The 57,671-nt window shown below is 43.4% G+C and carries 60 protein-coding genes (2 of these 60 only partly in view); 31 read left to right on the top strand and 29 right to left on the bottom strand.

The genetic code is table 11. The features are described from left to right. The 3 genes in view from sdhA to sdhC are tightly spaced (each overlapping or abutting the next) and all read right to left on the bottom strand, a layout consistent with a single transcriptional unit that may run on beyond the window. Positions 1-806: the 5' end (the start) of a succinate dehydrogenase flavoprotein subunit gene (gene sdhA, locus L3V33_RS09895; RefSeq protein WP_009847321.1), read on the bottom strand. Its footprint begins 961 nt before the window's first position; the window shows 806 of its 1,767 coding nt (coding positions 1-806); its start codon is at positions 804-806; its stop codon lies beyond the left edge, outside the window. Then, positions 807-1,154: a succinate dehydrogenase, hydrophobic membrane anchor protein gene (gene sdhD, locus L3V33_RS09900; protein WP_004734215.1), complete on the bottom strand. Its 348-nt coding sequence runs from the start codon at positions 1,152-1,154 to the stop codon at positions 807-809. Further along, positions 1,148-1,540: a succinate dehydrogenase cytochrome b556 subunit gene (gene sdhC, locus L3V33_RS09905; RefSeq protein WP_012604532.1), complete on the bottom strand. Its 393-nt coding sequence runs from the start codon at positions 1,538-1,540 to the stop codon at positions 1,148-1,150. Before sdhC ends, sdhD begins: the two co-directional genes overlap by 7 nt. A gap of 414 nt (positions 1,541-1,954) precedes the next feature. Here sdhC and L3V33_RS09910 point away from each other — a divergent pair, with 414 nt between their 5' ends. Then, entirely contained in the window at positions 1,955-3,244 is a 1,290-nt protein-coding gene (locus L3V33_RS09910; protein ID WP_004734217.1) for a citrate synthase, read from the top strand. A 136-nt stretch (positions 3,245-3,380) separates the two neighbouring features. On the opposite strand, the gene L3V33_RS09915 is transcribed toward L3V33_RS09910, so the two are convergent. Then, on the bottom strand, positions 3,381-4,139 hold the full coding sequence (locus tag L3V33_RS09915) for a Nif3-like dinuclear metal center hexameric protein (protein ID WP_171308851.1): 759 nt from the start codon (positions 4,137-4,139) through the stop codon (positions 3,381-3,383). A gap of 90 nt (positions 4,140-4,229) precedes the next feature. Between L3V33_RS09915 and L3V33_RS09920 the strand changes: the two genes are divergently transcribed. Continuing rightward, on the top strand, positions 4,230-4,988 hold the full coding sequence (locus L3V33_RS09920) for a DUF1853 family protein (protein WP_054547182.1): 759 nt from the start codon (positions 4,230-4,232) through the stop codon (positions 4,986-4,988). Positions 4,989-5,123: 135 nt separating this feature from the next. Here the strand turns inward: L3V33_RS09920 and pgm are convergent, their stop codons facing one another. Both pgm and seqA read right to left on the bottom strand, forming a co-directional pair. Continuing rightward, entirely contained in the window at positions 5,124-6,770 is a 1,647-nt protein-coding gene (gene pgm / locus L3V33_RS09925; RefSeq protein WP_102490519.1) for a phosphoglucomutase (alpha-D-glucose-1,6-bisphosphate-dependent), read from the bottom strand. A 92-nt stretch (positions 6,771-6,862) separates the two neighbouring features. Beyond that, a complete protein-coding gene (gene seqA / locus L3V33_RS09930) occupies positions 6,863-7,402 on the bottom strand; it encodes a replication initiation negative regulator SeqA (protein ID WP_004734221.1) in 540 nt (179 codons plus the stop codon). A 93-nt stretch (positions 7,403-7,495) separates the two neighbouring features. Here seqA and L3V33_RS09935 point away from each other — a divergent pair, with 93 nt between their 5' ends. From L3V33_RS09935 to fldA, 3 genes are all read left to right on the top strand, one after another. After that, a complete protein-coding gene (locus L3V33_RS09935) occupies positions 7,496-8,257 on the top strand; it encodes an alpha/beta fold hydrolase (protein WP_017088034.1) in 762 nt (253 codons plus the stop codon). Between the two features lie 108 nt (positions 8,258-8,365). After that, positions 8,366-8,584 (top strand): DUF2788 domain-containing protein, encoded by a 219-nt coding sequence (locus tag L3V33_RS09940; protein ID WP_004734223.1) that lies wholly within the window; start codon positions 8,366-8,368, stop codon positions 8,582-8,584. Positions 8,585-8,641: 57 nt separating this feature from the next. Beyond that, positions 8,642-9,175 carry a flavodoxin FldA gene (gene fldA, locus L3V33_RS09945; protein ID WP_004734224.1) on the top strand — a complete coding sequence of 178 codons (534 nt, stop codon included), beginning with the start codon at positions 8,642-8,644 and terminating at the stop codon, positions 9,173-9,175. 96 nt (positions 9,176-9,271) lie between these two features. Here fldA and L3V33_RS09950 read toward each other — a convergent pair whose 3' ends face one another. Beyond that, entirely contained in the window at positions 9,272-9,778 is a 507-nt protein-coding gene (locus L3V33_RS09950) for a DUF4442 domain-containing protein (RefSeq protein ID WP_146456020.1), read from the bottom strand. A gap of 207 nt (positions 9,779-9,985) precedes the next feature. Between L3V33_RS09950 and fcrX the strand changes: the two genes are divergently transcribed. Then, positions 9,986-10,435, top strand: coding sequence for a ferric iron uptake transcriptional regulator FcrX (gene fcrX, locus L3V33_RS09955; protein ID WP_004734226.1), 450 nt, complete (start codon positions 9,986-9,988; stop codon positions 10,433-10,435). Between the two features lie 199 nt (positions 10,436-10,634). Here the strand turns inward: fcrX and glnS are convergent, their stop codons facing one another. Then, entirely contained in the window at positions 10,635-12,302 is a 1,668-nt protein-coding gene (glnS, locus tag L3V33_RS09960) for a glutamine--tRNA ligase (protein WP_114633861.1), read from the bottom strand. Positions 12,303-12,604: 302 nt separating this feature from the next. Further along, positions 12,605-14,164: an N-acetylglucosamine-specific PTS transporter subunit IIBC gene (nagE, locus tag L3V33_RS09965; protein ID WP_017079465.1), complete on the bottom strand. Its 1,560-nt coding sequence runs from the start codon at positions 14,162-14,164 to the stop codon at positions 12,605-12,607. Positions 14,165-14,639: 475 nt separating this feature from the next. Between nagE and nagA the strand changes: the two genes are divergently transcribed. The 4 genes from nagA (at position 14,640) to asnB (ending at position 20,570) form a co-directional block, all read left to right on the top strand. Next, complete coding sequence (gene nagA / locus L3V33_RS09970) at positions 14,640-15,776, top strand: N-acetylglucosamine-6-phosphate deacetylase (protein WP_237290324.1); 1,137 nt, start codon at positions 14,640-14,642, stop codon at positions 15,774-15,776. Positions 15,777-15,778: 2 nt separating this feature from the next. Beyond that, the gene (locus tag L3V33_RS09975; protein WP_004734232.1) at positions 15,779-16,993 is read left to right on the top strand and encodes an ROK family protein; all 1,215 of its coding nucleotides are present in this window, start codon (positions 15,779-15,781) and stop codon (positions 16,991-16,993) included. Positions 16,994-17,078: 85 nt separating this feature from the next. Beyond that, the gene (locus L3V33_RS09980; protein ID WP_017079462.1) at positions 17,079-18,665 is read left to right on the top strand and encodes a cation:proton antiporter family protein; all 1,587 of its coding nucleotides are present in this window, start codon (positions 17,079-17,081) and stop codon (positions 18,663-18,665) included. Positions 18,666-18,899: 234 nt separating this feature from the next. Continuing rightward, the gene (gene asnB / locus L3V33_RS09985) at positions 18,900-20,570 is read left to right on the top strand and encodes an asparagine synthase B (protein WP_004734234.1); all 1,671 of its coding nucleotides are present in this window, start codon (positions 18,900-18,902) and stop codon (positions 20,568-20,570) included. An 87-nt stretch (positions 20,571-20,657) separates the two neighbouring features. On the opposite strand, the gene rfaH is transcribed toward asnB, so the two are convergent. Next, positions 20,658-21,164 (bottom strand): transcription/translation regulatory transformer protein RfaH, encoded by a 507-nt coding sequence (gene rfaH / locus L3V33_RS09990; protein ID WP_114633863.1) that lies wholly within the window; start codon positions 21,162-21,164, stop codon positions 20,658-20,660. A gap of 502 nt (positions 21,165-21,666) precedes the next feature. Between rfaH and L3V33_RS09995 the strand changes: the two genes are divergently transcribed. Then, positions 21,667-23,052, top strand: a complete 1,386-nt coding sequence (locus L3V33_RS09995; RefSeq protein ID WP_004734236.1) for a peptide MFS transporter — start codon at positions 21,667-21,669, stop codon at positions 23,050-23,052. Between the two features lie 90 nt (positions 23,053-23,142). Here the strand turns inward: L3V33_RS09995 and hemH are convergent, their stop codons facing one another. From hemH to htpG, 3 genes are all read right to left on the bottom strand, one after another. Further along, the gene (hemH, locus tag L3V33_RS10000) at positions 23,143-24,105 is read right to left on the bottom strand and encodes a ferrochelatase (protein ID WP_237290325.1); all 963 of its coding nucleotides are present in this window, start codon (positions 24,103-24,105) and stop codon (positions 23,143-23,145) included. Positions 24,106-24,382: 277 nt separating this feature from the next. Continuing rightward, the gene (adk, locus tag L3V33_RS10005) at positions 24,383-25,027 is read right to left on the bottom strand and encodes an adenylate kinase (RefSeq protein ID WP_004734238.1); all 645 of its coding nucleotides are present in this window, start codon (positions 25,025-25,027) and stop codon (positions 24,383-24,385) included. A 388-nt stretch (positions 25,028-25,415) separates the two neighbouring features. Further along, positions 25,416-27,320, bottom strand: coding sequence for a molecular chaperone HtpG (gene htpG, locus L3V33_RS10010; protein WP_004734239.1), 1,905 nt, complete (start codon positions 27,318-27,320; stop codon positions 25,416-25,418). A gap of 269 nt (positions 27,321-27,589) precedes the next feature. On the opposite strand from htpG, the gene L3V33_RS10015 reads away from it, so the two are divergent. The 3 genes from L3V33_RS10015 (at position 27,590) to L3V33_RS10025 (ending at position 29,486) form a co-directional block, all read left to right on the top strand. Further along, positions 27,590-28,501 carry a transcriptional regulator gene (locus L3V33_RS10015; protein WP_171314085.1) on the top strand — a complete coding sequence of 304 codons (912 nt, stop codon included), beginning with the start codon at positions 27,590-27,592 and terminating at the stop codon, positions 28,499-28,501. A gap of 1 nt (position 28,502) precedes the next feature. After that, a complete protein-coding gene (locus L3V33_RS10020) occupies positions 28,503-29,018 on the top strand; it encodes a regulatory protein ToxS (RefSeq protein WP_054547640.1) in 516 nt (171 codons plus the stop codon). 147 nt (positions 29,019-29,165) lie between these two features. Beyond that, positions 29,166-29,486 (top strand): SelT/SelW/SelH family protein, encoded by a 321-nt coding sequence (locus L3V33_RS10025; protein ID WP_004734242.1) that lies wholly within the window; start codon positions 29,166-29,168, stop codon positions 29,484-29,486. Between the two features lie 30 nt (positions 29,487-29,516). On the opposite strand, the gene yfcE is transcribed toward L3V33_RS10025, so the two are convergent. The 5 genes from yfcE to L3V33_RS10050 are packed head-to-tail and all read right to left on the bottom strand — an operon-like array spanning position 29,517 to position 32,379. Next, on the bottom strand, positions 29,517-30,062 hold the full coding sequence (gene yfcE, locus L3V33_RS10030) for a phosphodiesterase (protein WP_237290326.1): 546 nt from the start codon (positions 30,060-30,062) through the stop codon (positions 29,517-29,519). A 47-nt stretch (positions 30,063-30,109) separates the two neighbouring features. Next, on the bottom strand, positions 30,110-30,517 hold the full coding sequence (locus L3V33_RS10035; protein WP_050651629.1) for a CBS domain-containing protein: 408 nt from the start codon (positions 30,515-30,517) through the stop codon (positions 30,110-30,112). Next, positions 30,514-30,864: a P-II family nitrogen regulator gene (locus L3V33_RS10040; protein ID WP_054547637.1), complete on the bottom strand. Its 351-nt coding sequence runs from the start codon at positions 30,862-30,864 to the stop codon at positions 30,514-30,516. Before L3V33_RS10040 ends, L3V33_RS10035 begins: the two co-directional genes overlap by 4 nt. Beyond that, on the bottom strand, positions 30,854-31,648 hold the full coding sequence (locus L3V33_RS10045) for a DUF1538 domain-containing protein (RefSeq protein ID WP_017090179.1): 795 nt from the start codon (positions 31,646-31,648) through the stop codon (positions 30,854-30,856). Before L3V33_RS10045 ends, L3V33_RS10040 begins: the two co-directional genes overlap by 11 nt. Further along, positions 31,645-32,379, bottom strand: a complete 735-nt coding sequence (locus L3V33_RS10050; protein ID WP_017079455.1) for a DUF1538 domain-containing protein — start codon at positions 32,377-32,379, stop codon at positions 31,645-31,647. The genes L3V33_RS10045 and L3V33_RS10050 overlap by 4 nt, the downstream gene beginning before the upstream one ends. A gap of 300 nt (positions 32,380-32,679) precedes the next feature. On the opposite strand from L3V33_RS10050, the gene L3V33_RS10055 reads away from it, so the two are divergent. The 5 genes from L3V33_RS10055 to L3V33_RS10075 all read left to right on the top strand — a co-directional run bounded on the left by L3V33_RS10055 (position 32,680) and on the right by L3V33_RS10075 (position 37,302). Next, complete coding sequence (locus tag L3V33_RS10055) at positions 32,680-33,594, top strand: TIGR01777 family oxidoreductase (RefSeq protein WP_171314082.1); 915 nt, start codon at positions 32,680-32,682, stop codon at positions 33,592-33,594. A gap of 43 nt (positions 33,595-33,637) precedes the next feature. Beyond that, positions 33,638-34,465 (top strand): SDR family oxidoreductase, encoded by an 828-nt coding sequence (locus L3V33_RS10060; RefSeq protein ID WP_237290327.1) that lies wholly within the window; start codon positions 33,638-33,640, stop codon positions 34,463-34,465. 396 nt (positions 34,466-34,861) lie between these two features. Continuing rightward, on the top strand, positions 34,862-35,716 hold the full coding sequence (locus tag L3V33_RS10065; protein WP_054547634.1) for a co-chaperone YbbN: 855 nt from the start codon (positions 34,862-34,864) through the stop codon (positions 35,714-35,716). A gap of 197 nt (positions 35,717-35,913) precedes the next feature. After that, on the top strand, positions 35,914-36,843 hold the full coding sequence (locus L3V33_RS10070; RefSeq protein WP_004734251.1) for an SPFH domain-containing protein: 930 nt from the start codon (positions 35,914-35,916) through the stop codon (positions 36,841-36,843). Between the two features lie 3 nt (positions 36,844-36,846). Beyond that, positions 36,847-37,302 (top strand): NfeD family protein, encoded by a 456-nt coding sequence (locus L3V33_RS10075; protein WP_065205003.1) that lies wholly within the window; start codon positions 36,847-36,849, stop codon positions 37,300-37,302. A 36-nt stretch (positions 37,303-37,338) separates the two neighbouring features. Here L3V33_RS10075 and cueR read toward each other — a convergent pair whose 3' ends face one another. Next, positions 37,339-37,734, bottom strand: coding sequence for a Cu(I)-responsive transcriptional regulator (gene cueR / locus L3V33_RS10080; RefSeq protein WP_017085964.1), 396 nt, complete (start codon positions 37,732-37,734; stop codon positions 37,339-37,341). A 361-nt stretch (positions 37,735-38,095) separates the two neighbouring features. Between cueR and L3V33_RS10085 the strand changes: the two genes are divergently transcribed. Further along, positions 38,096-38,272 (top strand): hypothetical protein, encoded by a 177-nt coding sequence (locus L3V33_RS10085; RefSeq protein WP_171308861.1) that lies wholly within the window; start codon positions 38,096-38,098, stop codon positions 38,270-38,272. Positions 38,273-38,308: 36 nt separating this feature from the next. On the opposite strand, the gene L3V33_RS10090 is transcribed toward L3V33_RS10085, so the two are convergent. From L3V33_RS10090 to zipA, 5 genes are all read right to left on the bottom strand, one after another. Continuing rightward, positions 38,309-38,674 (bottom strand): DUF2799 domain-containing protein, encoded by a 366-nt coding sequence (locus tag L3V33_RS10090; RefSeq protein ID WP_065205004.1) that lies wholly within the window; start codon positions 38,672-38,674, stop codon positions 38,309-38,311. Between the two features lie 63 nt (positions 38,675-38,737). Continuing rightward, positions 38,738-40,138: a multidrug transporter gene (locus L3V33_RS10095; protein WP_065205005.1), complete on the bottom strand. Its 1,401-nt coding sequence runs from the start codon at positions 40,136-40,138 to the stop codon at positions 38,738-38,740. Further along, the gene (locus tag L3V33_RS10100; RefSeq protein ID WP_054547630.1) at positions 40,119-40,274 is read right to left on the bottom strand and encodes a hypothetical protein; all 156 of its coding nucleotides are present in this window, start codon (positions 40,272-40,274) and stop codon (positions 40,119-40,121) included. The genes L3V33_RS10095 and L3V33_RS10100 overlap by 20 nt, the downstream gene beginning before the upstream one ends. A 389-nt stretch (positions 40,275-40,663) precedes the next feature. Beyond that, the gene (gene ligA, locus L3V33_RS10105; RefSeq protein WP_237290328.1) at positions 40,664-42,676 is read right to left on the bottom strand and encodes an NAD-dependent DNA ligase LigA; all 2,013 of its coding nucleotides are present in this window, start codon (positions 42,674-42,676) and stop codon (positions 40,664-40,666) included. Between the two features lie 92 nt (positions 42,677-42,768). Continuing rightward, positions 42,769-43,827, bottom strand: a complete 1,059-nt coding sequence (gene zipA / locus L3V33_RS10110) for a cell division protein ZipA (protein ID WP_237290329.1) — start codon at positions 43,825-43,827, stop codon at positions 42,769-42,771. Between the two features lie 229 nt (positions 43,828-44,056). Between zipA and cysZ the strand changes: the two genes are divergently transcribed. From cysZ to crr, 5 genes are all read left to right on the top strand, one after another. Then, complete coding sequence (cysZ, locus tag L3V33_RS10115; RefSeq protein ID WP_054547627.1) at positions 44,057-44,815, top strand: sulfate transporter CysZ; 759 nt, start codon at positions 44,057-44,059, stop codon at positions 44,813-44,815. Positions 44,816-45,038: 223 nt separating this feature from the next. Next, the gene (cysK, locus tag L3V33_RS10120; protein WP_010436636.1) at positions 45,039-46,007 is read left to right on the top strand and encodes a cysteine synthase A; all 969 of its coding nucleotides are present in this window, start codon (positions 45,039-45,041) and stop codon (positions 46,005-46,007) included. 302 nt (positions 46,008-46,309) lie between these two features. After that, entirely contained in the window at positions 46,310-46,567 is a 258-nt protein-coding gene (locus tag L3V33_RS10125; protein WP_004734263.1) for an HPr family phosphocarrier protein, read from the top strand. A 136-nt stretch (positions 46,568-46,703) separates the two neighbouring features. Beyond that, positions 46,704-48,428, top strand: a complete 1,725-nt coding sequence (gene ptsI, locus L3V33_RS10130) for a phosphoenolpyruvate-protein phosphotransferase PtsI (protein ID WP_017079443.1) — start codon at positions 46,704-46,706, stop codon at positions 48,426-48,428. Positions 48,429-48,534: 106 nt separating this feature from the next. Further along, entirely contained in the window at positions 48,535-49,044 is a 510-nt protein-coding gene (gene crr, locus L3V33_RS10135; RefSeq protein ID WP_004737851.1) for a PTS glucose transporter subunit IIA, read from the top strand. 589 nt (positions 49,045-49,633) lie between these two features. On the opposite strand, the gene L3V33_RS10140 is transcribed toward crr, so the two are convergent. The 4 genes from L3V33_RS10140 to L3V33_RS10155 all read right to left on the bottom strand — a co-directional run bounded on the left by L3V33_RS10140 (position 49,634) and on the right by L3V33_RS10155 (position 53,771). Further along, a complete protein-coding gene (locus L3V33_RS10140) occupies positions 49,634-50,767 on the bottom strand; it encodes a flagellin (protein WP_237290330.1) in 1,134 nt (377 codons plus the stop codon). A 297-nt stretch (positions 50,768-51,064) separates the two neighbouring features. Next, positions 51,065-52,198 (bottom strand): flagellin, encoded by a 1,134-nt coding sequence (locus tag L3V33_RS10145; protein WP_237290331.1) that lies wholly within the window; start codon positions 52,196-52,198, stop codon positions 51,065-51,067. A gap of 122 nt (positions 52,199-52,320) precedes the next feature. After that, on the bottom strand, positions 52,321-53,244 hold the full coding sequence (locus L3V33_RS10150) for a Dyp-type peroxidase (RefSeq protein ID WP_237290332.1): 924 nt from the start codon (positions 53,242-53,244) through the stop codon (positions 52,321-52,323). A 65-nt stretch (positions 53,245-53,309) separates the two neighbouring features. Beyond that, complete coding sequence (locus L3V33_RS10155) at positions 53,310-53,771, bottom strand: DUF2919 domain-containing protein (protein ID WP_065205012.1); 462 nt, start codon at positions 53,769-53,771, stop codon at positions 53,310-53,312. A gap of 109 nt (positions 53,772-53,880) precedes the next feature. Here L3V33_RS10155 and L3V33_RS10160 point away from each other — a divergent pair, with 109 nt between their 5' ends. Next, positions 53,881-54,237, top strand: coding sequence for a DUF2956 domain-containing protein (locus L3V33_RS10160; RefSeq protein WP_237290333.1), 357 nt, complete (start codon positions 53,881-53,883; stop codon positions 54,235-54,237). A gap of 12 nt (positions 54,238-54,249) precedes the next feature. Next, positions 54,250-54,582 (top strand): DUF4156 domain-containing protein, encoded by a 333-nt coding sequence (locus L3V33_RS10165; protein WP_054547623.1) that lies wholly within the window; start codon positions 54,250-54,252, stop codon positions 54,580-54,582. 98 nt (positions 54,583-54,680) lie between these two features. Here L3V33_RS10165 and L3V33_RS10170 read toward each other — a convergent pair whose 3' ends face one another. Next, complete coding sequence (locus tag L3V33_RS10170; protein ID WP_004734273.1) at positions 54,681-54,968, bottom strand: helix-turn-helix domain-containing protein; 288 nt, start codon at positions 54,966-54,968, stop codon at positions 54,681-54,683. A gap of 205 nt (positions 54,969-55,173) precedes the next feature. Here L3V33_RS10170 and L3V33_RS10175 point away from each other — a divergent pair, with 205 nt between their 5' ends. The 4 genes from L3V33_RS10175 to L3V33_RS10190 form a co-directional block, all read left to right on the top strand. Beyond that, complete coding sequence (locus tag L3V33_RS10175; RefSeq protein ID WP_054547622.1) at positions 55,174-55,521, top strand: ArsC family reductase; 348 nt, start codon at positions 55,174-55,176, stop codon at positions 55,519-55,521. Positions 55,522-55,620: 99 nt separating this feature from the next. Continuing rightward, on the top strand, positions 55,621-56,757 hold the full coding sequence (dapE, locus tag L3V33_RS10180) for a succinyl-diaminopimelate desuccinylase (RefSeq protein ID WP_054547621.1): 1,137 nt from the start codon (positions 55,621-55,623) through the stop codon (positions 56,755-56,757). A gap of 46 nt (positions 56,758-56,803) precedes the next feature. After that, positions 56,804-57,478: a M15 family metallopeptidase gene (locus L3V33_RS10185; RefSeq protein WP_054547620.1), complete on the top strand. Its 675-nt coding sequence runs from the start codon at positions 56,804-56,806 to the stop codon at positions 57,476-57,478. 8 nt (positions 57,479-57,486) lie between these two features. Then, positions 57,487-57,671, top strand: partial view of a DUF2897 family protein gene (locus L3V33_RS10190; protein ID WP_017079434.1) — the 5' portion only. 25 nt of this gene lie beyond the right edge of the window; only the first 185 of its 210 coding nucleotides appear in the window; it begins with the start codon at positions 57,487-57,489; its stop codon lies beyond the right edge, outside the window.

A 57,671-nucleotide genomic window follows, 5' to 3' on the forward strand; every position in this document is an offset into this window, starting at 1 on the left:
CCGTCTTTATTGAGAAGGTAACCACCTTCACCACGACAACCTTCTGTTACCAAAACACCTGCGCCAGCGATCCCCGTTGGGTGGAACTGCCACATTTCGATGTCTTGCATTGGAACGCCAGCACGAATTGCCATGCCAACACCGTCACCAGTGTTAATGTGTGCATTCGTTGTTGATGCGTAGATACGACCAGCACCACCAGTAGCAAGGATTGTTGCCTTCGCTTTGAAGTAGCAAACCTCGCCCGTTTCCATACAAAGCGCGGTAGTACCTAAGATTGCACCATCTTCGTTTTTAACAAGATCCAGTGCATACCACTCAGAGAAAACCGTCGTTTTGTGTTTAATGTTTTGTTGGTAAAGCGTATGAAGCAGTGCGTGACCAGTACGGTCAGCTGCCGCTGCAGTACGAGCCGCTTGCTCACCGCCAAAATTCTTAGATTGGCCACCAAACGGACGTTGGTAAATACTGCCGTTATCAAAGCGAGAAAATGGAAGACCCATTTTTTCTAATTCGATAACTGACTCAGGGCCATTTTTACACATGTACTCGATAGCATCTTGGTCACCGATGTAATCGGAACCTTTAACCGTATCGTACATGTGTTGTTCCCAGTGATCTTCATGCGCATTACCAAGAGCAACGGTGATACCACCTTGCGCAGATACAGTATGAGAACGAGTTGGGAAAACTTTAGAAAGCAACGCACAAGATAGGCCTTGCTCAGAAATTTGTAGCGCGGCGCGCATACCAGCACCACCAGCGCCAATTACTACAGCATCAAACTCACGAACAGGAATAGTCACTTACGCACCCCACAAAATAAACAGACCAGAGAAGAAATATCCTAGAAGAACCGCAACAACACCGACTTGAAGACCAACGCGCAATTTTGCACATTTGATGTAGTCAGTTAGTACTTGCCACAAGCCGATCCACGCGTGAACCAAAATTGAAGTAAGTGCTAACATGGTGAAGACTTTAGTGAAGGTACCACCAAAGAATTGCGTCCAAGATGCGTAAGAAATATCACCTGAGAAAGCACAGAAGCTCACTAGGTAGATAGTGTAAAGCGTCATAATGATGGCTGTTGCACGAATCAATAGATAATCATGCACACCATTACGACCAAAAGTAGAAACGTTGTTTACCATACTAAGATCCCCGCTAGTAGAGACAATACCGCTGTTGCTGCGAATGCAACCTTCGCGCTCTTAGCGCCAGATTCCAGCTCTTCAAAGTGACCAAGGTCCATAAGAAGGTGACGAATACCACCAGCAATGTGGTAAGCCAAAGCGGTTAAAATGCCCCACAGAATAAACTTCACGAAGAAACCGTCGACAATGTCGCTAGCTTCCATAAAGCCTACAGGGGAAGAGAGGGAAATGGATAGTAACCAAAGCAGAATTCCGATCGCAACAAAAGTAATCACCCCAGACACACGGTGTAGGATGGAAGCTATTGCTGTGATAGGAAAGTGGATGGTCTGTAAATCTAAATTAACAGGTCTTGTCTTTCTTTCTTTCACGGGCTCGCTCACTCAGCTCCATTGAGCATGATGGTCATTAAATAACCTTATGTATTGTTATGGACAAAATTTGATTGCAAACCTTCAAAATTTAACATTAACTTAACAAATAACGTAGGTTGAGCCTTAGATAATTGTAAAATAATTGTTAACAGCTAGGTTTCTGAAGACACCTCACATTTCTTCTTAGCCTTGCATTTATAAGGTTTTAACCAAACTTTTCAGCGCCACTATACGGCTGGCAACATTCTAATACAATTGATGCAACAAATAATGCTACACAGAACAGATTTTTAACGAATTTAATGTAAAAAACACTAACAAGTGCACACAAAGCTGCAGAAAAATTGACTTTCTCACGTAAGACCAGTAAAAAAATGGCACATAAACATCCTGGACGGATTAATAATAACAAAGGAGATTGTTATGGCGGATAAGAAAGCTACCCTTCATATTGAAGGTCAAGCACCGATCGAATTGCCGATTACAGAAGGTGTACTTGGTACTCCAGTCATCGACGTTCGTACACTGGGTTCTAATGGTTTTTTCACTTTTGATCCTGGTTTTCTTGCCACTGCATCTTGTGAATCGCAAATAACTTATATTGACGGTGGAAAAGGTATCCTTCTACACCGTGGTTATCCAATTGATCAACTGGCCAATAACGCTGATTACTTAGAAGTTTGTTACATTCTTTTATACGGCGAAGCTCCTTCTCGAGCTCAATACGAAGAGTTCAAGACGACAGTCACACGTCACACCATGGTTCACGAGCAAATTGCTAGTTTCTTCCACGGCTTCCGTCGTGACGCTCACCCAATGGCTGTTATGTGTGGTGTGGTAGGTGCGCTTGCTGCGTTCTATCATGATTCATTAGATGTTAATAACGACACACACCGTGAAATTGCGGCATACCGCCTAATTTCTAAGATGCCGACACTGGCTGCAATGTGTTACAAATATTCTATCGGTCAACCGTTTATCTACCCGCGCAATGACCTAGGCTACGCAGAAAACTTCCTACATATGATGTATGCAAACCCATGTGAAGAATATGAAGTAAACCCTGTTGTCGCTCGCGCAATGGACAAAATCTTTACGTTACATGCTGATCACGAACAGAATGCTTCAACGTCAACGGTTCGTTTAGCAGGTTCTTCGGGTGCAAACCCATTTGCTTGTATTGCTGCTGGTATCGCTTCTTTGTGGGGTCCTGCTCACGGTGGTGCTAACGAAGCTTGTCTAATGATGCTTGAAGAGATCGGTAGCGTAGACAACATTGAAGAATATGTAGCAAAAGCAAAAGACAAAGATGACCCATTCCGTCTAATGGGCTTCGGTCACCGTGTTTACAAAAACTACGATCCACGTGCAACAGTAATGCGTGAAGCGTGTCACGAAGTACTTAAAGAGCTAAACATTCAAGATCCACTACTAGACGTAGCAATGGAACTTGAGCGCATCGCTCTTTCTGACGAGTACTTTGTTTCTAAGAAGCTATACCCGAACGTAGATTTCTACTCAGGTATAATTCTGAAAGCGATCGGTATTCCTGTATCAATGTTCACAGTAATCTTCGCGATGTCTCGTACTATCGGTTGGATTGCACACTGGAACGAAATGCACAGCGATCCGACAAACCGTATCGGTCGTCCTCGTCAGTTGTACACTGGTGAAGAACAGCGTGATTTCCAAGCTCTACACGAGCGCGAATAGTAAAATTTAGACTTTTCTAATCGATTAAATTCAAAAAGGGTTGATGTATTAACATCAACCCTTTTTTGTCTTCCAGTATTTCGTATCACTTCAATGAAGGTACAAATATCCAGAAAGTCATAATCTCTAAACGTGGTTACACTGGATTATCAATATCGATAAATTCTACGTCTAAGCCATGTTCTTTCGTTAGCCATTCACCTAGCGCTTTCACACCATAGCGTTCTGTTGCATGGTGGCCTGCGGCAAAGTAATGAATGTCTTGTTCACGTGCTGAGTACGTTGTGCGCTCTGAAATTTCACCAGAGATAAACGCATCAATACCTTGAGACGCAGCTAACTCAATGTAGTCTTGACCACCACCAGTACACCAACCAACAGTCGTAATCATTTTATCTTGGTTTTCTGGAGTGATATGTAATGGCTTGCGGTTCAAAGCTTGGCCAATCTTTTCTGCGAACTCTGCACCAGTCATTGGTGAACTCAACTTACCAAACATCGCAACAGATTGTGGATGCCCTTCCAAGCCACCTTCAACTTCAATGTCGAGCAACTCTGCAAGCTTGGCGTTGTTACCAAGTTCAGGGTGGATATCAAGTGGTAAGTGGTAACCCAAAAGGTTGATGTCGTTTTTAATCAGAGTTCGAATGCGCTTACCCTTCATACCACGAATGGCTTCTGACTCACCTTTCCAAAAGAAACCGTGATGGACTAATAAAGCATCTGCGTTCAGTTCTACCGCTTTATCAATTAATGCTTGAGAAGCTGTCACACCAGTAACAATGCGCTTTACTTGAGAAGTACCTTCCACTTGAAGACCATTAGGACAGTAATCTTTAATCTGCTGTGGCTGAAGTTTTTCGTTAAGTAGCTTTTCTAATTGTAAGTTATTCATTTTTCTTTCCAGCTTAACTTTATAATAACGTCGTTATATCAATTTACGGGTAGAATGTCGAAAGCCCCACGATGAGTTTATGAGGAACCGATGACAGCACTGCAACGTTTTTACCAATGGGTCATCGACTCACCGCCGTTACTGAAAATTAAGCCACCGATTTCCGATCTTGGTGCATTCTTAAGCACCCATGCCATCGACTCATCACACACTTATAACGGAAACCCAAGGTTAGGTTTCCTCTACCAGCATCTATGTGAACAAGTCATTGAAGCCTCACCTGATTATTCGGTCAAGTACGATGAGATTCAAATTAATGTTGAGGGAAGAACACTCGGTGCTATCGACTTTATTTTAGAAGAAGAAAATAGCCAGAAACTGCAACACTGGGAAGTCGCGATCAAGTTTTACCTGCTCCATGAACAGACATGGTTTGGTCCTAACTCTCATGACCAATTGGATAAGAAGTTAGACAGGATGCTCACCCATCAACTTGGCATGTCCTCTTCAGCGGCGTTTGTGGAGCAATATCCAGAGATCGATGTCGACTCAAAACATCTCCTCATGCAGGGTCGTCTATATACCAACCCATTCTTAGATCAAAAAGTACCTACTGAATGTTTGGGCTATGACATTAATTCAAGCCAAGTAAACGGTTTTTGGTGTTATCAAAACCAAGCCCATTTAATTACTGATGTACTCTACCCTCTCACCAAAGAGCAATGGGCAGCTGGCACTGATGACTTCACCTGTGAACCTATCACCGAGTTTGGTGATCGCTTCGTTCATGGGCAAACTAAATCAGGGCAGTTTTGGTTTGTGATGCCACAAAGTTGGCCACACGGTTAAGACAATCTACTCATTTGCAAATTAATTCAAACACTTAGCCTTAACCGCTATACCCACAAGCTGATAAAAAAGGGCTGATGCTTTCACATCAACCCTTTCACTATTTACTTGATGACTCTACTAATCGGTATTCGATTATAGGCCAGCGGCTGCAAATACTTGATTAACAATCTCTTGAGCTTCTGCTTCGATTGCTTTCAGGTGCTCTTCACCTTTAAAGCTTTCACAGTAGATCTTGTAGATGTCTTCTGTACCTGATGGACGAGCAGCAAACCAACCGTTTTCAGTCGTCACTTTTAGGCCACCAATCGCAGCGCCATTACCCGGAGCGTGCGTTAGGCGTGCGGTAATTGGGTCACCAGCCAGCGTCTCAGCAGAAACCATCTCTGGAGACAGCTTCTTAAGTACGTCTTTTTGTGCACCGTTTGCTACCGCTTGAATACGGTTATACTTAGATTCACCGTGTTTAGCAGCAAGCTCTTCGTAATATTCTTGTGGGTTCTTACCCGTTACTGCTGTGATCTCAGCCGCAAGCAAACAAAGAATTAGGCCATCTTTATCTGTTGACCAAGGCGTACCGTCTTTACGTAAGAAAGATGCGCCAGCACTCTCTTCACCACCGAAACCAAACTGACCGTTGTATAAGCCATCAACGAACCATTTGAAACCAACCGGCACTTCACAAAGTTCACGACCTAAGTCAGCAACAACACGGTCGATTAGTGCACTTGACACTAGTGTTTTACCCACTGCAACGTCTTTGCCCCAACCTTCACGGTTACGGTATAGATAGTCAATACAAACCGCTAGGAAGTGGTTTGGATTCATCAGGCCTTTTGGCGTAACGATGCCGTGGCGATCGTAATCAGGGTCGTTACCAAACGCTAGTTGATAGTCATCTTTAAGCGCCAGTAAGCCTGCCATTGCGTACGGAGAAGAACAATCCATACGAACCACACCATCTTTGTCTAGAGACATAAATTGGAACGAAGGATCAACCGCTTCACTGACCAGAGTAAGATCTAGGTTGTACGCTTTGCCAATTTGACGCCAGTAATCAATACCGCTGCCACCCAGTGGATCAACACCAATCTTGATGTTTGCTTTCTGGATCGCTTCCATATCAACCACGTTAACCAAGTCAGCAACGTAAGGAGCAACTAAATCAACTTCTTTCACTAGCTCAGACTGTTTAGCCTGTGCGATAGGAGTACGCTTTACACCTTGCATTTGCTCAGCAATGATGACGTTCGCACGATCTTCAATCGCTTGAGTTAGCTCAGCCTCAGCAGGGCCACCGTGTGTCGGGTTGTATTTAATACCACCGTCTTGTGGTGGGTTATGCGACGGCGTGATAACAATGCCGTCCGCTTTTTTATCATTCACTAGGTTGTGCGTAAGAATCGCGTGCGAGATACCAGGTGTTGGAGTAAAGCCATTTTTTTCTTGAATAATAACTTCAACGCCGTTGGCTACAAGCACTTCGATTACAGTAGAAAACGCAGGCTCAGAGAGAGCGTGAGTATCTTTACCTAGGAAAAGAGGTCCTGTTGTACCTTGCTCAGCACGAACTTCAGCCACCGCTTGTGCGATCGCGAGAATGTGGTTTTCATTAAATGTTGATTTGTCTGCTGTACCACGGTGACCTGAAGTACCGAACAGTACTTTGTGATCTGGGTTAGTAGCATCCGGTTGCTGTAAGAAATAGTTAGCAACTAAAGCCGGAATATTATGAAGATCTTCCTGCTGAGCTTTCTGCCCAGCACGAGGGTGCATAGCCATTTTTCGACATCCTTATATATAAAATTTAAAAACAAAAAAACCTCATAATATCTTCTTATCCATGGATATTATGAGGTTTAAATCAGATTTCGTTAAATTGAACCTGTTACTTTTTCTATCAATTCTGCTTGGAAACTCATGCGGCTCATAAGCTGTTCAACCATTTGTCTTTTACGGCTAGTGTTATTATTAGTTATTACCCAAAAAGGACTTTGTGGAATGGCTTTAGGCTTCGTTGTGTTGCCGTTTGCTAGCAAGGTCTCTTCGTTATCTGCAAAGTAAACACGCTTGCGGCCTTTTACTTGAGTCGCTTCTGAAAAGCTTAAAGGGTCGATTTTATGCAGTGTCGATAACACAAGCATGAAACGATCAATGGCTTTCTTCAGTGATGCAAACTCATCTGATATTAGTAGTGAGCGCATTTCTTTAACACCATCGAACTTCTCCGGAGTAAAGCCTACCTCTTTGCTAACAACGATACCTTTTGGCTCAACGATCTCTTCGATCGGAACCATGCCTTGGCTATCAACCTGTAATAAGCGGCGCAGAATATCTGAAGCGCTTTCGCCAATACGTTCTGTCTGACCCGCAATAAAACGGTATAGGTCCTCATCAACCTCAATTGTTTTCATTCGCTTTTCACAATCTCAATGTTTAAACTCAGGGGGATTATAGCGAGATCCGCGCGGATACTCTACGTCAAACCCACCATGAATAAGATAAAAATGTCAGTACAGCTCAACTATAAATTAGAAGGTGCGGGTCACACCATTGTTTTGATCCATGGATTATTCGGTAATCTGGACAACCTTGGCTTGCTCGCTAGGGATCTAAAAGCCGATCACCAGGTACTTAGTATCGATCTACGCAACCACGGCCAATCCTTCCATAGTGACACTCACGACTATAAAGCAATGGCACAAGATGTGGCTCAACTACTGAATGATCTTGAGTTAAATGATGTCACTGTGATTGGTCATTCCATGGGTGGCAAGGTAGCGATGGCGCTGACACAACATCTTACGCTGCATAAATTGATTGTCTTGGATATGGCACCAGTCGCGTACACCCAAAGTCGCCACGACAACGTATTCGCCGGCCTACAAGCCGTGATAGAAGAAAAACCGACATCACGCTCAGACGCGCTTAAGATCCTCGCAAAACATATCGAAATTGATGGGGTTCGCCAGTTTTTGACCAAATCTTTGTTCAAAACGGAACAAGGCATCATGGAATGGCGCTTCAACGTTGCTTCGTTATTGAGCAACTATCCACAAATTATTGGTTGGGAACCGATCGAGAAAACCTCGGTCAAAACCTTGCTAATAAAAGGTGGGGATTCTGATTACCTCACAGCTGAGCATCAAACCGCCGTTCAACAGCAGTTTTCCAACGCAAAGGCTCATGTTATCGCTAACACGGGACACTGGTTACACGCGGAAAAGCCAGCTGAAGTACTCCGTGCAATAAGAAAATTCATCGCTTAGATAGGTTGATTAGTCGATATAAATGAGAGCTGTGTAATCACAGCAGATTAACTTTATCTCACAACAGTGATATAGTGCGCCCAAGCAAATTTGGTATATAAGGTTCCCATGCTTTACGACTACATGAACATCATTGAATCTATTGGTTTAGATCTTCTGTTTGCCGCGATTTTCTTTCTAATCGGAATGGCAATTAAAGACGTTCTAAAGGAAGGAAATGTTCCTGCATTTGGTCGTCGCATCGTATGGTTAGTACTTTTCCTTGGCTGCGCAGGTTTTATCGCAAAAGGGATAATCCAACTAAGCTGGGAAGGAACTGGAATCTAACGATTTCCTCCGAACTTTATTACACCGACAACAGACAAAATGAAAGGTAATGATTCTATGGCAAGTGTAGGTCTCTTCTTTGGTAGCGATACAGGTAACACTGAAGCTGTTGCTAAGATGATTCAAAAGCAATTGGGCAAGCAGCTCGTTCAAGTTCAAGACATTGCAAAAAGCAGCAAAGAAGACATCGATAACTTCGATCTACTGCTGCTTGGTATCCCTACGTGGTACTACGGCGAAGCACAATGTGATTGGGACGACTTTTTCCCTGAGCTAGAAGCTATTGATTTTTCAACTAAGCTTGTTGCTATCTTTGGTTGTGGCGACCAAGAAGATTACGCAGAATACTTCTGTGATGCTATGGGTACTATCCGTGACATCGTTGAAGCGAAAGGCGGTACTATCCTAGGTCACACATCAACTGAAAGCTACGAATTCGAAGCATCGAAAGGCTTAGTTGAAGGCGATGACAGCCAATTCGTTGGTCTATGTATCGATGAAGACCGTCAACCTGAGCTAACTGATGAGCGTGTATCTAACTGGGTTAAACAAATCCACGAAGAAATGTGCCTAGCAGAGCTAGAAGACTAATTCTCTAGCGATTGTTAATTGTTACAATTAATGATCGATATGTAGATATGAAAAAACCTCCTTATAGGAGGTTTTTTGCTATTTAATGTTCATCAATCAACACTCAGCTTCTAATGCTTCGTCATCCTCTCTGAACTGCGGCTTCTTTCTCACATACAGGGTTCGCTGAATTTCTGACACCACATTCCCCTGCTTATCTTTAACGTGGATAATAAATTCGGGGAAGCACTTCTCACCAAGCTGTGTCTGACGATAGATATCATCCAGTTGCCCTTGGCTTATCTCAAAATCTGCATACAAGTCGGATTGACCCGGCTTGATAAAGTTAATACTCGCCTCTTTATCCCAAACATAATATCGCTCACCTAAAATACCCATTAACATCAAAGAGTAAACTGGATCGGTAAGAGAAAAGATACTGCCGCCATATTGAGTACGATTGGCGTTCTTATTCCACCAGCGCAGCTTTAGTATCGTCTTAACAACCCTAAAGTCAGGGCTAATGTGAGCTATTCGAATTCCCGATCCCCAAAAAGGAGGCCAAATATTGAGAGCAAATTTTACAATGTTGGGTTTATATATTTTTGCGAGTTGCTTATTCATAACAACATTCCATGTTCATATCAGAAACACCGTCAGCTTGACTGGTCGTACCTCCACTATAAGTGAGATACTTCCAATTTACAAAACAGATTGTGATGTCAGTAAGTAACCCTTTGAAGTTCGTGGTTTATTGTTATGCCTGACTAAACTATAATGGTATTAATATTGAATTCTGTTAATTGCTGCAGATCATCAACAGGAAAGTATATGTCAGACAATAATCAAGCGCTAAAAGATGCTGGTCTTAAAGTGACCCTCCCACGGCTCAAAATTTTAGAAGTATTACAACAACCAGACTGCCAACATATTAGTGCTGAAGATTTATATAAAAAGCTGATCGACTTAGGTGAAGAAATCGGCCTTGCGACCGTTTATCGCGTACTGAACCAATTCGATGATGCTGGCATTGTAACTCGCCACCACTTTGAAGGTGGTAAGTCTGTATTTGAACTTTCAACACAGCATCACCACGATCACCTAGTATGTTTAGACTGCGGTGAAGTTATCGAATTCTCTGATGATCTTATCGAAGAAAGACAAAAAGAAATCGCTCAACGCTACAACGTACAGCTAACCAACCACAGTTTGTATCTGTATGGTAAAAGCATCACTGGGGATTGCAAAGGCAACCCAGACGCACACAAAGCGAAGAAATAACTCAGAACGCTGGCTTAGGCCGGCGTTTTTTATTTGGGCTCATGCGGTATTAAGATTCACATCAGCTTGTCCCACAATTTGTTATTTTATCCAGACACAAAAAAACCGGCTCTAGGCCGGTTTTTTATTAAGTATATCTTGAGAAACTAAGCTTTAAGACACTAAGCTTGGAAAAACAGAGCTGAGAAAAACAAAGCCATTAAGCTTCAGTTTTACCCCAAGTGTCACGTAGACCAACCGTGCGGTTGAATACTAGTGCGTCTGCTTTAGAGTCTTTCGAATCCACACAGAAGTAGCCTGTACGTTCAAACTGGTACGCTTGCTCTGCTACACCTTCCGCTAGGCTAGGTTCAACAAAACCGTTTAGCGTAACAAGTGATTCAGGGTTAAGCGTCGCTGCAAAATCATCAGCAGCGGCTGGGTTTGCCACTGTGAATAGACGATCGTACAAACGAATCTCAGCAGGTAGCGCTTTATCAGCTGATACCCAGTGGATAACACCTTTCACTTTACGGCCATCTGCTGGGTTCTTACCGAGTGTTTCGTTATCGTAAGAACAGAAGATAGTCGTAATGTTGCCTTCTGCATCTTTTTCGATACGTTCAGCTTTGATCACGTAAGCACCACGTAGACGAACTTCTTTGCCAAGAACCAAACGTTTGTATTTCTTGTTTGCTTCTTCACGGAAGTCGTCACGCTCAATCCAAACTTCGCGTGTAAATGGAACTTCACGAGTACCCATTTCTGGCTTGTTCGGGTGGTTTGCCACTGTCAGTGTTTCTACTGTATCAGCGTCGTAGTTTTCAATCACGACCTTGATAGGGTCAAGAACAGCCATTGCACGAGGTGCATTTTCGTTCAGATCATCACGGATACAAGATTCAAGTGAGCCGAACTCAATCATGTTCTCTTGTTTAGTCACACCAATACGTTTACAGAATTCGCGAATCGAGCTTGAAGTGAAGCCACGACGACGCAAACCAGAGATTGTTGGCATACGTGGGTCGTCCCAACCTTCAACTAGGTTTTCAACCACAAGTTGGTTCAGCTTACGCTTCGACATTACCGTGTATTCAAGATTCAGACGGCTAAACTCGTACTGACGAGGTTGGCAATCAATCGTGATGTTGTCTAGAACCCAGTCATACAAACGACGGTTATCTTGGAATTCAAGCGTACAGATAGAGTGCGTAATGCCCTCTAGCGCATCAGAGATACAGTGAGTGAAGTCGTACATTGGGTAAATGCACCACTTGTCAGCAGTCTGATGGTGGTGAGCAAAACGAACACGGTAGATAACTGGATCGCGCATAACCATGAATGAAGAGCTCATGTCGATCTTAGCACGTAAACATGCTTTGCCTTCTTCGAAGCCACCGTCACGCATTTTTTCAAACAACGCTAGGTTTTCTTCAGGGCTGCGATCACGATATGGGCTCGCGTTACCAGGCTCTTTTAACGTGCCACGGTATTCACGGATCTGCTCAGGACTTAGCTCGTCAACATACGCTAAGCCTTTATTAATTAATTCCACAGCATAAGCGTAAAGTGTATCGAAGTAGTTTGATGAGTAACAAATATCACCCGACCATTCGAAGCCTAACCAGCTTACATCATTCTTAATTGACTCAACGTATTCAACGTCTTCTTTTTCAGGGTTTGTATCATCGAAACGAAGATTACATTGTCCCTGGTAGTCCTGAGCAATACCAAAGTTCAAGCAAATAGATTTAGCGTGACCAATGTGCAGGTAGCCATTTGGCTCCGGCGGGAAACGAGTATGCACGCTACTGTGTGTACCATCCGCTAAATCTTTATCGATAATTTGGCGAATGAAATTCGATGGACGAGCCTCAGCTTCACTCATCTATAGCACCTCTATGTATTTAGTATTGTCAGAGAAAGTTATCTTTCATATCCGAGACAAAGGCGGCTTTTGCTGCCTATCAAAGATAGAAAGATCATTGTTGCTAATCATCCACAATTCTTCGCCTTTGCACAATAAGAACCATCAGTTAATTGTGATTATTTCTGCTATTCGATGAAGAATAGAACGAACCTTGTTCACTGGCCTTAAATGACAGGCACAAAAAAGCCTCCCGTGTGGGAGGCTTTCAATTTGAAACTTAGTTAAGAGCCGTTGTTACGTCTTAACAAGTACTTCCTTTACTATGGAAGTTTTACATCAGATAGGTCTTCACCTGCACCGATAGCTTTCATTTCGCCAGCGACGATTTCAGCTAGTGGGCCTAGGATAACCTGTAGGTTGTTCTCACCTAGTTTAACCACACCTTTAGCGCCAAGTTTCTTAAGAACAACTTCATCAGCGATAGAGCGGTCTTTAAGAGTTAGACGTAGACGAGTGATACAAGCATCGATTGAAGTCAGGTTTTCGTGACCACCTAGAGCTTTCAGGTATTGACGAGCAACGTCACCTTTTGGCGCGTCACCAGCAGGAGCTGCTGCAGCTTCGTCATCATCTTCACGACCTGGCGATTTCAAGTTGAAAGCGCGGATTGCGAAAGAGAAAGTGAAGAAGTATAGAGCACCGAATGCTAAGCCAATCAATAGTAGAGTGAATGGTTTAGTTGCTAGACCCCAGTTCAGTACGAAGTCGATTAGACCAGCAGAGAAACCGAAACCGTGCAGAGTACCAAACATGTTTGCCACTACTAGAGACAGACCTGTAAATACCGCGTGCATTGCGTATAGAGCAGGAGCTAGGAATACGAACATGAATTCTAGCGGCTCTGTGATACCTGTTAGGAATGAACAGAATGCAACTGAGAACAATGCGCCACCAACTTGGCTACGTTTTTCAGCAGGAGCAGCTAGGTACATTGCAAGTGCAGCACCTGGTAGACCGAACATCATTACTGGGAAGAAACCGTTCATGAATACGCCAGCGCCTTTATCGCCACCGAAGAAACGGTGTAGGTCGCCAGATTTAACTGTTTCAGTCACTTCTTTAACAACAGTAGTAATCTCTGGAGTTACTGAGTTAGCGAATGTGAATGTATGCTCTTGACCAACAACTAGAGTTTTAGCCAGTGCAGGGTCAACACAAAGTTGAGTGATGTTAGCGAATGCGCCTTGACCAGCAACGATGATTTCTTGACACGTACCCATACCGAACCAGAAGTATGAGTTCAATACGTGGTGTAGACCTACAGGGATTAGTGCACGGTTAAGAGTACCGTAAACGAATTGGCCAACAGCACCAGACGTTGATACCGCATGAGCTAGTGCATCTAGACCAGATTGAATACCAGGCCAAACCACACCAGACACAGCACCTGCAACAAGTGCAAATAGACCGGCCATGATAGGTACTAAACGTTTACCCGCGAAGAAAGCCAGCCACTCAGGAAGGCGTGTTGCATGGAAAGCGTTGTAAGAGTGACCTGCGATGATACCTGCGAAGATACCGCCGAAGAATGACATGTTAACGTCTGCGTTAATTGTGGTTGCTGTTGCTGTTAGTACGAAGTAAGCAACTGCACCAGCAAGACCCGCTGCGCCGTTACCGTCTTTAGAAAGACCAATCGCGATACCTAGACCAAATAGCAATGGTAGGTTACCGAAGATAGCACCACCAGCTTCTGCCATGAATGGAATATCAAGTAAATCGCCTTGACCTAAACGTAAAAGAAGCGCCGCAATCGGAAGCGTTGCGATTGGTAGCATTAACGCCTTACCAAGCTTCTGTGCATATCCTAGAATATTCACCAGTTGTTTCCCCCTATAGGATTTTTTAGAATTCGTTTGAGAAACTTATTTTAGTCGCTCAATTTAGTCCTATTCAGTGTATTCAATTAATTTTGCTCCGCAAATTAAAACCTTACCATTTGTGATCGTAATCACCAGTTTTTACCAAATCCAGAGGTTTTTGCTAGCGAGATCATAAAACTTATTTTATCATTCAAAAAAATGAACGTTTATAGATAAAATCTAAACCTAACCATTAGGTAAAATGATGGTATCCCTGGGTTTACGCTGTCCAATAAACAATCATTAAAAGTGAACCTAAATGTATATCAATAATCAATTGTTCATATATTTTTCAACAACTTAAATCGCTTCCCATTTTGAAGCCGTTTGCCCATAAAAGATAAATCGTTACGTAAATGATGCTCGCAAACTAAGTCCACATTTAGGTAACGAACAAATTTTAAAGATCTCACGAAATAAGGATTAGCTGACTATGTACGCGCTAAGTAACTGTAAAATTTACACTGGTAGTGATGTTCTAACCGATCATGCTGTTGTAATCGAAAACGAACTGATCAAAAAAGTCTGTCCTATCTCTGAATTACCAGAAGGAATCGAAGTTCGCGACCTAAACGGAGCAAACCTAAGCCCAGGCTTTATTGACCTACAATTGAATGGTTGTGGCGGTGTAATGCTTAACGATGAGATCACTGCAGACACAATGCAGATCATGCACAAAGCAAACCTTAAATCTGGCTGTACTAGCTTCCTGCCAACGCTAATCACTTCTTCTGACGAAGACATGCGCGCGGTTATTACCGCAGCTCGTGAGTATCACAACCAATACCAAAACCAATCTCTTGGCCTACACCTTGAAGGTCCGTATTTAAACGTCGCGAAAAAAGGCATTCACAGCGTCGATCACATTCGTAAATCAGACAGCGAAATGATTGAGCTTATCTGTGAGAACAGTGACCTTGTGACCAAAGTAACATTGGCTCCAGAACTCAACGACCCAGAACACATTGAGCGTCTGCGCAAAGCTGGTGTGGTTGTTTCGATTGGTCACACGAATGCAACGTACGCAGAAGCTCGTCAAGGTTTCGAATCAGGTATCACTTTTGCCACTCATCTATTCAATGCAATGACTCCTATGGTTGGTCGTGAGCCTGGCGTTGTTGGCGCGATTTACGATACGCCTGAGGTTTATGCTGGCATTATTGCCGATGGCTTCCACGTTGATTACGCAAACATCAGAATTGCGCATAAAATCAAGGGAGAAAAGTTGGTATTAGTGACGGATGCCACAGCTCCTGCAGGTGCTGACATGGAATACTTTATTTTTGTCGGTAAGAAAGTATATTACCGTGATGGTAAGTGTGTTGATGAAAACGGCACACTGGGCGGCTCAGCTCTGACTATGATTGAAGCAGTTCAGAATACAGTTGAGCACGCCGGTATCGCTTTAGACGAAGCTCTTCGCATGGCTACGCTATACCCAGCTACGGCTATCGGTGTAGAAAGCAAGCTAGGTCGAATCAAAAAAGGCATGGTTGCAAACCTAGCCGTATTTGACCGAGACTTTAACGTTAAAGCGACTGTTGTTAACGGACAATACGAGCACAATTAAGTATGAATGGCGGACAAATAGGTAACGTAGACTTAGTTAAACAACTAAACAGTGCGGCGGTATACCGACTAATAGACCAACAAGGGCCTATCAGTCGTATACAAGTGGCTGATGTAAGCCAACTCGCACCGGCAAGTGTTACAAAAATTACCCGCCAACTTTTAGAGCGCGGCCTAATTAAAGAGGTTGCGCAGCAAGCGTCTACTGGCGGTAGACGCGCTATCTCCCTAACCACAGAAGTAGAGCCTTTTCACTCTGTCGCTGTGCGCTTGGGTCGAGATTACATTCAAATAAGCCTGCATGACCTTGGCGGTCGTGAGCTGGCTTTCCAACAGCAAGACCTGAATTACTCAGACCAATCAGACCTCACCCAAGGCTTGGTCAATAACTTGAAGGCTTTCATTGCTGAACACCAACCAAAGATCGACCAACTGATTGCCATTGGTGTCACTCTTCCAGGCTTGGTTAACCCAACGACAGGTGTCGTTGAGTACATGCCAAATACAGACATCGATAACCTTGCGTTAAGCGACATTATTCGCGACACATTCCATGTTGCTTGTTTTGTTGGTAATGACGTTCGAGGAATGGCGCTTGCTGAGCACTACTTCGGTGCAAGCAAAGACAGCCAAGATTCTATTTTGGTTAGCGTTCACCGTGGTACTGGTGCTGGTATTATTGTTAATGGTCAGGTTTTCCTTGGCCATAACCGCAACGTGGGTGAAATTGGTCATATCCAAATTGATCCACTTGGCGAGCAATGCCAATGCGGTAATTTCGGTTGTCTTGAAACCGTAGCGGCAAACCCTGCCATTGTTGAACGTGTCCAAAAGCTAATTAAGCAAGGTTATGAGTCCTCGCTAACAGAGATTGAGCACATTACCATTCAAGATGTATGTGACCATGCTATCAATGGCGACGAACTGGCTAAGCAAAGTTTGGTTCGAGTAGGTAATCAACTGGGTAAAGCTATCGCAATGACGATTAACTTGTTTAATCCTCAAAAAGTTATCATTGCTGGTGATATTACAAAGGCACAAGAGATTGTTTTCCCTGCAATTAAGCGCAATGTAGAGAATCAGTCGTTAACGGCTTTCCATAGCGGCCTGCCTATTGTAGCATCACAGATCGATAAACATCCTACGATGGGAGCTTTTGCCATGATTAAGCGCGCTATGCTCAACGGTGTGTTACTTCAAAAGCTTCTTGAAGACTAAAGAAAAACAACTCTGATTTTCCGCGGGCCGTGTTTGTATAAACACGGCCCGTTTTTTTTAAGCTAGGGAACTACTACTACAAGTTATGGAACTTATATTAATATCCACTGCGTTTATTGCAGGATTTATTGCTTTAAAGTGTCACCTTCCCCCATTGGTCGGCTTTTTGGTCGCTGGTTTTGGGCTCTTTGCTCTGGGTTTTGAAACCAATGACACCATCATTACCTTGGCTGACCTTGGTGTCACCCTGCTTCTATTTACGATTGGCTTAAAGCTCGATATCAAAACCCTGCTCTCTAAAGAGATCTGGGCTGGCGCAACAATCCACAACCTTTTATCCACTCTGTTTTTTGCGGTCGCCCTGTTTGGTTTTAAATTCCTAGGTATTTCCTCGTTGGCAGCCATGTCAATAGAACAGATTGTTCTACTCGGCTTTGCCCTTTCATTCTCTAGTACCGTATTCGCAGTTAAGTCTCTGCAAGAGAAAGGGGAAATGAATGCGACCTATGGAACATTAGCGATCGGTATTCTGGTCATGCAGGATATCTTTGCCGTGGTCTTCTTAACGGCATCGACAGGCAAAATTCCAGAGTGGTATGCCATCGCACTGTTCGCTTTGCCATTCTGTCGTCCGTTGTTCTACAAAGTCCTCGACTGGGTTGGTCACGGCGAAATGTTGGTGCTATTCGGCATTTTCTTCGCATTGGTCGTCGGTGCAGGTTTGTTCCAGTTTGTAGGGGTTAAACCAGATCTAGGTGCTCTTATCTTAGGTATGTTGCTAGCCGGTCACCCAAAAGCTTCAGAGCTGTCGAAATCGCTGTTTAACCTCAAAGAGCTTTTCCTTGTCTGCTTCTTCTTGAATATTGGATTATCCGAGCAACCTACCATTCAAGGCTTTATGCTCGCCATCTTATTCTTGCTGTTACTGCCAGTGAAAGGCGTGCTTTACTTCTTGGTACTCAACCGCTTCAAATTCCGTGTTCGAACCTCTCTACTCGCCTCTCTATCATTGTTTAACTACAGTGAATTTGGTCTTATCGTCGGTGGTCTTGCCTTTAAGATGGGTTGGATGTCTGGCGATATATTAGTGGCGGTGGCGATTGCGGTTTCGTTATCGTTCTTAATTGCTGCTCCTTTAAACAAAGCGGGTCATAAGCTTTATCAACAGTCAGGTAAGTGGCTCAAAGAGCACGCTGCTGAAAAGCTTCACCAACGTGATAAACGAATTGATCCTGGTCGCGCACAAGTGCTTATTCTTGGTATGGGCCGTATTGGTACTGGCGCCTACGATGAATTGCGTTCTCGCTATGGCAAGGTTAGCTTAGGTGTCGAAGTTCGTGAAGAAGCCGCACACAACCATAGAAGCCTTGGAAGAAACGTTATTTCTGGCGATGCAACTGACCCAGATTTCTGGGAGCGTATCTTAGATACAGCAAACGTGAAGCTAGTGATCTTGGCGATGCCTCATCACCAAGGTAATCAAACAGCCTTAGAACAGCTAAAATCACGTAATTTTAAAGGTCAAATCGCAGCCATTGCTGAATACTCCGACCAGCTAGAAACATTGAAAGAGAATGGTGTCGATGCAGCATTCAACATCTACAGTGAAGCTGGTAGTGGTTTTGCTCGACACGTATGTGAGCAATTAAACCCTAACATCAATAAGATCTAATCCTAAACATTGTCTAGTTAACCTCTCAAAATTGCTGTTCTTTTGCACTTTTGAGAGGTTTTTGTTTAAAAAACCAACCGCAATTAGACGCCACTCACCAAAACCACCTTTAAATTAGATAATTTCTAACAGAAACCCCTTTATATTATTTTTTTGCTCACATTCGGTTGCTTTTTTTAGCCAGAATGGCAAATTGAATACAGTTGATTTAGAAATTATTTAAAAGGAAGTTCTATGTGTTCAGTATTTGGCATTCTCGACATTAAAAGTGATGCCGCAGCACTTCGCCCTATTGCTTTAGAAATGTCTAAAAAGCTTCGTCACCGTGGCCCAGACTGGTCTGGTATCTATGCTGGTGAAAAAGCAATTCTTGCTCACGAGCGTTTGGCTATCGTTGGTCTTAACAGTGGTGCACAACCACTATACAGCCAAGATAAAAAGCATATTCTTGCAGTGAATGGCGAAATTTATAACCACAAAGAACTTCGTGCACGCTATGAAGATAAGTACCAGTTCCAGACTGACTCTGACTGTGAAGTTATCCTAGCGTTATACCAAGAAATGGGCGCGGACCTTTTAGAAGAACTTAACGGTATTTTCGCATTCGTTTTATACGACGAAGAGAAAGACGAATACCTAGTCGGCCGTGACCATATTGGTATCATCCCGCTTTACCAAGGCTACGACGAGCACGGCAACTACTACGTTGCTTCAGAGATGAAAGCACTCGTTGAAGTATGCAAGACGATCAGTGAGTTCCCTCCTGGTAGCTTCTATTCTTCGAAAGATGCAGAGCCTCATCGCTACTACATCCGCGATTGGAATGAATACGCTGCGGTACAAGGTAACAGCACAAGTAAAGAAGAACTGACTGAAGCGCTAGAAGCTGCAGTTAAACGTCAACTAATGACAGATGTACCTTATGGTGTACTTCTATCTGGTGGTCTTGATTCTTCAATCACTTCAGCAGTCGCTAAACGTTTTGCTGCAATGCGTATCGAAGACGATGAGCAATCAGAAGCTTGGTGGCCACAACTACACTCATTCGCAGTAGGTCTAGAAAACGCGCCTGATCTGATTGCTGCTCGTGAAGTCGCTGATAAAATCGGTACAGTACACCACGAGATGACTTACACCATTCAGGAAGGCTTAGATGCAATCCGTGATGTTATCTACCACATTGAAACTTACGATGTAACGACGATTCGAGCTTCAACGCCGATGTACTTGCTTGCTCGTAAGATCAAGGCAATGGGTATCAAAATGGTACTGTCTGGTGAAGGTGCTGATGAGATCTTTGGTGGCTACCTGTACTTCCATAAAGCGCCAAACGCAAAAGAGTTCCACGAAGAAACCGTGCGTAAGCTTCTTGCTCTAAGCATGTTTGACTGTGCTCGCGCCAACAAATCACTTGCGGCATGGGGTGTTGAAGGTCGTGTTCCATTCTTGGACAAAGAGTTCATCGATGTAGCAATGCGTTTGAACCCTGAAGATAAGATGTGTGGTAACGGTAAAATGGAGAAACACATTCTACGTGAGTGTTTTGAAGACTACCTACCAGATTCAATTGCATGGCGTCAAAAAGAGCAGTTCTCTGATGGTGTTGGCTACGACTGGATTGACACATTAAAAGCAACGGCTGAAGAAAAAGTAACGGATCAACAAATGGAAGCTGCTAAGTTCCGTTTCCCTTACAACACGCCAACAACCAAAGAAGGTTATGCTTACCGTGAAATTTTTGAGGAGCTATTCCCTCTAGAATCAGCGGCAGAATGTGTACCTGGTGGTCCTTCAGTTGCTTGTTCATCAGCGAAAGCGATTGAGTGGGATGAGTCATTCAAAAACTGTGTCGACCCATCAGGTCGTGCAGTACAAGCCGTTCACAACGATGCTTACAACGCTTAGCGCGTTTTGAACAAACCCTAAAGACTAAAAAAGGCGCATTATGCGCCTTTTTGTTTTAAGCCTATTTTTTGCTTTGTATTACTGCACTTATGCGTGAGCTTGTAGTGCTTCGTTCTCAATACTGATCGGAACCACTTTGCTGATCATTTTTACCAGCATAATAGATCGAGCTTCACCATCTTTCTGATGGAAAATAGCTTCAACCCCAGCAAACTGACCACTATTGATCTTGACCACTTGCCCTGATTCAAACTCAAAACAGCACTCTTCAGGTTCATCTTCGCAACACTTCTCAAACTCTTTCAGTTCATACACTAAGTCGCCTTGGACTTCATGCGGCCTTGCTCCAAACTTAATAAAGTCGACAACGCCACGAGTCGAACGAACTGTCGTAAAACTAGGGCCTTGCTCATAATCAAAGCGAACAAAGATATAAGACGGGAACAGCGGTTCTTTGACCTGCTTCTCTTTCCCTCTCACGACCTTCTTGACATCGATTTGAGGATAAAAGCACTCTACCCCCTGATTTTCTAGGTGCTGTTGAGCGCGTTTTTGATCACCACGCTTACAGTAAAGTAAATACCAACGTTTCATTTAACTAGCCATTTTATATTTTTAGATATTTTACCACATGCCTAAAACGGTTGAATCGCCATTAATAAAATGAATCATTGTGAGCAAAAAATATTGCGTAGCAGACCAATTTATCAACAAAAAGTTATAGGAGCTAAAAGTGGTTAAGCATTGTACAGAGATCATTTAGAGATCAAAAGGCTCATTGTTGTAAGCATATGTATCCCACCTTTAATGGGGATTTCATTCTATTTAATCTCAAACCAATACGCCAGACCAATATATCTAAACACTTTTATTCGATGTTGCTTTAAAAAAGCTCACTTATCAACCAGCTCAAATCTGGAAAGTTAGTTTGCAGCACACTCGAAATAATCAACATCAAAATCAAAGAGCTTTAATATCAATAACTTAACAAAATTCAGTTATCGTAACCATAAAATACACCTATTGCAGACTTTTATCCCACTGTGTATACATGAGTGACTATAAAATCTTTTAATACCTAAAATTAGTAAAACTTATGCCAAGCAATCACAACATCTTTGGCCACCCTAGAGGCCTATTTCTACTTTTTAGCACAGAGCTATGGGAACGTTTCTCCTACTATGCAATGCGTGCCATCCTTGTTTTATTTCTTACCGATACCACTATCAATGGTGGCCTTGGTTGGTCAACAAAAGATGCCCTCGATCTTTATGGCATCTATACTGGTTTAGTCTATATCACGCCATTAATCGGCGGCTGGCTGGCCGATAACTACTTAGGACAACGTAAATCGATCCTAGTGGGCGGTGTATTAATGGCCTTAGGCCAATTTACGCTCGCTCTTCCTAACGGCGCTATTGGCTTAGACCAAGTAAATGCTCTTTATCTAGGTTTAGCACTGCTTATCAGTGGTAACGGTATGTTTAAACCAAACATCTCGACCATGGTTGGCGACCTATACCAAGAAGGCGATAACCGACGTGACGGCGCTTTCACCATTTTCTACATGGGCATCAACTTAGGCGCGCTACTGGGTGGCTTAATTTCAGGTGCTGCAGTCGATTCATTCGGCTGGAAAGCTGGCTTCCTAGCCGCTGGTATCGGTATGGTTATTAGCTTAGTTATGCAATTGACGATGGCTCAGTCATGGTTAGGCAACATTGGCTCAGTACCTGCAGCTGCACGAGCGAAAGCGCTGAACAAATCGAAAGAGAAAACACCACTGACCAAAGAAGAGTTCGACAGACTAAAAGTTATTCTAGTTATGGGTCTGTTCGTAATCGTTTTCTGGGCTGGCTTTGAACAAGCTGGCGGTTTGATGAACATCTACACTCAACAATATACTGACCGTATGATTGGTGGCTTTGAAGTTCCTGCAGCTTGGTTCCAATCTCTGAACCCATTCTTCATCATTACACTTGCACCAATCATTGCTGCATTTTGGGTCAAGCTTGGTAAGCGTGAACCAAACTCGCCAGTGAAATTTGCGATGGCGTTGTTTTTCTTAGCACTAGGCTTTGTGTGCATGATGGGTGCAGTAATGGAGCAAGGTGGCGACCTAACAGTCAAAACATCAATGCTATGGCTAGTCGGTGCTTTCTTCTTCCATACTCTTGGTGAGCTTTGTCTATCTCCTATTGGCCTGTCGTTGGTCACTAAGTTAGCTCCTCTTCGTCTGGCATCGTTAATGATGGGTGCATGGTTTGGCTTCAATGCTGTCGCAAACTACGTCGCTGGCCTTGTGGGTTCTCACGTTGGTGAGCTTGGCGCAATGTCTATCTTCGGTGGTATCGCAATTACAGCGACAATAAGTGGCGTCTTACTGCTTCTTTGTGCAGGTAAACTTGTATCATGGATGCATGGTGTAGAAACTAACATGACGCTTGAAGCAGAGCCAAAAGCAGAAACTTCTGTTGCTTAATATCTAGATCTATTTCAAAAAGAAACATCAAGATCAAAAAGGGCTGCTCAATGAGCAGCCCTTTTGTTATTTATTCTATTGGTATATTAGTTAGCGATGAAGCGCCACTAGCTCAGCCATCATATCGATGTGTGAGTCTCTGTCGTTAAGACACATAATGTAGCTAAAGTCTGAGCCACCAGCATCAATGAACGTCTCTTTACACTGGTCAGAAATCTCTTCCAACGTTTCCAAACAGTCAACCGAGAACGCAGGAGCCATGATATCAATCTTCTTGATGCCCTTACTCGGCAGTGATTCAAGTGTCTCGTCAGTGTAAGGCTTCAACCACTCTTCTCGACCAAATCGAGACTGGTATGTCATGGTGATATCGTCCGCTAATAAGCCTAACTCAGCAGCAAGTAATTTGGTCGTCGCTTCACAATGCTGAGGGTAGATGTCACCTTCATCAGCGAGTCGCTTCGGAATACCGTGGAAAGAACACACTAAATGATCGGCTCTACCATTTTCTTCCCAATGGCTACGAACACTTTCAGCCAGTGCTTTCGCATAGCTAGGGTGAGAATAATAATCTCGAATAAAGCGATAGCTCGGGATAACAGGCATTTTTTTGAAGGCTTTAGTTAAACCATCAGAAACGGCCGCTGTCGTTGTTCCTGAGTACTGAGGATACAGAGGTAGTACGATGATGTCTTCGACACCCTGCTCCATCAGTTGTTCGACACCCGTCTTAAGACTTGGGTTGCCATAGGTCATACCCAGCGCAACCGGCATTTGCAATTTCTTCTGCAGTTTCTCAGCTTGTCTTTGTGAGTACACAAGCAGCGGTGATCCATCGTCCATCCAGACAGACTGATACAATTTAGCCACTTTCGGAGCTCGAATCGGTAAGATCACCCCATGTAAAATAGGACACCAAAGCCAACGCGTTAGGTTTACGACTCGCTTATCGTGTAAGAATTCACTCAAAAATCGACGAACGCCAGCTGGAGTCGCCGAATCTGGTGTTCCTAAGTTCACCAGTAAAACGCCCTGCTTTTTATTATTTTCCATAGATACCTGAGACCAATGTGTGATTTTCTGGAACGTAATATACTAATCTGCATAAGTTTAAGATCATTGTTACGCAACTAAATTTAAGAATAGTCGTTCTTAACCTGAGTTATCGCAACATCACCTTGATCGTTAGCCGCGTGAATCTAAGCCGCAGCGCGGAAATTATGCACAATCGATTTTATCTAGATTGGTATATGACTAAAAATTGAAACAAAAAAAGCGACCTTAACGGTCGCTTCCAATATATCAAATTCTAAAACTGGCTGTTAGCCAATTATGCTAGTGCTTTCTCAAGTTCTGCACTAACTTCAGCAACTTGCTTAGTACCATCAAATTTAAGGTACTTAGTGTTACCTGCTTCTGCTTCCTTACCGTAGTAAGAAATAAGCGGAGCCGTTTGATCGTGGTATACGCCTAGACGTGCACGAACTGTTTCTTCTTTGTCGTCATCACGTACAACAAGCTCTTCGCCAGTGATGTCATCTTTACCTTCTTCTTTAGGTGGGTTGTACACACTGTGGTATGTACGACCAGAAGGAAGGTGAGCACGACGACCAGCCATACGCTCAACAATCACATCGTCAGCTACGTCGAATTCAACAACGTAATCAACAGCAATGCCCATTTCTTTTAGGCCATCCGCTTGTGGGATTGTGCGTGGGAAACCGTCTAGTAGGAAACCTTTCTCACAGTCATCTTGAGCGATACGCTCTTTGATTAGACCAAGGATAATTTCATCAGAAACTAGCTGACCAGCGTCGATTACTGATTTTGCTTGCTTACCAAGCTCAGTACCCGCTTTGATAGCAGCACGTAGCATGTCACCAGTTGAAATTTGAGGGATACCAAATTTGTTCATGATGAAGTTAGCTTGAGTACCTTTACCCGCGCCAGGAGCACCTAGAAGAATGATGCGCATGTTTAATCCTCTTATAAAAATTATGATTTATACCGAAGCTCACTATCCCGCCTTTCTGGTTTAATTTAGGTCAAACAAGAGAGGTTAGGTAACAACTGAGGCTAAGCACAACTGTAAACAGAAGCAAAACGGTAAGTTTCGGTATAACGTTTAAAAATCATACAACTGGAGACGATAGGTTCATAGTACCAGCTGATTAGGTCGAGCATTCTATCACATTAATATTCAATTTGGCTGAAATTAAGACTAAAGAATGTATCGACAGCGTTTGCGTTCGTCTTGTTAGCAACTTTAGCAACATTTCGATGAAGTTAAGCGACGTTCATAAAAAAAGCCCGCATTCGCGAGCTTTTATTCATAATTATGGGCTTAGCCCAAAGTCGAAAGACTAACGTTTTGTTAGTAGCTCGTTGATTGCACCTAAGAATTGTGACGGATCTTCCATTGAGCCCTTTTCAGCCAGCATAGCCTGGCCAAGTAATAGCTCAACCCAGCGACCAAACGCTTGTTCGTCCGCTTCATCAGCCATCTGTTTCACCAGTGCGTGCTCAGGGTTAATCTCAAAGATGTACTTAACTTCAGGTGCAGCTTGACCCGCAGCTTCAAGAAGCTTAGCCATTTGCGTGCCCATTTCGAAGTCGTCAGTGACTACAACCGCTGGCGTTGTCGCTAGCTTGAAAGTGGTACGAACCTCTTTAACACGATCACCTAGGTAAGATTGAGTGCGCTCAACAACAGATTTGAACTCTTCTTCTGCCTCTTTTTGCTTCTCTTTCTCTTCTTCGCCTTCGAACTTGCTTAGGTCTAAGCCCGCTTTGGTGATCGATTGGAACTGCTTACCATCAAAATCAGTCAGGTAGTTCATGACGTACTCATCAATACGATCGTACATTAGAACCACTTCGATACCTTTTGCTTTGAACTGCTCCAAATGCGGGCTGTTCTTAGCGGCAGCGTAGTTATCTGCTGTTAGGTAATAAATCTTGTCTTGACCTTCCTTCATACGTTCAACGTAAGACACTAGGCTGATAGCTTGGTCAGCAGAGTCAACTTCCGTTGATGAGAAGCGAAGTAAACCAGCGATTTTTTCTTTGTTCGCCATGTCTTCCGCTGGGCCTTCTTTCAGTACAAGGCCAAACTCTTTCCAAAACTCTAGGTACTTGTCGTTGTCATTCTTCGCCATGCGCTCAAGCATAGTCAGGACACGCTTGGTACATGCTCCACGAAGAGACTGAGTTACCTTATTATCTTGCAAGATTTCACGAGACACGTTCAGTGGTAGATCGTTTGAGTCAATCAAGCCGCGAACGAAACGCATGTAAGATGGCATGAACTGCTCTGCATCATCCATGATGAATACTCGCTGTACATAAAGCTTAAGGCCGCTCTTATGGTCACGATTCATCATATCCCAAGGTGCTTTAGCTGGGATGTAAAGTAGGCTTGTGTAGTCGTTCTTACCTTCAACTTTGTTATGGCTCCACGTTAGTGGGTCAGCAAAGTCGTGAGATACGTGCTTGTAAAACTCTTGGTACTCTTCTTTCTCGATATCAGACTTGTTACGAGTCCAAAGCGCTTGAGCCTTGTTAATCTGTTCCCAATGTTTCTCTTCGGTGTCTTTACCTTCGTCATCTTTAACCGCAGTTAAGATAGAAACAGGGATACCGATGTGATCAGAGTATTTACCAATGACTTCACGCAAACGCCATTCATTTAGGAATTCTTTACCGTCTTCGCGCATATGAAGAATAATATCAGTACCACGAGACTCTTTAGTGATGTCTTCGATGGTGTAATCACCTTCCCCTGCAGAGTGCCACTGAACAGCTTCATTACTCGCTAGACCTGCTGCACGTGTGCGGACCGTTACCGCGTCTGCAACGATGAATGCAGAATAGAAACCAACACCAAATTGACCAATCAATTGAGAGTCTTTGCTTTGGTCTTCAGACAGCTTTGAGAAAAAGTCTGCAGTACCCGATTTAGCAATCGTACCTAAATGCTCAATAACGTTGTCGCGGCTCATGCCGATGCCGTTATCAGAAATCGTTAAAGTATTGGTTTCAGCGCTAAAAGATAATTTTACGCCTAGGTCTGCATCACCTTGGTAAAGGTCACCGTTTGACAAGGCTTGGAAACGAAGCTTATCAGCCGCGTCAGATGCGTTAGAGATCAGCTCACGTAGGAAGATTTCTTTATTTGAATACAGTGAGTGAATCATTAGGTGAAGTAGTTGTTTTACTTCAGATTGAAAGCCACGAGTCTCTTTATTTTGCGTTGCTGTTTCGCTCATTTTTACTCCAAAACATCTATACTTTATGTTGAATACCATAGGGGCGTAACACTTGATGCCACTCTTATGTTCATTAACATGAGGATGACAAATGTAAATTCAAGGTCAAAAATCATAAAAACACTGTTTTTTTGATCTGTTTTTATTATCCTTGAGTCTGATAAATATAAAAGAACATAAAAGAAGCCATGATTTGGTGAAGAATTAACGGAACTTCACCTGAGATTTGTCTATTTCGCACTCAAAATCATCCAAAATAGAAGAATTCAATGAGCAATATCGGCACAAAGTTTATTCTCGCACAGCGGTTCGTATTCGACCCAAATAGCAATTCACTTGTTGATCAAATGAGCGACGGCGAAGTCGTGCGCCTTGGCAGCAATGAAAGCCGCATTCTCCTGATGCTGTCAGAAAGACCCAATGAAGTTATCACTCGTAATGAATTGCACGAGTATGTTTGGCGAGATCAAGGCTTTGAGGTTGATGACTCAAGCTTAACGCAAGCAGTTTCGACCCTGAGAAAGATGCTCAAGGACTCGACCAAATCTCCAGAATTCGTAAAAACGGTACCTAAACGCGGTTACCAATTTATTGCAACCGTTGAACGCTCTGCACCACTTTCATCAAATGATCAGCCAGCAGCGGCTGAAATTGCAGAAAATGACGTAGAACCTATCTTAACGTTTGCAACGCCTACAATGACCGAAGAAGTAATGACCGAAGCTGTTGAGCCCGAGTCAATTACAAAGTTTCAAGAAACCAAAGTTGAAGTGGAACCAGCAACAACACCAACTGCGACCCCGGTTAAAAGCACCAATAAGTGGTTAGCGTTTTCGTTATTGCTTGCGGCTTTCATCATGCCAATTCTGGTTTTAACGTTTACTAACCCCGCAGAATCCGAGTTCAGAACATTGACTGAAGTGGATGGTGTAAAAATTCAAACCCCAATCAATCATCCTGATCTCAGCAGTTGGCTACCTGCGATAGAGAAGTGTGTATTGCGTTACAACACCAATCACACTGGCATGCTGAAACCGACTGAGGTGATTGCAACTGGTGGACAAACCAACAACCTTGCCCTCAACTACATTCACCCGCAAGATTACTCTAGCGAAAATGTAACCCTAAGAATTTACGCAAACCAGTCGGATGTAAACGACATTTGTAACGGTGGTCAGTAACATGAAATTAAAAGTATCGATTATTTTACTGGTTCTATCTGCATTTTTAAGTGGTTGGTTATATTGGGGCAGCGATGCAAAAGTAGAGCGCTTGCTCACTCAGCATGAATGGCAATCGAAAATGGTGACTCTGATTAGCGATAACAAGCAAGCTGATTCAATCGGGCCGCTTCGTAAAGTTGAATTGTCATCGAATGCGAAATACCTACCAAATGGTACGTACCTGAGAATGTCAGTGGTTAGGCTGTACAGCACTCAAACTGCACCTGCGAATGTGATCAACATATCTGAAACAGGTCAGTGGGATATTAACGATAACTATTTACTGATTTCGCCAACGGAGTTTAAAGATGTAACTTCTGCTGAGCGCCAAGACTTTTCGGAAGAGCAACTCGAACTTATCACTCAAGTGATTAAGATGGATGCAGAGCAAAGCCGACGCATTGATATTATTAATCAGAAGGCACTGCTGCTCACTAGCTTAAATCACGGTTCTACCGTTTTGTTCTCAAACTAAAACTGGTTCAAACTAAAACTCTGCAGTTATTTATGTATATCAATAGCTGAATACCATTAAACGGTATATCAATAGAAAGGGGCATGATGCCCCTTTTTTGTTAGCCGTTGGTATCAAATTACGGATGTAGCATTTTAAGGATTAACTATGAATACGGATCAACCAAATCTGACGCCAGCAAAAGAGACAGCAACAAAAGCGACAATCGCAATACACTATTGCCGTCAGTGTAATTGGATGCTTCGTTCAAGTTGGTTATGCCAAGAGCTGCTGCATACCTTTAGCGAAGAAATTGAACAAGTGAGCTTGCATCCAGACACCGGAGGCAGGTTCGAAATCTTTTGTAATGGTGTGCAGATTTGGGAAAGAAAAGCAGATGAAGGTTTTCCAGAAGCGAAAGTTCTGAAGCAAAGAGTGCGAAACATCATTGCTCCAGACAGGGACCTCGGCCACGTAGACTCAAAGTGAGCCTTTTCTAACGCCGCCGATTGAGTTTATTTAAAGCTCGCCACTCACAATTACGTCACCTTCAAGGCTAATGACTTTAAAGGTATTATTTTCATAGATGCCATGGCTCGCTGCGTGACCATCTCGTGGGAATGTCACCGAACTAGGGTTAAAGATAAAGATATCATCTTGGTATTCGGCAACTGGAATATGGGTATGTCCATGGGCAATAATATCACCCGCTTTTAGTGCTGGTCGTTTAATGGTGTTATACAAATGGCCATGGGTTAGAAAGATACGCTGACCTGATTCCAATAACACCCATGAGTAATCCATCATCATTGGAAAAGACAACAACATCTGATCCACTTCACTGTCACAGTTACCACGAACGGCAATGATCTCTTGAGAAAACGCATTCAACTTCTCTGCAACCGCCGGCGGATTGTATCCTTCGGGAAGCGGGTTTCTTGGACCATGATTCAGAATGTCACCCAATAGCACTAAATATTGCGCACCAGACGCTTGGTAGAGTTCTAATACCTTTTCTGTTGCTGGCAGCGAACCGTGTAGGTCTGAAGCAAAAAATAATTTCACACGTACTTCTCCATAAAATTTATGAGCCTATTGTACGTATCTAAATGCTACACGTCATCTCTCACCATACCGTTGATCACGATATTATTGTAACTAACCATACCGACTATTTTGTTATCACGAACTACTGGCGCGCGACTGATACCAAAGCGTTCAAACAGGCGAGCGCAATACTTTACGTTCATCTCAGCAGACACGCTTAGCGCTGGCTTGGTCATGATTTCATAAACATTGGTTCGCTTGGGAGATCGATTCTTAGCCAACACTTTCTTTGCTATATCATTCATCAACACGATACCGTACTCATCATCCTCGTGGCGTTTATCGACAATGATTGCCTTCACTTTGTGCTTCTTCGCCATCTCTATCGCTTCTAACACCGTAGTTAGCCCATCGATAATCACATACGTATTGGCCATGACATCGCCTACTCGGATCTTTTCACTGGTACTCATAGCTCATCCTCCACAACCTTTGTTAACGTCTCAACTTGGTGCGCAACGCCTACTGCATCTTCCACATCTATCTGTACTGCAATACCCTGTCCCGATTCTTGGTCAAACTCCCCCACTTCACTAATTCTTTCGAGAATATGCCTTGCTAGATGCTCCTCAACGACAAACAGCAGCACATCTTTTTGCACCTCTAATGTTAATCCAAAGAAGGTGCGCTTTTGGTTTAAGCCCTGCCCTCTGGCATTATTAATCACGGTTGCTCCGGTTGCGCCCGCATCACGCGCGGCATCGAGCACAGTGTCGGTTTTGCTCTCTTCTACAAACGCTAGGATAAGTTTAAAGCGCATCTTTGCTCTCCTTAGAGGTGTGTAAACGGTTTAACCATTGGGTTATTTGGGCGTAGCTCATCACCGAAATGATGGGGAACAAACTCGCAAAGGCGATTAAGCCGAAACCGTCTATTACTGGATTTCGTCCCGGTACAGTTGAAGCAAGCCCTAATCCAAGAGCCGTCACTAAAGGCACAGTCACGGTAGATGTCGTAACCCCGCCTGAATCGTAGGCCAATGGAATGATCAATTTGGGGGCGTAAAAGGTTTGAATCACAACAATTACATAGCCACAAATAATGTAGTAATGGATAGGATCGCCCGCAACAATACGGTAGCTACCCAATGAGATACCGATGGCAACGCCTAATGCCACAGCGATTCTCAGTCCGTTAACACTGATACTGCCACCGGATACTTGGTTTGCCTTAATCGCTACAGCAATCAAAGAAGGCTCAGCTATCGTGGTACTAAAACCAATACAAAACGCAAACAGGTAAACCCAGTAATAATCAAACCAAGCCAATGAAAGACCAGAGCTGATCTTAAACTCAGTCAAAAAGCTTGGTTCGGTGAGTTGCATTGCCATCGTCTCCCCTAGAGGGAATAATGCGAGCTCCAACCCCATCAAAAAGAGTGATAAGCCAAGAATGACGTAAAAGAAACCGATGAGCACTTTGGCAAGGTTATTGACAGGCTTACGCAGTACCGCTAACTGAAAACCGAAGATGATCACCGCAATCGGAATCACATCCATCACAGTGCCTAGAAAGGTGTCGATAAATTGCTGCACACTGATCATGTCACCACCATCCCGTACACCATGACAAACATCATCGGCAGAAGTGAAGCAAACGCGATCAATCCAAAGCCATCAATCATAGGATTTCGTCCTTTAATCGCCGAGGCTAAACCTACGCCTAATGCGGTCACTAACGGAACGGTGATCGTCGATGTTGTGACGCCGCCAGAGTCGTACGCAATCCCAATAATGTTTTCCGGGGCAAAAGCCGTGAGCACCACTACTCCAATATAACCACCGATGATCATGTACTGAATTGGCCAACCTTTTAAGATCCGAAGTACTCCTAATAGAATGGCAATACCGACCGATAACGCCACAGTGAAGCGCAGGCCATCGGCATATTGTTCCCTTTCATCTAAAGAGTTGGGAATAACACCACCTTCAGCTGCAACTTCTGCTGCTTCAGCAGCCACTGCGGTTAACGCCGGTTCGGCAATGGTGGTACCAAAGCCTAAACAAAAAGCGAAGGTCAATAACCAAAACACGCTCCCCTTACGAGCAAATGCTTGCGCCATCGATTCGCCAATTGGGAACAGACCCATTTCAAGGCCAAAGATAAAAAAAGTCAGTCCAAAAACCACCAGCACTAAGCCAGTTAGAATAGACAAAAGATGAGGGAGTGGCTCTTGCAAAACAGCAAGCTGGAAGAAAGCAATCACCGCCACGATCGGCAAGAGATCCCTTAGACTACCTAACATGGCTCGAAACAAAGCAAGCACTGCCGTCATCGCAACTCCTAGTCATTGAAATTGTATCTGGTTATTAATTACTAATAATCATGGCAAATCCTTATCATTCCTTATGTGACAAATATTACGCAGTTGGTAACATATCCGAGTAAAGTCCATAAGTGTGATAGCGGTATACATCCTAACTTGATGAATTTAATTTCATTCTTTCGTAAATTGATACGGCGTAATTTGGGTATCACACGATTGAAACCAACTGATCGTTATAGTGATTTTTTCGTATTGATTGGCGTTCAAAAACAAGCCATGTCTATAATTATGTTTAATAGGGAGATTGGTATGAAGATATTGTTAACTGGTGGTACGGGATTTATTGGTTCTGAATTGGTCAAAAGCTGGAACACTGACGACGTGACATTATTGACGCGGAGCCCCGAAAAAGCGAAACAAAACCTAAATCATCTGAACCAGAATAACCTTCATTACATTCAATCTCTTGATGAACTGAGCGATCTCAATGACTTCGATGTAGTGGTCAACCTTGCTGGCGAACCTATCGCTGACAAGCGTTGGAGTGCGGAGCAAAAAGAGAGGATCTGTAACAGCCGCTGGCACATTACTGAAAAACTGGTCGAGTTAATTCATACCAGCAGCAACCCGCCGAAGGCTTTTATTAGCGGCTCAGCCGTGGGTTACTATGGTGATCAACAGCAACATCCGTTTGACGAATCACTACAAGTAGAAGATGAAAGCTTTCCTCACAAAGTTTGCGCTCATTGGGAAGAGATAGCCAAGAGAGCACAATCAGAAAGAACACGCGTGATACTACTGCGAACAGGTATTGTACTTGGTGAAAATGGCGGTGCGCTCAAAAAGATGCTTATGCCGTACAAACTAGGAGTTGGTGGACCGCTAGGTTCAGGCGAGCAATACATGCCTTGGATTCACATGCTGGATATGGTGAGAGCCATCAACCACTTATTGTCGATGCCTCACGCTCAAGGGGAATTTAATATGTGTGCCCCACACCCTGTCACCAACAAGCTGTTCAGCAGCACACTCGCCAAACAACTACGCCGACCTCATTTATTGTTCACGCCTAAATGGGCAATGTCGCTTCTTATGGGTGAATCTTCTTGTCTGCTCTTTGACAGCATTCGTTCCAAACCAAAGAAGCTCACTGAAACGGGATTTATCTTTAGTTACTCAAGAATCGAACCGGCACTAAAAAACTTGTTACAACATCAAGACTAATTCTTTACTCTAAAGCGATAGAGACTCTAATAAAGGATTAAGTGTGAACAAGTCGATTCTTATCACTGGTTGCTCAACAGGCATTGGCTATACATGTGCTCATGCACTTCAAAAAAGTGGCTTTCATGTCATTGCATCTTGCCGTGACCCACAGGATGTTCAACGCCTTCAAGATGAAGGCCTCACTTGTATTCAATTAGATCTTTCCAACCAAGAGAGTATCGAGAATGGCGCCAGGCTTGCAATTGCACTCGCACCTAACGGGTTGTATGGGTTATTCAATAACGGCGCTTACGGTCAAGCAGGCGCGCTAGAAGACTTACCGACCCAAGGTCTTAGGGAGCAATTCGAAACCAACTTCTTTGGTTGGCATCATCTTGTTTGTCAGATACTCCCGCACATGCGCGAACGTGGTGAAGGCCGAATCGTGCAAAACAGTTCCGTATTAGGTTTTGCCGCCATGAAATATCGTGGCGCTTATAATGCGTCAAAGTTCGCTATTGAAGGCTGGACGGATACCTTGCGTTTAGAGCTGCATGGCAGCGGTATACACATCTCGTTACTGCAACCTGGGCCAATTGAGACTCAATTTAGAACCAATGCCCTGAAAGCATTCAATAAATGGATCAACATTTCTGGCAGTGCTCACCAAGATGCTTACCAACAACAAAAAGACCGACTCGAAAATGAGTCATCGAACAACGCTTTTGTTCTGCCACCTGAGAGTTGTATCGAACCTGTATTTCACGCACTTTCGGCCAATAAACCCAAGCTAAGATACCGAGTTACGACTCCGACTAAAGTGTTCGCGGTATTGAAAAGGATTCTACCGAGTCGCTGGCTAGACCCTATTTTGAGAAAAGCTGCATAATTTTCTAACTTTGAATGCACAGTCGCAAACTTTAATGTAACGATGTAATTTTTCCGTAACAATAAGATGTCATGATTTATCCTATCTCATCAATTACTCCCAATTGGTGAATCTAATCTGGATATTTCATGACTTTAAACCGCCTTAATTGGGTAGGTGTGAGTGTGGCGATTACGTTGTTTATTCTGTTTTGAGTATCTCACGCAATACCTCACTGAACACCTCAATGATAACGCTATGCCTTCTATGTAGAGATAAACATCCTATCAACATCGAAGCATAGCGTTTTTTTATTTTTGTCTCTTTTTATCTGAGATACCCCAGTTAGATCTTGAAGTTACCGACTTATCCCCCCATATTTGCAACGTATCCATAAACAAACCTCAAGGAACGTAAATGCAATCTCCGCATATTGTTGAACTTAATGAGCAGAACTTTCGTCAAGTATTAGAAGGTTCGATGCAGACCCCTGTACTCATCCAATTTTGGGCACCAATGAGCCAAGAGAGCGCCCAAGTCATTCCTGAACTGCAAACATTAACTCAGCAATACAATGGCGCTTTCACCCTAGCCCTATTGAACTGTGAGCAGGAGCAAGCCATTGCTAGCCAATTTGGGGTTCAAGCACTACCGACTATTGCACTGTTTGTTAACGGTCAGCCTGTCGATGGGCTTGGTGGCCCTCAGAGCTTAGAAGCCATTGTTGAAATGCTAAACAAGCACCTTCCTAGCCAAGATGAACTTGCATTACGTCAAGCTCTGGAACAAATGCAAGCAGGTGAGCACACGCAAGCACTAGCAGCTATGCAGCAACTCCCAGCAGAACTGACGAATAAAGGTGAAGTAAAACTGGCGATCGCAGAGTGTTTGTTAGAAACGCAACAGTTTGATCTGGCTGAAACTCAGCTAGCCACCATTCCTCTAGAGTACCAAGACAACTACTACAAAGGCTTAGTCGCGAAACTTGAACTTCACAAGCAAGCAGCAGACAGCCCTGAAATACAGGCATTAGAAACCGCTCTGCAGCAAGACCCGAATGACGCTAAGACTGCCTCTGAGTTAGCATTGCAATATCACCAAGTGAACCGCAACGAAGAAGCGATGGAGCTGTTGTGGTCTTTCCTAGCAAAAGATCTAAATACTTGCGATGGCGATATGAAAAAAGAGTTCATGGACATCTTAAGTGCGCTTGGGCAAGGAAACCCAGTTGCCAGTAAGTACCGTCGACAACTGTACTCTCTGCTTTACTAACAAAACCCTAAAATCGTTAGATTGAACATCGAAAACTGACAATTTAATCAATTAGTTTATCGAATTAAATAGTATAAAATGGGCCATAAAATCAATATTTTATGGCCCATTTCTCGTTTATAAATTTGCTCAGAATTTAAATATGAGCCAGTATCAATAGTGAACTATCAAAAACTTAAACTTGCAAAGGATTTTGTATGGCTATTGATACATTGATTACTATTGGCGTCTTTACTGTCGTCGCACTACTGTTCATTTTCGCTGGTGTCAAAACCGTTCCACAGGGCAATAACTGGACCGTAGAACGCTTTGGCCGCTATACACAGACACTCAAACCAGGCCTAAACCTGATCATTCCATTTATCGATAAAGTCGGACAACGCATCAGTATGATGGAACGAGTTCTCGATATCCCAGCTCAAGAAGTCATCTCCAAAGATAATGCTAATGTCATGATTGATGCAGTTTGCTTCGTACAAGTTATCGATGCACCGAAAGCGGCTTATGAAGTTAATGACCTTGAGCATGCGATCCGTAATTTAACCCTCACCAATATCCGTACTGTGCTTGGCTCTATGGAACTGGATGAAATGCTTAGCCAGCGTGACATGATCAATACCAAGCTGCTAAATATCGTGGATGAAGCAACTAACCCATGGGGCGTAAAAGTTACTCGTATCGAAATCAAAGATGTACAGCCACCAGCTGATCTAACCGCCGCGATGAATGCCCAGATGAAAGCTGAGCGAAACAAACGTGCCGACATTTTATCGGCTGAAGGTGTAAGACAAGCTGAGATCCTAAAAGCAGAAGGTCATAAGCAATCAGAAATCTTAAAAGCGGAAGGTCAAAAGCAAGCAGCAATCCTGCAAGCAGAAGCTCGTGAGCGTGCAGCAGAAGCAGAAGCTAAAGCGACAGAAATGGTCTCGACAGCCATCGCTCAAGGTGACATGCAAGCGGTCAATTACTTTATTGCACAAGGTTACACCGACGCACTGAAGTCTATTGGCCAAGCTGAAAACGGCAAGATAATCATGCTACCACTCGAAGCGACTGGCCTAATGGGTTCTGTTGCAGGTATCGCAGAGATGTTTGCACAAAGCAACGACAAGGGTAGTAAGGACTAACTTATGTTCGAGTTACTAGAGCAAGTAAACCACTGGCATTGGTTAGCATTTGGTCTAGCGCTGCTAGCCCTAGAGCTGGTTGGTACTGCTGGTTACTTTTTGTGGATAGGCATATCTGCCATGTTGGTCGGAGCGCTATTAGGCGCGCTACCAATCGGTTGGCAGATGCAATGGTTGTCCTTTGCGAGTTTTTCACTTATCACCACTTGGTTGTGGTGGAGAAGACAACTATCTAATGACAAGCAGTCAGACGCTGGACGAGAGCTAAATCAAAGAGAAAAACAACTTGTAGGGCAAACAACTCGAGTCGATACTGACATGCAAAAAGGCAAGTGTCGTATCCGTCTAGGTGATACTACGTGGTCAGCTGTTAGCGCTCAGGATTTAGAAGCAGGCACAGAGGTAATCGTCACTGCTGTAGATGGCATAGTATTAACGATTACTCCAACTAAAGAGTAATTCAATCAGTCCTTATTAAAGCCATAAGTAACCAAATTATGGCTTTTTTTCTACAAGTGAATCAATAATCGGGCAATGGCTATTTGAGTCACCTGGGCATTGTTCAACCCACTCTTTCAATGTCTTCTGAATTGCCAATAGATCTTCAATTTTTTTGTTTACTTCTTCCAATTTACTAAGCGCTTTTGCTTTAACGTCAGCACTTTCTCGACAAGGATTGTCAGCTAATTCAACAAGCGCACGGCACTCATCAAGCGAAAAACCAGCGCTTCTTGCTTTCGCAACGATCCCAAGCTCTTTAATCTGCTTCTTATCATAACTTCTATAACCATTTTCCGAGCGGAAAGGCGCAGTGATAACCCCTTTGTCTTCGTAAAGACGAATAGATTTCGTTGATAAATTAGTAAGTTTAGCCGCTTCACTTATGTTCATGATATTACTCTAATAACCAGTTGCACTTTATGCATTTATGAACCTTTATTGCCTTTGATGCAAAATAAAATAATACGCCTAGAGTCCGTAAATACATAACAAATATAATTTAAGAAAATAAAGTCTTCTGTTTATAACCGTTTTGCTTTCAACAAAGAAAATACCTTCCATTTACGGACACTTCCAGACACCACAAATCAATAAGTTACTGATTGATATGTTGAAATTAACTTTTGTTATTTTTCATTAAAAATTTTTATAGAACTTTGACCTTTCATCAACCGTATACATAATTGAGTATTAAGCATGACGTTTAAATGCTGTTTATTTTATTTTTTGGTAAGTATGAAGGATGGAAAATATGAAACTTTTAACTTTAGCACTAGCTTCAGTGTTTATTTTTTCAGCTCCAGTCTCTATTGCGCAAAACAACGCAGGAAAAGTATTTGGTGCAGGCGTTCAGTGCACATTCAATGACGGAGCGATAAAGCAACTGCCCCGTGAACTGTGCAAAGCATATGGTGGCACACATCAATAATTATAATGGGTAGGTTTAAGTTAATCGTTTCTGAGCCTACCTAAACTTATAGAAATCAGCACCAATAAATGCGTCCCATCCTCTTTGCCACTCAGCTTTGATCATCACCTCCTGAGGCATATCAGCACATTGTTCTGTGTACCTTGTTCCTTTGATGCCTTTTTCAAAAGCTTTATAAGGATCACAGAACTCTGATTTTCCCTTTTCATATCCGGCAAGATAAGCAGATTCATCAAACCCCACCTTTTCTTGTATATCAACTAATGAGTCATTATCTATCGCGTAGCCACGGGATCCAAAACGCTCCCCTTGACCATACCAAAACTCAGATGCTGTTTTCGGTGAAGAGCTACATGCAACCAAACTAAAAGCAATTATTGCAATGGGAATAATACGTTTCATAAATATCTCCTAAAAAGCAAAAAAGCTGGGTAAATACCCAGCTTTTTCTATTTCTTATCTAACTTACTTAACTCCGAAAGGAATTGTTAGTGCTAGTTTGAAATCAGTCTCGTCTTGGAAGGCATTAGAGTAACCAGTCCAGTTTGGCGCGTCTGAATCATTAAAGAAGTTAGTGTAGTAGAAGCTGATGTTAGCATCTTTCAATGCACCAGCTTGAATTGCGTAATTTGCGAAGAAGCTATATGCATATTCGACTAGCTCATCGTAACCGTCAGCTTTCGCACCCGCACCGTAAGCACCACTTACACCAGCACTGAAGCCTGTACCACCAACATCAGAGAAATCACGAGTTGAAGATAGGAAGAACGCATATTCGCCATCGTGGTTAAAGTCAGAACGGTTGTTCCACCAAACGTCGTAAGCACCGTTTGAACCACCATACTGTTCTGTTAGGCGGTAAGACATGTTACCAACATTACCACGAGTATCTTCAGAGTCGGCAACTGTATATGTCGCTTCAGCACGGAAGCTGTATTGACCCATAGTTTTAGACGTTAATAATGCCGCTTGGAAAGCTGTGCTGTCAAACTGGTTGTCATCATCAACTACGTATAGTTGTGGAGACCAGAATAGACCGCCATCTGTCGTGCCTTTAACTTTAGCGTGGAAGTTTTTACGATCCCCGTCAGTCAAGCCACCGTAACCAACATCAAGTCCAATTCCATTACTTAGAGTATAACGAGCACCCATCGAGTATACATCGCCTACGTCTTTACCAGGGCTGCCCCAGAAAGAGCCATCGCGGAATTCATATGTTTCTTTGAACCAAGGGGCTTTGTACTGGTCTGCATAAACGAAACCAACAGAAAGGTCACCAAAGTTACCACCGATCTCACCACCACGGTAGGTACCAGGAGCGAATGACCAGTTAACGCCTAAAGAACTAGGTACAGACGGTTGGAAGTAACCAAGTTGCGCATTGATGTTCTCGCCAAACTTAAATTTTAATGCTGCTTTAGCGAAAGAAACACCGTTATCAGTTTGGTAAGAATCACAGCCAGTACTTGCACCGTAAGCAGAATCACAGTCAAAAAAGTTCATCTCGTGTTCAAATGAACCGCCGGTTTCTTCACCCGCCCACATGTCGAATGTGCTGTACACTACTGCGTCAAAACCAACAACGTCAGCTACGTAACCTGAATGGAAACCTAAGTTAGCAAAGATAGAGCCGTGATCTAAGTTTGTTGTCTTAGCTGTATCATTGCCATTTGCATCCACATTACCACGGTCACGAGCACGCATGAAGAAGTTTAGGTTGCCACTAATTGTCGACTCAGAGAAGAACTCTGATGCCTGACTCGCATACTCAGGACCGATTGGATCTTCAGCCATAGCTGGAGCAGCAGAAAGTGCACCTACCATTGCTGCAGTAATCGCAGATACTTTAAAAAATTTGTTTTCCATGGAATAAAACTCCTAAAAATGGATATAGCTGTTTGAATATTTCCCGCCTAAAGTTGGCCGCCGTAGAGAGAAATACCTTTTCTTGTTTGAGAACCCTAAAATCTGAATTCTCTATTTCCTTTCTGGTTATGCACATCATGTGCATCCATGGCATTAAGACTAACTTCGCCCTCAAAAAGATCAATGAGAACTTAATTTTCATCTAAAAAAATATGAGTTGGTGCAAATTTAGTAGGTACTTAGTGATCCAGGTCGATAAATTGTAAAGATCATAACCTAAAACGATTAAATAAAATAATATCAATTACTTACATTTAACCCACTCTTGAAAACATAGAAGTGACTCGCATTTTCAATACAACTATAACGGCATTTCATTAATGTTGAGCAGCGTCACTGTCCTGATTTTAGAGTTCGTATAGGAACAAAATTCTCAACAATTAAAAAGTCATCATTTTTATATCAGAAACAAAAAAGGCACTCCCTTGAAAGGAGTGCCTTTGAGCTTTTTTTATCTGTATTTACTTACGAAATAAGGGCAATTAGATCTTCTTCCGTTCTTATTTCGATACCTAAATCTTGTGCTTTAGTCAGTTTAGAACCAGCGGCTTCACCAGCAAATAAGATATCCGTTTTCTTAGACACGCTACCGGTTACTTTTGCACCTAAAGCCTGCAAAGCGGCTTTCGCTTCACTGCGTCCTAATTTAGACAGTGAGCCCGTCAACACAACCACTTTACCTTCTAACGGCAGCTCTTGGTCATCCGCAACAGCTTCGATTGCAGGCCAGTTAACACCAAGCTCTAGCAACTGCTCGACTACGGCTCTGTTTTTCTCCTGCGAGAAGAAGCTCGTGAGGTGACTTGCGACGATGTCACCAATATCTGACACTTCAACCAACTGTTCATGGGTTGCTGCTTGAACCAACTCCAGCGTCTTAAAGTGTTGAGCTAAGTTCATAGCCGTCGCTTCACCCACTTCGCGAATCCCTAGAGAATAAAGGAAACGCGCTAATGTCGTGTCTTTGGCTTTATTAAGCGCACTCACTACATTCTGTGCCGATTTAGGCCCCATACGGTCAAGAACCGTAATAACGCCAGCGCTTAACTTAAATAGATCGGCTGGAGTTTCTACCATTTCACGGTCTACAAGCTGCTCGATCACTTTTACGCCAAGACCATCAACATCCAGCGCCTTTCTAGACACAAAGTGCTTAAGCGCTTCTTTACGCTGTGCCTGACAGACTAAGCCACCAGTACAACGCGCTACAGCCTCTCCCTCAACGCGCTCTACTGCAGAGTTACATACTGGGCAAGCATCAGGGAATACAATGTCTCTAGCGCTATCAGGGCGGCGATCTTGCACAACAGCTACAATCTGTGGAATAACATCACCAGCACGACGAATGATTACGCTATCTCCGACCTTCACACCTAAACGAGCAATCTCATCAGCGTTGTGCAACGTGGCATTACTTACCGTCACACCACCAACAAAGATAGGTTCTAGTTTAGCCACCGGCGTAATTGCGCCTGTACGACCCACCTGAAACTCAACATCGTTAAGCAGAGTGATCTCTTCTTGAGCTGGGAACTTGTAGGCAATAGCCCAACGAGGTGCTCGTGCAACAAAGCCTAGAGTGACTTGTGCGGCAATGTCATCAACCTTAATCACCACACCGTCAATCTCATAAGCCAGAGCATCACGACGAGTCATAATATCTTGATAGTACGCTTTTACGTCCTCAAGCGAGCTTAACTGCTTAGTTTCAGGACACATTGGCAAACCCCAGCCTTTCAGCTGCAAGAAGCGTTGATAGTGGCTATTCGAAAGCTCAGCTCCTTGAACAACACCGACACTGTATGCGTAGAAAGCCAGTGGACGTTTCGCTGTAATGCGAGAGTCAAGTTGACGCAGGCTACCTGCAGCGGCGTTGCGTGGGTTAACAAAAACTTTGTCGCCCTTCTTCAAAGCCATCTCATTCAGTTTATCGAAGCCTGCTTTAGGCATAAACACTTCACCACGAACCTCAATGCGTTCTGGCCAACCTTCGCCTTGCAACTTAAGCGGAATCGAGCTGATCGTTCGTACGTTTTCTGTGATGTTTTCGCCAGTAGCGCCATCACCACGCGTTGCTGCCTGAACTAAGGTGCCATTTACATAGAGTAGGCTTACCGCTAAGCCATCAAGCTTAGGCTCACAACAGAAAGTCTTAAGATTGGCCATTGGCGCTCTATCAGACATACGCTTATTAAACGCATCCAAATCTTCATCAGAGAATGCATTGTCGAGCGAAAGCATTGGGATTTCATGAGCCACTTGCGTAAACCCATCTAAAGGCTGTCCACCGACACGTTGGCTCGGAGAATCCACCGTCACAAGCTCTGGATTCTCTTCCTCGATCTTTAGCAACTGTTGCATCAATCGATCGTACTCGACATCAGGGATCTCAGGGCTATCTTCTACATAATAACGAACGGCATGATAGTGCAGAGTTTCTCTTAACTGCTCTAAGGTAACTTGAATCGATTCTTTCATATCATTCTCTGTCGTGATTGAAATATCAAAAAGGGCTCCCTTAGGAGCCCTTTTCTATAAATATAGATTATTTACAAGGCTAAACAATACGGCTAGGCATTCGTAGCGGTCATAAAGTCTCTGATTTGCTTGCGGTAGTCTGACAAACGATTGGGCGTCATTAAGTTACGTGACTCGTCCAAAACGTTTCCGCCCATATCATCAGCAATTTTCTGAGCTGCACTCAGCATTACATTAAAGTTCTGATCAGCTTGACCGTAACAAGGCAGCGTCATGAAGAACGAAATACCTTTCGTTGTAAAGTCAGCGGGATCATCATGTTCTAGAGTGCCCGGCTGCATCATGTTCGCAACACTGAAAATAACTTTTGGCTCATCGCTAGATTGTGCAAAACAGTGGTAGATAGACATCTCACCATAAGTTAGGCCGTTATTCTCCATGCTACGGAAAAGTTCAGTACCCACAAACGGGATCTCTCCAGCACAGTGAACATTGAGAACAATAACTTCTAGGCCAAGCTCTTCATCTGGCTTAGCTTCTTCAGTAGACGCTGCGTTTTGTGTAGCAACGACTTCTTTAGCAACGTCTACTTGAGTAACAAGCGGTTCACTTGGCGTCAGTGCTTTGTTAGGAGCTAGCGGCTCGGTAACCGAATCAGAAGCTTCTTCAAACGAACCGTACTGCTCTTGAAAACCAGCATGACTTTCTTTTTGCTCGTCAGTCAATTCAAAGCTTGGAACCTCTGGTTCAGTGGCCTCTTGTATGTCTTCAGGTTCACTCTCGATCTGAATTGGTTCTTCTTTAACACTGAAGGAAGGAAGATCATTCAATTCGATGTCGTCTTCGATAACTTCTTTCGTTTGTGGCGCAGTAAGTGGATCTGAGTCAATCAGCGGATCAGTCTCAGATGGTGAGACTGCAAAATCCGGCTCTTTACGCTCTTTTCGGATTATCTCAAAATCATCTTCTGGGGCGAATGAACGGTTTGGGATCGTTTCTGCTTCATCTAAGCTGTCGTTATCAAGCTTACCAAGCGGCTTATCTCCAAACTTTGCTTTCCCTTCTTTTTTACTCGTCCATAGACCATGGAACAATAATGCGGCGATAGCTAATGCGCCAACAATAATGAGTACAAATCGCAATTCCTGCATTTTTCGCTCTCAGCTTTCTTAGTCGACTAGCTATAAACACGCTGTCACTAAGTTGGGTTAATTTGGCTAATCTCACTACTCTATCAAAAGTAGCCACTGTTTTAGAACAACTTAATACAATTAGTTCCTTGCATGGTGTGATTTTCACCACGCTTTTTTTCTTAATTTCGGTCTAGTACACTAGGGATGTTTGCTATTTAACCAAATTCACATGTGACCTAATTTTAATATGACTATTGAATCTGTTCCCCGCTCAGGCTTTGGCTATTTTATTTTCGGAATAAAAATCGCTTTGTCGCCGAGCATTCGTAAGTTTGTTTTACTTCCACTAATCGCTAACGTGTTACTCGTTGGTGGTGCTTTGTTTTATATCTTTTCCAACCTCAACACTTGGATTGAAGGATGGATTGGTGCATTGCCAAGCTTCTTGTCGTGGTTGTCATACATTTTATGGCCGCTACTTGTCATAACCGTCTTGGCCACGTTTTCGTATTTCTTTAGCACGCTCGCTAACTTCATTGCTGCGCCGTTCAATGGATTACTCGCAGAAAAGGTAGAAGAGCTACTTAGTGGCAAAAAAGTCAATGACGATGGTTTACTTGATGTCCTCAAAGATACGCCACGTATATTAGCGAGAGAATGGCGCAAACTTGTCTACGTTCTGCCAAAAGCGATCGGTTTATTCCTACTTTTGTTAATTCCAGCACTCGGACAAACCGTTGCACCGTTTTTATGGTTCATCTTCACCGCATGGATGCTTGCTATCCAGTACGCTGATTACCCATTTGATAACCATAAAATCAAATTCGATGATATGAGAAACATTTTGAAACAAAAACAAGGTAAGACCTACAGCTTCGGCGCGCTTGTTTCTGTATTTACGACAATTCCAATTTTAAACCTGATCGTAGTGCCTGTTGCGGTTTGTGGTGCCACAGCCATGTGGGTTGTTGAATTCAAAGAACAAGCATTACACTCTCGTCGATAAACGCCCCCACTTACCTGTCCGCGCCTATCTTTTGAAAATTCAATGACCAGTAAAGATAGGCGTGAACTCTGCTACATATCTATATGATATAACTTTTTAATCCTTTTACCTTTTTTTCAAGTTGTTTAATCTAAATTCAAGCTGAACAAACATCGAAAGACACTAGACGGTAAAGTGATTGATATACTACGTTTAGTTCTGTCATTAAATGAAGGAATATCGCATGAGCAAGATCTACGAAGACAACACCCTAACGATTGGTAACACACCGCTAGTCCGCCTTAACAAAGTAAGCAAGGGTAACGTCCTAGCTAAGATCGAAGCTCGTAACCCAAGCTTCAGTGTTAAGTGTCGTATCGGTTCAAACATGATCTGGGAAGCAGAAAAAGCAGGTACTCTTAAACCAGGTATCGAGCTTGTTGAACCTACCAGTGGTAATACAGGTGTTGCTCTTGCATTCGTAGCAGCCGCTCGCGGTTACAAGCTAACGCTAACTATGCCTGAGTCAATGAGCCTAGAGCGTCGTAAGTTGCTTAAAGCACTAGGTGCAAACTTAGTACTGACTGAAGCACCAAAAGGCATGAACGGCGCGATAGCTAAAGCAGAAGAAATTGTCGCTTCAGATCCAGAAAAGTATCTGCTGCTTCAGCAATTCAACAACCCAGCTAACCCACAAATTCACGAGAAGACAACTGGCCCCGAAATTTGGGAAGCAACAGATGGCGAAATCGATGTGTTTGTCGCTGGCGTAGGTACCGGTGGTACGCTTACTGGTACAAGCCGTTACATTAAGGGCGAGAAAGGTAAAGCGATCACTTCTGTAGCGGTTGAACCAGCAGAGTCTCCAGTGATTGCACAAGCGCTTGCTGGCGAAGAAATCAAACCAGCTCCGCACAAAATCCAAGGTATTGGTGCAGGCTTTATCCCTGGAAACCTAGATTTAGACCTTATCGACCGTGTAGAGCCAGTAACTTCTGAAGAAGCGATTGAGATGGCTCAACGCCTGATGAAAGAGGAAGGTATTCTAGCGGGCATCTCATCTGGCGCAGCAGTAGTAGCGGCGAACAGAATCGCGGAACTGCCTGAATTTGAAGGAAAAACCATTGTCACTGTGCTTCCAAGCTCTGGCGAACGTTACCTAAGTACAGCCCTATTTGCAGGCATCTTTACGGAGAAAGAGAACCAACAATAATATGTGGTCAAATCAATTTTTCGTCCAAAAAAGCCCCGTTTAGGGGCTTTTTTGTTGATCCCTGCCCCACCTTTGGTAATATCGGGTCTGTTTTATTTTTCGCTTCAAAATAAAAGAAGCAATAAACAAATTCTGAAAGTCATGAGTACTCAACAAAAGACGACCATGGCTGGATAAAAATTTATAATCAGTCTAAGTTCTAACACGAACATAGCGTACTAGCCTCTAGCGAACTTACGTTAAAGCAGTTAAGCTGAACTGGTTACAAACTTACAAAAAATAAATTAATTGGGGTATATCAAATGTACGAGAAGCAAGTAGAAATCACAGCAGAAAACGGCCTTCACACACGTCCAGCTGCACAGTTCGTTAAAGAAGCAAAATCTTTCGATGCTGACATCACAGTGACTTCTAACGGCAAAAGCGCTAGCGCAAAAAGCCTGTTCAAGCTACAAACTTTAGGCCTAGTAAAAGGTACTAACGTTACTATTTCTGCTGAAGGCCCTCAAGCTCAGCAAGCAGTAGACCACCTAGTTGCTCTTATGGATCAACTACACTAATACGGTCTCCTTCTTTCAAAGCCATTTTGCATAGCAAAGTGGCTTTGTTCGAAATAGATAGCGATAAGCGCGACATTAGTCGACGACTTAAAGTCACACATTCTCCCGTTTACAGTTGAACAACTAAGGTAAGGCTATGATTTCAGGCATCCTAGCATCTCCTGGTATTGCTTTCGGTAAAGCACTACTACTTCAAGAAGATGAAATTGTCCTAAACACTCAATCTATCTCAGACGATCAAGTTGAAGCAGAAGTTCAGCGTTTTTTTGACGCTCGTAACAAATCTTCTCAACAACTTGAAGTTGTAAAGCAAAAAGCACTTGAAACTTTTGGCGAAGAAAAAGAAGCAATCTTTGAAGGCCATATCATGCTGCTTGAAGATGAAGAGCTAGAAGAAGAGATTTTAGCACTCATCAAGAAAGACAAAATGCACGCAGACAACGCGATCTACACAGTGATCGAAGAGCAAGCTGTTGCACTTGAGTCACTTGATGATGAGTACCTAAAAGAACGTGCGACTGATATCCGTGATATCGGCACTCGCTTCGTTAAAAATGCACTAGGCATTAACATTGTGTCTCTAGCAGATATCAATGAACAAGTTATCCTAGTTGCTTACGACCTAACGCCATCTGAAACTGCACAAATCAACCTAGACTACGTTCTTGGTTTCGCTTGTGACATCGGCGGTCGTACATCTCATACTTCAATCATGGCACGTTCACTTGAGCTTCCAGCTATCGTTGGTACTAACGATATCACTAAGCAAGTTAAGAACGGCGACATGCTTGTGCTAGACGCGATGAACAATAAGATCATCATCAACCCTTCTGACGCTGAATTAGCAGAAGCTAAGAAAATCAAATCTGATTTTGAAGCAGAAGCGGCTGAACTAGCAAAACTTAAAGACCTACCAGCTATCACACTTGATAACCATCAAGTAGAAGTTTGCGGCAACATCGGTACAGTTAAAGACTGTGACGGTATCCTGCGCAACGGTGGCGAAGGTGTTGGTCTGTACCGTACTGAATTCCTATTCATGGACCGTACAGCACTTCCTACTGAAGAAGAGCAATACGTTGCTTACAAAGAAGTAGCTGAAGCAATGCACGGTGAGTCAGTGATTATCCGTACAATGGATATCGGTGGCGATAAAGATCTTCCATATATGGATCTTCCACAAGAAATGAACCCGTTCCTAGGCTGGCGTGCAGTTCGTATCAGCTTGGATCGTCGTGAAATCTTACGTGACCAACTACGCGGCATTCTTCGTGCATCTGCACATGGTAAGCTACGTATCATGTTCCCAATGATCATTTCTATCGAAGAGATCCGTGAACTGAAAAAAGCAATCGAAGAGTACAAAGTTGAACTTCGCGCTGAAGGTCATGCTTTCGATGAAGACATCGAAATTGGCGTAATGGTTGAGACTCCAGCAGCTGCTGCTATCGCACACCACCTTGCTAAAGAAGTGGCTTTCTTCTCTATCGGTACTAACGATCTAACGCAATACACTCTTGCAGTTGACCGTGGTAACGAGATGATTTCTCACCTTTACAACCCACTATCTCCAGCGGTTCTTCTTGTAATCAAGCAAGTAATCGATGCTTCTCATAAAGAAGGCAAGTGGACAGGTATGTGTGGCGAGCTAGCAGGCGATGAGCGTGCAACTCTACTTCTTCTTGGTATGGGTCTAGATGAGTTCTCTATGAGCGGTATCTCTATCCCTAAAGTTAAGAAAGTAATCCGTAACTCTAACTTCGCAGAAGTTAAAGCTATGGCTGACGAAGCACTATCTCTACCTACAGCTGCAGAAATTGAAGCTTGCGTAGAAAAATTCATCGCTGAGAAAACTCAGTAATCACCAAGAGCTTAATAAAGTTAGACGGCTAAAAATAGTCGTCTAATTTGTTAGATTGGTATAGTATATTCTACAGAATAAAACTAAACGTTAGGAGCATGACACAATGGGTCTGTTTGACAAACTGAAAAAGCTTGTATCTGATGACAGCGCTGATGCTGGTGCAATCGAAATCATCGCACCTCTTTCTGGTGAAATCGTAAACATCGAAGACGTGCCAGATGTAGTTTTCGCTGAAAAAATCGTTGGTGACGGCATCGCTATCAAACCAGCTGGCGATAAAATGGTAGCTCCAGTTAACGGTACTATCGGTAAGATCTTCGAAACTAACCACGCATTCTCTATTGAGTCTGACGACGGTGTTGAGCTTTTCGTTCACTTCGGTATCGATACTGTTGAACTTAAAGGCGAAGGCTTCACTCGTGTAGCTGAAGAAGGTCAATCTGTTAAAGCTGGTGACACTATCATCACTTTCGACCTAGCGCTTCTAGAAGAGAAAGCGAAATCTACGCTTACTCCAGTTGTTATCTCTAACATGGACGAAATCAAGGAGCTGAACAAGCTTTCTGGTTCTGTAACTGTTGGCGAAACTCCAGTTCTTAAAGTAACTAAGTAATTTCGATTACTTATCTGCTTTAATTAAAACGCTACCTAAGGGTGGCGTTTTTTGTGCCTGCTATATTTGTTCAATACCTCAGATAGGCATTACTGACTATCACACCGAAACCCTTCTCCTAGCTCCCTCAACCAATGAAAACTACACTGACCGTTTATCTCCTGCTATCTGACCTAGTTTTTTACTAAACGTTGTTAAGCGCTATTCAAGGCATTTCGCCTATACATCAAATTACACTTGTGAATTTTAACAAACAGAGATCTCTGATATCTCGTTCTACTCGATTCTGAGATACGACTAAAGACTTCGATTCAGGTAAACAATGGATCACTATAGTCGTCACTCCCTACAGTGAGGAACGAGCGTGATAGGGAATCTCGCTTTTGCTTCTGTTTACCCGCACAGCACTTTTCCAAATATATCTTAGCTAAACAACAGGCAATAAAAAACCCAGCCGAAGCTGGGTCTGTTTAGCGCTCATCTCTCACCACGAGCTAATTTGTGGAAGCCTAACGTTAACGTTTATGATCAACAGCACTTATGATCAACAGCGCTTATAACCAACTTGGCAACGTGGCCTTTCAATCGATTAACCTAGTAGGCTAAGTGCCGAGTTCGGCGCTTGCTTCGCTTGAGCAAGGATCGAGCTTGAAGCTTGAGAAAGGATCTGAGACTTAGTCATCTGAGTCGTTTCTTTCGCGAAATCGGTATCTTTAATACGGCTCTTAGATGCGTTAACGTTCTCGTTAATGTTGTCTAAGTTGCTGATAGCGTGGTCGAAACGGTTTTGGAAAGCACCCAGTTCAGCACGGTGGCTATCTACATACTTAAGTGCCGCATCGATAACTGCAACAGATTCTTGCGCGCCGCCAACTGATGTTACGTCGATAGTATCAACCGTTACTTCTTTGCCAGATTGCATGCCTAGTTCGCCAGCAAGGCTACCTGAGAATGCCACTTCGCCTTCAACTTTGTTGTTGCCAGTAAACATTTGTAGGTTGCCGTCTTCAGTTACAGACGCTTTAACAGAATCTTGTTGACCGTTGATGTACGTTGCTAGCTCTTCGATGTCATCGCCCGCTTTCGCAGACACATCGATTTCTTGTGCTTGACCGAAGTTATCAGTGAACGACATTTTTAGGTCGTTTGCGCCCGCTTGAACATTCCAGTCTTTATCTTTCGCGTTCTCAGTTTGGTAGCTTTTACCACCCATCTGAGCGTTATCAGAGCGCATGTCTTTCAGTTGAAGCATTACCGCTTCACCGTTGTCCGCACCGATTTGGAATGATTTAGTACCGTGAGTACCGTTAAGCAGCTTGTTGCCACCAAAAGACGTGGTTTCCGCGATACGGTTCAGTTCGTCGTTCAGAGCTGTTACTTCTTCTTGAATCGCTACACGCTCAGATTTTGAGTTTGAGCCGTTTGAAGATTGTAGAGACAAATCACGCATACGTTGCAGGATGTTTGTTGTCTCGTTCATTGCACCTTCAGCAGTTTGTGCAATAGAGATACCGTCGTTCGCGTTACGTACAGCAACATCAAGACCACGACTCTGAACGTTCAAACGGTTCGAGATTTGTAGGCCCGCAGCGTCATCTTTCGCGCTGTTGATTTTAGAGCCTGAAGCTAGACGCTCCATTGATGTTTGTTGTGCGCTGTTTGCGTTGTTTAGGTAACGTTGTGCTGTCATCGCTGAAACGTTGGTATTTACATTCACTGCCATGGTGACTTCTCCAATTGATTTTCCGGTATAGCGGTTTCCGACGTCTCGGAAAACCAAGTAGTTATCTCTAAGTTACTATTAATAACGGCGTGAATGCTGAAACCTTTAGGAAAAAAACAACAAAATTAAAGAAATAGCGATAAAGAAGAAGAAAGCGTGACTGGCCGTAAAATTATCAAAAAAAGATGAGAAAAGCGCTAAAGTTGTCGAGATGTCAGTCGAGCGAGAAGTTGTATTTTTATTAACCAAAGGGCTTTAGTTAAGCTGAACTACCTTTATAAGATTTGAGGTAATTTATTAACCGAGCAAGGTTAAAGCAAGATTCGGCGCTTGCTTTGCTTGAGCCAGTATTGTGGTGCTCACTTGCTGCAATATTTGCTGCTTGAGCATTTGAGTGGTCTCTTTGGCGTAATCGGTATCTTTGATTCGGCTGTTGGATGTCGCCAAGTTCTCATGAACATTTTCGAGATTATTAATCGCATGATCAAAGCGGTTTTGCATTGCGCCGAGTTCGGAGCGATGACTATCCACGTACTTCATCGCCGTATCTAAAATAGAAACTGCACGCTGCGCGCCACCCACATCGGTCACATTGATGTCATCGACTGATTCGTAATAACCCGCAGACATCGAAAGCTCACTGGCTAACGAACCTAAAAAAGAGATCGTGCCCGCAGTATCTTCACCAGACATATAGATCTGAAGCTGCCCTTCATCATTAACTGAAGCCGAGACCTGATCTGTTTGACCATTAATATAGGTCGCCAACTCTTCGATATCATCGCCCGCTTTCGCCTTGATGGTGATCTCTTGTGGCTGACCAAAACGGTCGGTAAACGACATCGTCATATCATTCTGGTTGGATTTGACTGCCCACGAGTCACTTGCCATGCCATTGGCGACATAGCTAAAACCACCCATATTGATGTCATCGGTGCGCATGTTTTTCAAACCTATCTGCACCGCTTCACCAGAACTGCCACCGATTTGAAATGACGAACTACCAAAACTACCGTTAAGAAGTTTTTTACCGCCAAATGAAGTCGTTTCAGCAATTCGATTCAACTCATCATTTAGAGCTGTCACTTCTTCTTGAATCGCTGTCCTTTCAGACTGGCTATTCGAACCATTACTCGCCTGCAGCGACAAATCTCGCATGCGTTGCATGATATTGGTGGTTTCATTCATCGCTCCTTCTGCAGTCTGCATAATGGAGATTCCATCGTTAGCGTTTCGAACCGCGACATCAATGCCGCTCATCTGCGCTTCTAATCGATTCGAAATTTGTAAGCCAGCCGCATCGTCTTTTGCACTATTAATACGGCTCCCTGAAGCTAAGCGCTCCAAAGATTGATTCAGCATGCGATTAGCATTAGAGAGGTTTCTCTGAGCCACTAGCGCTGAGACATTTGTATTAACAGTTATAGCCATAGACCTTCACTTACAAAAAGATGAATAAAACTCACGATTGCTCTTATATCGACCAATTCATCTAAAGCTTTAATAAAAAAGGAGCCCTGAGGGCTCCCTTTGTTTATTCTTTTTGAGACGATTTACTTAACCGTTAATGCACTCAACATGTCAGTCGACGGGGCAAAGTAATAAGCGCCTGTCACCGCTTTAGTAAAACGAAGCAGTTGGTCTGTTTTACCATCTGTCACGCCGTACATACTCTCTAGCATCGCATCAAAATTATGACGAACGTTACAGTAAGCAATGAACAATAAGCCGTGGTCGCCCGTTGCTGTGCCGTAAGGCAGGCTGTGACGAACAATTTTCAGGCCCTTGCCTTCTTCTTTGATATCCACACGACCAACGTGAGACGCCGCAGGAACATCGTCTAATTCAATTGAATCGGGCTTAGTACGACCAACGACTTTCTCTTGTGCCGATACATTCAATCGATTCCAAGCAGGCAGGTTATGCACAAAACGTTGCACCATCACATAGCTACCACCCGCAAATTCACCTTCAGGCACAATCGCTACTTCAGCGCGCTGTGCGTCTTTCGGGTTTTCAGTGCCATCAACGAAGTCGGTCATGTCACGTGAATCTAGGAAGCGGTAACCGTAGGTTTCATCAACTACTTCAACGTCCGCAGCTATTTCAGATAGCAATTTACGTAGGATGAAAAAGTGCAGATCGTGTCGATTTGAATGACAGTGAATCAGAACATCAGACAATGTGCTCGGTGCAGTGACATCACCTTCCCCAAGCGCAGGGAAATCAATGAGGTCAGACGGAGCAGCTCGCTCGAACTTATCCCAAAAAGCCTTTGAGAACGCAACTGACGCCGTTAAGTTCGCATCTGGTTGAGTTTGGTTGAGCTCTTCGATTAGCGCAGGAATCTTTTGAATTTCCGCTAATACGTTAGCAGCGTTAGCATTCACTTTTAGTTGAACGTAAAGAGCGAAAGGCCCTGCTTCTGGCAAGATAGCACTTTGAACGTTAGGCTGCTCATTTGAGACATTAAGCATAGATTATTCCTTCCAGTTTTAGCTTCTAAGTATAATTGTGAATGGGACAAATGTTTTGATGAGAATCAGTCTTCGAGCTCAACCACTTTAAAGCAATCCCTAGCGGCATGACTATTGGTTAGAAAAAGCGCTAACCATAGGAGCAATAACAGGGTGATGCCATTTGACCAACGGAACCATCCATTATCCAGATAGATTAAATAAATGGTATGAGACCCCTGTGCCAAGATAGCCACCATGGTGACCCAACGCCCCCAAGATACGACTTTATTGAGGCGCTTTCTCTCTGGTGTTCTGAGTCCAAACAACCACATGAGTAACAAGATCGGAATACTCAATGCAATCCCAACATAAAACATTTGATGATCTGGATAGATGATTTCGAGGATATCAGTGCCCGACTCTCGGCTTGCACCTGCAACAATGAAAACGACCAGAGCTTTCGCCAGAAATAGCCAACCTAACCATAATAGGATTGGGGCTTTTAAAAAGCCGTGCTTGTCGTATTGTTCTATGGAGTACCGCACAAATCTCACTTTCACTTATTTTCAAACCAACACTTTAACGCAAATCATTCATACTTAACTAGGTTTGCGTTATCTTATTGGTTAATCCGTTTTAATTATCGAACTCAGTATGAAAAAGAAAACTAATACACCATCTGTTGAATCACAACAAGAAGCACTGAAGATAGCCAAAGCGACACAAAAGCCAGCTCAAACCAAAGAACAAACCAAGTTGATTGCTCAAGGTATCGAGAAAGGCATCGCACTCTATAAAAAGCAGCAGAAAGAACGTGGCCGCCAAGCCGATAAAGCTAAAAAACGCGTACAGAAAGAGAAGCAGACTCTGCAAGCGAACCAAGACCAAGACCAAGACCAAGAACAGAATGTCGAATCGAACAAAGAAACAACATCAAATCACGCCAGTAAATTGCCGTGGTTGTTATTGTTCGCAAGCTGGATAGGCTTCGCGATTTATTTGATGAAATAACAGGATAAGCGTATGAAAAAGGAATTAATCGCTTTGGCTATGAGTAGCGTGCTACTTGGTTGCACGACACCGACATCAATGCCTCATAGCGAAGCTGACAACGTGCAAATGGATTTCCACGGCCTTATCAATATTGCGCAGTGCGAGTATAAAGGGGAAGTCACTGGCAGCGAGGGCCATTGGTATAGTTACCTGTTTTACCCAAACGACACCTTGATTCAGGGCGCCATGAATGAGCTCAAGTCAAATACGATTGAGCTAGGTGCAGATACCGTGATATTTACACTCCCCCAAGACTTTTCCACTTCCGTGACTATGTTGGGCACTGCCTATCTGTGTAATTAGGGAGGGACATAATTAGGTAGCTCGGTGCTCAAATGAGCAAGATGCTACCACTTCGATTTCTACTTCTACTGCAAAAAAGAAAGCCAGCTTTCGCTGGCTTATGCACTAAATCCAAGGCTTGTTGCTATATCGCCTTTACGTTGGATAACCCATTGACTGTCAAATGGACCCCAGTCGGATAACTGGTAATAGCCATCATTATGACGTCGCCCATCTTGAACAAACATAAGTTCGATACCGATCCCCGGTAACGCCTTGAGTACATCTTGAATAGTACGACGAGGCCAACCCGTTTTTTCGATGAGTTTAGGCACATTTGGCCTATCAAGGCTTTCCACTAACAATGCTAAATATAGCCGCCTTGCAAAAACAGGACTCAACTCCATTGACACCTCCTATATATGTGCAACTCAATTATTTCTTTTTTCGCTGACAACATGTTGAGGTTGATCAATAAGTCTCCAATAGTGACATTTTCTTACTGTTTTTTTTCACTCTATGAAATATTCCTCACTCTATTTTGTCTGAATTGCAGCTTCCTGATAGGATTCAACTCATAACAACGAAATAAAATCACCCAAAGGAAGAACAATGACTATCACTATGTTTGGCATTCCGAACTGCGACACCATTAAAAAAGCAAAGAAATGGCTCGAAGCTGAAGGGATCAAGTTCGAATTTCACGATTATCGCAAACAAGGCATCACTGAAGAGTTGGTTACGACCTTCTGTTCAGAACTTGGCTGGGAACTTGTATTGAACAAACGTGGTACAACTTATCGCCAACTTTCACAAGAACAGAAAGATACATTAACGGAAGACAAAGCCGTGACTCTGCTTGTTAAGCAACCAGCAATGATTAAGCGACCGATACTAAAAGTAGACGGCAAGCTTCATATCGGATTTAAAGCCGACCAATACGCCGCTATTTTTGCTTAGAGCGTATTATTTACATAGACAGACAACTGGACGTTGTTCTCGGAATCAGCGTCCTAAAAATTAATGACTAGACGTTTTATTTAAACAAGGAATTCAAGGATGACAGATAGCCCAACTTTGGCTCTGGCAAAAGACCTCATTAGCCGTCAATCGGTAACCCCTGAAGATGCAGGTTGCCAAGACCTGATGATTGAACGCTTAAAAGCACTCGGCTTTGAAATCGAAGTGATGGTATTTGAAGATACTACAAACTTTTGGGCTCGCCGTGGTACAGAGGCGCCTCTGTTTGCCTTTGCTGGCCACACTGATGTTGTACCTGCAGGCCCAATTGACCAGTGGAACACTAAACCATTCGAACCGACTATCGTAGACGGTTTCCTGCACGGTCGCGGCGCGGCAGATATGAAAGGTTCTTTGGCTTCAATGATTGTTGCTGTCGAGCAGTTCATTGCTAAACACCCGGACCACAGCGGCTCAATCGGCTTCCTTATCACGTCAGATGAAGAAGGTCCTTTCATCAACGGTACGGTACGTGTTGTTGAAGCACTGATGGCTCGTGGCGAGAACATCGATATGTGTATCGTTGGTGAACCATCAAGTACTGAGTACGTTGGTGATGTCGTGAAAAACGGCCGTCGTGGTTCTATCACTGGTGATCTAACAGTTAAAGGCACACAAGGTCATGTTGCGTACCCTCACCTAGCGAACAACCCGGTACACAGCTCTCTGCTTGCGATCAATGAACTGGCTACTACCGAGTGGGATAAAGGTAATGACTACTTCCCACCAACTAGCTTCCAGATCCCAAATGTAAGTGCGGGCACAGGCGCATCAAACGTGATTCCTGGTGAGTTTAATGTTCAGTTTAACCTTCGTTTTAGCACAGAGTTAAACAACGACATCATCGTTGAGAGAATCACAAATACACTCGACAAATACGATTTCGAATACGATTTGAAATGGACATTCAATGGCGACCCGTTCTTAACAGACGCAGGCTCACTGCTTGATGCTATTGTTGATGCCGTTGGTCACGTTAATGACGTAAAACCAGCACTACTGACTACAGGTGGTACATCAGACGGACGCTTTATTGCGCGCATGAAAGGGCAAGTCGTAGAGCTAGGTCCGGTTAATGCCACCATTCACAAGGTTAATGAATGCGTGAAAGTGGCTGACTTAGAGAAGCTAACCGACATGTATGAAAGAACATTAGTGAACCTGTTCGCTAAATAGTTCTTTCATCAGCGATTGATAGCTTCTAATTATTGAGAGACGCGTTATGACACCAGAGCAGCTTACCGGGCAATCAGATTCTCATCTGGAACCTAACCTGATTGGCACCAAGACATTCTTGGTTCACCGTGATGTCAAAGATGACCTAAACAGTTTGATTGAAGCTGCTCAACTCGCTGGCTTTAAAATGGAGATTGCCAGTGGCTTTCGCGACTATGAAAGGCAATCTCTGATTTGGAACCGTAAGTTTTCTGGTGAAGCACCAATATTAGACTCAGAAAGCCAACCACTTGATGCTTCAAGACTCAGTGAACAGCAAAAGTTGTCAGCGATACTGAGGTGGTCTGCACTGCCTGGGGCGAGTCGTCACCATTGGGGTTGTGACTTTGATGTCTTTGCTCGTAATCACTTGCCTGAAGGCACACAGCTGCAACTGGAACCATGGGAATACCTTACTGGCCACCAGCAAGCGTTTTACCAATGGCTTTATGCTAATGCATCTCAATTTGGGTTCTTCTTTCCGTACAGTCAAGACCTCGGCGGTGTGGCGATCGAACCTTGGCATATCAGCCATCGAAAAGTATCGGAGTTGTGTTTATCACAGTTATCTCCCTCTTTACTTGGCAAGCAACTCCAATCTAAGCCAATATTAGGGTATGAGATTATTATGGAGCAGCTAGACGAGATCTATGCGCGCTTCGTGGCGAATATCAGTCATTAGGAGCGCTTATGTTGGAGTGGCTTACAAACCCTTGGGTTATCATCATCATCGTGGTTAGCGTTGTGGTGGGTAATATTGCTGCGCTCAAACAGACCGCCAATATGGATCTGACTGGTCGTAACAAAACAGAGAAAGACTTAGACAAGCTCAATCAATTGGATAAACAGAACCAAGAGAAAACTCAAAAAGATGA

The sequence above is a fragment of the Vibrio sp. A2-1 genome, from assembly GCF_021728355.1.
GTDB lineage: Bacteria > Pseudomonadota > Gammaproteobacteria > Enterobacterales > Vibrionaceae > Vibrio > Vibrio splendidus_K.

Bases quoted from the DNA above. Each gene is read 5' to 3' on its own strand.
- sdhD (WP_004734215.1), bottom strand. From the start codon at position 1,154: ATGGTAAACAACGTTTCTACTTTTGGTCGTAATGGTGTGCATGATTAT.
- L3V33_RS09910 (WP_004734217.1), top strand. From the start codon at position 1,955: ATGGCGGATAAGAAAGCTACCCTTCATATTGAAGGTCAAGCACCGATC.
- L3V33_RS09915 (WP_171308851.1), bottom strand. From the start codon at position 4,139: ATGAATAACTTACAATTAGAAAAGCTACTTAACGAAAAACTTCAGCCA.
- L3V33_RS09920 (WP_054547182.1), top strand. From the start codon at position 4,230: ATGACAGCACTGCAACGTTTTTACCAATGGGTCATCGACTCACCGCCG.
- pgm (WP_102490519.1), bottom strand. From the start codon at position 6,770: ATGGCTATGCACCCTCGTGCTGGGCAGAAAGCTCAGCAGGAAGATCTT.
- seqA (WP_004734221.1), bottom strand. From the start codon at position 7,402: ATGAAAACAATTGAGGTTGATGAGGACCTATACCGTTTTATTGCGGGT.
- L3V33_RS09935 (WP_017088034.1), top strand. From the start codon at position 7,496: ATGTCAGTACAGCTCAACTATAAATTAGAAGGTGCGGGTCACACCATT.
- L3V33_RS09940 (WP_004734223.1), top strand. From the start codon at position 8,366: ATGCTTTACGACTACATGAACATCATTGAATCTATTGGTTTAGATCTT.
- fldA (WP_004734224.1), top strand. From the start codon at position 8,642: ATGGCAAGTGTAGGTCTCTTCTTTGGTAGCGATACAGGTAACACTGAA.
- L3V33_RS09950 (WP_146456020.1), bottom strand. From the start codon at position 9,778: ATGAATAAGCAACTCGCAAAAATATATAAACCCAACATTGTAAAATTT.
- fcrX (WP_004734226.1), top strand. From the start codon at position 9,986: ATGTCAGACAATAATCAAGCGCTAAAAGATGCTGGTCTTAAAGTGACC.
- glnS (WP_114633861.1), bottom strand. From the start codon at position 12,302: ATGAGTGAAGCTGAGGCTCGTCCATCGAATTTCATTCGCCAAATTATC.
- nagA (WP_237290324.1), top strand. From the start codon at position 14,640: ATGTACGCGCTAAGTAACTGTAAAATTTACACTGGTAGTGATGTTCTA.
- L3V33_RS09975 (WP_004734232.1), top strand. From the start codon at position 15,779: ATGAATGGCGGACAAATAGGTAACGTAGACTTAGTTAAACAACTAAAC.
- L3V33_RS09980 (WP_017079462.1), top strand. From the start codon at position 17,079: ATGGAACTTATATTAATATCCACTGCGTTTATTGCAGGATTTATTGCT.
- asnB (WP_004734234.1), top strand. From the start codon at position 18,900: ATGTGTTCAGTATTTGGCATTCTCGACATTAAAAGTGATGCCGCAGCA.
- rfaH (WP_114633863.1), bottom strand. From the start codon at position 21,164: ATGAAACGTTGGTATTTACTTTACTGTAAGCGTGGTGATCAAAAACGC.
- L3V33_RS09995 (WP_004734236.1), top strand. From the start codon at position 21,667: ATGCCAAGCAATCACAACATCTTTGGCCACCCTAGAGGCCTATTTCTA.
- hemH (WP_237290325.1), bottom strand. From the start codon at position 24,105: ATGGAAAATAATAAAAAGCAGGGCGTTTTACTGGTGAACTTAGGAACA.
- adk (WP_004734238.1), bottom strand. From the start codon at position 25,027: ATGCGCATCATTCTTCTAGGTGCTCCTGGCGCGGGTAAAGGTACTCAA.
- htpG (WP_004734239.1), bottom strand. From the start codon at position 27,320: ATGAGCGAAACAGCAACGCAAAATAAAGAGACTCGTGGCTTTCAATCT.
- L3V33_RS10015 (WP_171314085.1), top strand. From the start codon at position 27,590: ATGAGCAATATCGGCACAAAGTTTATTCTCGCACAGCGGTTCGTATTC.
- L3V33_RS10020 (WP_054547640.1), top strand. From the start codon at position 28,503: ATGAAATTAAAAGTATCGATTATTTTACTGGTTCTATCTGCATTTTTA.
- L3V33_RS10025 (WP_004734242.1), top strand. From the start codon at position 29,166: ATGAATACGGATCAACCAAATCTGACGCCAGCAAAAGAGACAGCAACA.
- L3V33_RS10035 (WP_050651629.1), bottom strand. From the start codon at position 30,517: ATGAGTACCAGTGAAAAGATCCGAGTAGGCGATGTCATGGCCAATACG.
- L3V33_RS10040 (WP_054547637.1), bottom strand. From the start codon at position 30,864: ATGCGCTTTAAACTTATCCTAGCGTTTGTAGAAGAGAGCAAAACCGAC.
- L3V33_RS10045 (WP_017090179.1), bottom strand. From the start codon at position 31,648: ATGATCAGTGTGCAGCAATTTATCGACACCTTTCTAGGCACTGTGATG.
- L3V33_RS10050 (WP_017079455.1), bottom strand. From the start codon at position 32,379: ATGACGGCAGTGCTTGCTTTGTTTCGAGCCATGTTAGGTAGTCTAAGG.
- L3V33_RS10055 (WP_171314082.1), top strand. From the start codon at position 32,680: ATGAAGATATTGTTAACTGGTGGTACGGGATTTATTGGTTCTGAATTG.
- L3V33_RS10065 (WP_054547634.1), top strand. From the start codon at position 34,862: ATGCAATCTCCGCATATTGTTGAACTTAATGAGCAGAACTTTCGTCAA.
- L3V33_RS10070 (WP_004734251.1), top strand. From the start codon at position 35,914: ATGGCTATTGATACATTGATTACTATTGGCGTCTTTACTGTCGTCGCA.
- L3V33_RS10075 (WP_065205003.1), top strand. From the start codon at position 36,847: ATGTTCGAGTTACTAGAGCAAGTAAACCACTGGCATTGGTTAGCATTT.
- cueR (WP_017085964.1), bottom strand. From the start codon at position 37,734: ATGAACATAAGTGAAGCGGCTAAACTTACTAATTTATCAACGAAATCT.
- L3V33_RS10085 (WP_171308861.1), top strand. From the start codon at position 38,096: ATGAAACTTTTAACTTTAGCACTAGCTTCAGTGTTTATTTTTTCAGCT.
- L3V33_RS10090 (WP_065205004.1), bottom strand. From the start codon at position 38,674: ATGAAACGTATTATTCCCATTGCAATAATTGCTTTTAGTTTGGTTGCA.
- L3V33_RS10095 (WP_065205005.1), bottom strand. From the start codon at position 40,138: ATGGAAAACAAATTTTTTAAAGTATCTGCGATTACTGCAGCAATGGTA.
- L3V33_RS10100 (WP_054547630.1), bottom strand. From the start codon at position 40,274: ATGTGCATAACCAGAAAGGAAATAGAGAATTCAGATTTTAGGGTTCTC.
- ligA (WP_237290328.1), bottom strand. From the start codon at position 42,676: ATGAAAGAATCGATTCAAGTTACCTTAGAGCAGTTAAGAGAAACTCTG.
- zipA (WP_237290329.1), bottom strand. From the start codon at position 43,827: ATGCAGGAATTGCGATTTGTACTCATTATTGTTGGCGCATTAGCTATC.
- cysZ (WP_054547627.1), top strand. From the start codon at position 44,057: ATGACTATTGAATCTGTTCCCCGCTCAGGCTTTGGCTATTTTATTTTC.
- cysK (WP_010436636.1), top strand. From the start codon at position 45,039: ATGAGCAAGATCTACGAAGACAACACCCTAACGATTGGTAACACACCG.
- L3V33_RS10125 (WP_004734263.1), top strand. From the start codon at position 46,310: ATGTACGAGAAGCAAGTAGAAATCACAGCAGAAAACGGCCTTCACACA.
- ptsI (WP_017079443.1), top strand. From the start codon at position 46,704: ATGATTTCAGGCATCCTAGCATCTCCTGGTATTGCTTTCGGTAAAGCA.
- crr (WP_004737851.1), top strand. From the start codon at position 48,535: ATGGGTCTGTTTGACAAACTGAAAAAGCTTGTATCTGATGACAGCGCT.
- L3V33_RS10140 (WP_237290330.1), bottom strand. From the start codon at position 50,767: ATGGCAGTGAATGTAAATACCAACGTTTCAGCGATGACAGCACAACGT.
- L3V33_RS10145 (WP_237290331.1), bottom strand. From the start codon at position 52,198: ATGGCTATAACTGTTAATACAAATGTCTCAGCGCTAGTGGCTCAGAGA.
- L3V33_RS10150 (WP_237290332.1), bottom strand. From the start codon at position 53,244: ATGCTTAATGTCTCAAATGAGCAGCCTAACGTTCAAAGTGCTATCTTG.
- L3V33_RS10160 (WP_237290333.1), top strand. From the start codon at position 53,881: ATGAAAAAGAAAACTAATACACCATCTGTTGAATCACAACAAGAAGCA.
- L3V33_RS10165 (WP_054547623.1), top strand. From the start codon at position 54,250: ATGAAAAAGGAATTAATCGCTTTGGCTATGAGTAGCGTGCTACTTGGT.
- L3V33_RS10170 (WP_004734273.1), bottom strand. From the start codon at position 54,968: ATGGAGTTGAGTCCTGTTTTTGCAAGGCGGCTATATTTAGCATTGTTA.
- L3V33_RS10175 (WP_054547622.1), top strand. From the start codon at position 55,174: ATGACTATCACTATGTTTGGCATTCCGAACTGCGACACCATTAAAAAA.
- dapE (WP_054547621.1), top strand. From the start codon at position 55,621: ATGACAGATAGCCCAACTTTGGCTCTGGCAAAAGACCTCATTAGCCGT.
- L3V33_RS10185 (WP_054547620.1), top strand. From the start codon at position 56,804: ATGACACCAGAGCAGCTTACCGGGCAATCAGATTCTCATCTGGAACCT.